This window comes from Pantoea piersonii, from assembly GCF_003612015.1.
GTDB lineage: Bacteria > Pseudomonadota > Gammaproteobacteria > Enterobacterales > Enterobacteriaceae > Pantoea > Pantoea piersonii.
Genome location: NZ_RARB01000003.1, coordinates 22,023 through 73,342 on the forward strand (window position 1 = coordinate 22,023; position 51,320 = coordinate 73,342).

The 51,320-nt window shown below is 53.8% G+C and carries 70 protein-coding genes and 4 tRNA genes (1 of these 74 only partly in view); 4 read left to right on the plus strand and 70 right to left on the minus strand.

The window, feature by feature from the left end:
• Window positions 1–8: 8 nt before the first annotated feature.
• From D7S44_RS09505 to tam, 10 genes are all read right to left on the minus strand, one after another.
• Window positions 9–85: transfer RNA gene (locus tag D7S44_RS09505), tRNA-Arg, on the minus strand.
• 98 nt (window positions 86–183) lie between these two features.
• Window positions 184–260, minus strand: a tRNA-Arg gene (locus tag D7S44_RS09510).
• An 83-nt stretch (window positions 261–343) separates the two neighbouring features.
• Window positions 344–420: transfer RNA gene (locus D7S44_RS09515), tRNA-Arg, on the minus strand.
• A 9-nt stretch (window positions 421–429) separates the two neighbouring features.
• Window positions 430–522 (minus strand) — tRNA-Ser (locus D7S44_RS09520).
• 284 nt (window positions 523–806) lie between these two features.
• The gene (csrA, locus tag D7S44_RS09525) at window positions 807–992 is read right to left on the minus strand and encodes a carbon storage regulator CsrA (protein ID WP_004155916.1); all 186 of its coding nucleotides are present in this window, start codon (window positions 990–992) and stop codon (window positions 807–809) included.
• Between the two features lie 250 nt (window positions 993–1,242).
• Window positions 1,243–3,870 (minus strand): alanine--tRNA ligase, encoded by a 2,628-nt coding sequence (gene alaS, locus D7S44_RS09530; protein ID WP_120454276.1) that lies wholly within the window; start codon window positions 3,868–3,870, stop codon window positions 1,243–1,245.
• A gap of 136 nt (window positions 3,871–4,006) precedes the next feature.
• On the minus strand, window positions 4,007–4,519 hold the full coding sequence (locus D7S44_RS09535; protein ID WP_179256455.1) for a regulatory protein RecX: 513 nt from the start codon (window positions 4,517–4,519) through the stop codon (window positions 4,007–4,009).
• 111 nt (window positions 4,520–4,630) lie between these two features.
• Entirely contained in the window at window positions 4,631–5,704 is a 1,074-nt protein-coding gene (gene recA / locus D7S44_RS09540; protein WP_120454278.1) for a recombinase RecA, read from the minus strand.
• Between the two features lie 95 nt (window positions 5,705–5,799).
• On the minus strand, window positions 5,800–6,294 hold the full coding sequence (gene pncC, locus D7S44_RS09545) for a nicotinamide-nucleotide amidase (RefSeq protein WP_120454281.1): 495 nt from the start codon (window positions 6,292–6,294) through the stop codon (window positions 5,800–5,802).
• Between the two features lie 99 nt (window positions 6,295–6,393).
• Window positions 6,394–7,173: a trans-aconitate 2-methyltransferase gene (tam, locus tag D7S44_RS09550; protein ID WP_120454283.1), complete on the minus strand. Its 780-nt coding sequence runs from the start codon at window positions 7,171–7,173 to the stop codon at window positions 6,394–6,396.
• Window positions 7,174–7,315: 142 nt separating this feature from the next.
• Between tam and D7S44_RS09555 the strand changes: the two genes are divergently transcribed.
• On the plus strand, window positions 7,316–8,203 hold the full coding sequence (locus D7S44_RS09555) for a dihydrodipicolinate synthase family protein (RefSeq protein ID WP_120454285.1): 888 nt from the start codon (window positions 7,316–7,318) through the stop codon (window positions 8,201–8,203).
• Between the two features lie 33 nt (window positions 8,204–8,236).
• Here the strand turns inward: D7S44_RS09555 and D7S44_RS09560 are convergent, their stop codons facing one another.
• Together D7S44_RS09560 and mltB are read right to left on the minus strand one after the other, a co-directional pair.
• Window positions 8,237–8,575 (minus strand): zinc ribbon domain-containing protein YjdM, encoded by a 339-nt coding sequence (locus D7S44_RS09560; RefSeq protein WP_120454287.1) that lies wholly within the window; start codon window positions 8,573–8,575, stop codon window positions 8,237–8,239.
• 75 nt (window positions 8,576–8,650) lie between these two features.
• On the minus strand, window positions 8,651–9,733 hold the full coding sequence (mltB, locus tag D7S44_RS09565; protein ID WP_120454289.1) for a lytic murein transglycosylase B: 1,083 nt from the start codon (window positions 9,731–9,733) through the stop codon (window positions 8,651–8,653).
• A 20-nt stretch (window positions 9,734–9,753) separates the two neighbouring features.
• Here mltB and D7S44_RS23305 point away from each other — a divergent pair, with 20 nt between their 5' ends.
• From D7S44_RS23305 to mutS, 3 genes are all read left to right on the plus strand, one after another.
• Complete coding sequence (locus D7S44_RS23305; RefSeq protein ID WP_147402094.1) at window positions 9,754–9,978, plus strand: hypothetical protein; 225 nt, start codon at window positions 9,754–9,756, stop codon at window positions 9,976–9,978.
• A 46-nt stretch (window positions 9,979–10,024) separates the two neighbouring features.
• On the plus strand, window positions 10,025–10,798 hold the full coding sequence (locus D7S44_RS09570) for a prepilin peptidase (protein WP_120454291.1): 774 nt from the start codon (window positions 10,025–10,027) through the stop codon (window positions 10,796–10,798).
• A 370-nt stretch (window positions 10,799–11,168) separates the two neighbouring features.
• Entirely contained in the window at window positions 11,169–13,730 is a 2,562-nt protein-coding gene (gene mutS / locus D7S44_RS09575) for a DNA mismatch repair protein MutS (RefSeq protein ID WP_120454293.1), read from the plus strand.
• Between the two features lie 100 nt (window positions 13,731–13,830).
• Here the strand turns inward: mutS and rpoS are convergent, their stop codons facing one another.
• The 58 genes from rpoS to D7S44_RS23510 all read right to left on the minus strand — a co-directional run.
• Window positions 13,831–14,823 carry an RNA polymerase sigma factor RpoS gene (rpoS, locus tag D7S44_RS09580; protein WP_048783701.1) on the minus strand — a complete coding sequence of 331 codons (993 nt, stop codon included), beginning with the start codon at window positions 14,821–14,823 and terminating at the stop codon, window positions 13,831–13,833.
• Between the two features lie 50 nt (window positions 14,824–14,873).
• A complete protein-coding gene (nlpD, locus tag D7S44_RS09585) occupies window positions 14,874–15,968 on the minus strand; it encodes a murein hydrolase activator NlpD (RefSeq protein ID WP_120454295.1) in 1,095 nt (364 codons plus the stop codon).
• 165 nt (window positions 15,969–16,133) lie between these two features.
• Window positions 16,134–16,760 carry a protein-L-isoaspartate(D-aspartate) O-methyltransferase gene (locus D7S44_RS09590; RefSeq protein ID WP_120454297.1) on the minus strand — a complete coding sequence of 209 codons (627 nt, stop codon included), beginning with the start codon at window positions 16,758–16,760 and terminating at the stop codon, window positions 16,134–16,136.
• A complete protein-coding gene (gene surE, locus D7S44_RS09595) occupies window positions 16,754–17,515 on the minus strand; it encodes a 5'/3'-nucleotidase SurE (RefSeq protein WP_120454299.1) in 762 nt (253 codons plus the stop codon). The genes D7S44_RS09590 and surE overlap by 7 nt, the downstream gene beginning before the upstream one ends.
• A gap of 451 nt (window positions 17,516–17,966) precedes the next feature.
• Window positions 17,967–18,152 carry a hypothetical protein gene (locus tag D7S44_RS23310; protein WP_147402095.1) on the minus strand — a complete coding sequence of 62 codons (186 nt, stop codon included), beginning with the start codon at window positions 18,150–18,152 and terminating at the stop codon, window positions 17,967–17,969.
• Complete coding sequence (locus D7S44_RS23770) at window positions 18,152–19,501, minus strand: hypothetical protein (RefSeq protein WP_179256451.1); 1,350 nt, start codon at window positions 19,499–19,501, stop codon at window positions 18,152–18,154. The genes D7S44_RS23310 and D7S44_RS23770 overlap by 1 nt, the downstream gene beginning before the upstream one ends.
• Entirely contained in the window at window positions 19,479–20,165 is a 687-nt protein-coding gene (locus tag D7S44_RS09605) for a DUF2612 domain-containing protein (RefSeq protein ID WP_120454301.1), read from the minus strand. The genes D7S44_RS23770 and D7S44_RS09605 overlap by 23 nt, the downstream gene beginning before the upstream one ends.
• Window positions 20,162–21,400 carry a baseplate J/gp47 family protein gene (locus D7S44_RS09610; protein WP_120454303.1) on the minus strand — a complete coding sequence of 413 codons (1,239 nt, stop codon included), beginning with the start codon at window positions 21,398–21,400 and terminating at the stop codon, window positions 20,162–20,164. The genes D7S44_RS09605 and D7S44_RS09610 overlap by 4 nt, the downstream gene beginning before the upstream one ends.
• A gap of 7 nt (window positions 21,401–21,407) precedes the next feature.
• Window positions 21,408–21,767, minus strand: coding sequence for a contractile injection system sheath initiator (locus D7S44_RS09615; RefSeq protein ID WP_120454305.1), 360 nt, complete (start codon window positions 21,765–21,767; stop codon window positions 21,408–21,410).
• A gap of 36 nt (window positions 21,768–21,803) precedes the next feature.
• Entirely contained in the window at window positions 21,804–22,181 is a 378-nt protein-coding gene (locus D7S44_RS09620; RefSeq protein WP_120454307.1) for a hypothetical protein, read from the minus strand.
• A gap of 57 nt (window positions 22,182–22,238) precedes the next feature.
• Window positions 22,239–22,877, minus strand: coding sequence for a phage baseplate assembly protein (locus D7S44_RS09625; RefSeq protein WP_120454309.1), 639 nt, complete (start codon window positions 22,875–22,877; stop codon window positions 22,239–22,241).
• Window positions 22,874–23,731, minus strand: a complete 858-nt coding sequence (locus D7S44_RS09630) for a baseplate hub protein (RefSeq protein ID WP_120454311.1) — start codon at window positions 23,729–23,731, stop codon at window positions 22,874–22,876. The genes D7S44_RS09625 and D7S44_RS09630 overlap by 4 nt, the downstream gene beginning before the upstream one ends.
• Window positions 23,728–24,039 carry a phage baseplate plug family protein gene (locus D7S44_RS09635; protein WP_120454313.1) on the minus strand — a complete coding sequence of 104 codons (312 nt, stop codon included), beginning with the start codon at window positions 24,037–24,039 and terminating at the stop codon, window positions 23,728–23,730. The genes D7S44_RS09630 and D7S44_RS09635 overlap by 4 nt, the downstream gene beginning before the upstream one ends.
• Entirely contained in the window at window positions 24,039–24,851 is an 813-nt protein-coding gene (locus tag D7S44_RS09640; protein ID WP_240629450.1) for a hypothetical protein, read from the minus strand. The genes D7S44_RS09635 and D7S44_RS09640 overlap by 1 nt, the downstream gene beginning before the upstream one ends.
• Window positions 24,848–26,839, minus strand: a complete 1,992-nt coding sequence (locus D7S44_RS09645) for a hypothetical protein (RefSeq protein ID WP_120454315.1) — start codon at window positions 26,837–26,839, stop codon at window positions 24,848–24,850. The genes D7S44_RS09640 and D7S44_RS09645 overlap by 4 nt, the downstream gene beginning before the upstream one ends.
• A 211-nt stretch (window positions 26,840–27,050) precedes the next feature.
• On the minus strand, window positions 27,051–27,455 hold the full coding sequence (locus tag D7S44_RS09655; protein WP_120454319.1) for a hypothetical protein: 405 nt from the start codon (window positions 27,453–27,455) through the stop codon (window positions 27,051–27,053).
• An 8-nt stretch (window positions 27,456–27,463) separates the two neighbouring features.
• On the minus strand, window positions 27,464–27,904 hold the full coding sequence (locus D7S44_RS09660) for a phage tail fiber protein (protein WP_240629451.1): 441 nt from the start codon (window positions 27,902–27,904) through the stop codon (window positions 27,464–27,466).
• 11 nt (window positions 27,905–27,915) lie between these two features.
• Complete coding sequence (locus D7S44_RS09665) at window positions 27,916–29,394, minus strand: DUF3383 domain-containing protein (RefSeq protein WP_120454321.1); 1,479 nt, start codon at window positions 29,392–29,394, stop codon at window positions 27,916–27,918.
• Entirely contained in the window at window positions 29,395–29,934 is a 540-nt protein-coding gene (locus tag D7S44_RS09670) for a phage neck terminator protein (protein WP_179256450.1), read from the minus strand.
• Complete coding sequence (locus D7S44_RS09675) at window positions 29,931–30,302, minus strand: hypothetical protein (RefSeq protein WP_120454323.1); 372 nt, start codon at window positions 30,300–30,302, stop codon at window positions 29,931–29,933. The genes D7S44_RS09670 and D7S44_RS09675 overlap by 4 nt, the downstream gene beginning before the upstream one ends.
• Window positions 30,299–30,751, minus strand: a complete 453-nt coding sequence (locus D7S44_RS09680; protein ID WP_120454325.1) for a hypothetical protein — start codon at window positions 30,749–30,751, stop codon at window positions 30,299–30,301. The genes D7S44_RS09675 and D7S44_RS09680 overlap by 4 nt, the downstream gene beginning before the upstream one ends.
• 2 nt (window positions 30,752–30,753) lie before the next feature.
• On the minus strand, window positions 30,754–31,197 hold the full coding sequence (locus D7S44_RS09685; protein WP_120454327.1) for a DUF4054 domain-containing protein: 444 nt from the start codon (window positions 31,195–31,197) through the stop codon (window positions 30,754–30,756).
• A gap of 2 nt (window positions 31,198–31,199) precedes the next feature.
• A complete protein-coding gene (locus D7S44_RS09690; RefSeq protein ID WP_120454329.1) occupies window positions 31,200–31,529 on the minus strand; it encodes a hypothetical protein in 330 nt (109 codons plus the stop codon).
• 3 nt (window positions 31,530–31,532) lie between these two features.
• On the minus strand, window positions 31,533–32,570 hold the full coding sequence (locus D7S44_RS09695; RefSeq protein ID WP_120454330.1) for a major capsid family protein: 1,038 nt from the start codon (window positions 32,568–32,570) through the stop codon (window positions 31,533–31,535).
• A complete protein-coding gene (locus D7S44_RS09700) occupies window positions 32,570–33,055 on the minus strand; it encodes a structural cement protein Gp24 (RefSeq protein WP_120454333.1) in 486 nt (161 codons plus the stop codon). The genes D7S44_RS09695 and D7S44_RS09700 overlap by 1 nt, the downstream gene beginning before the upstream one ends.
• A 3-nt stretch (window positions 33,056–33,058) precedes the next feature.
• Window positions 33,059–34,372 carry a DUF2213 domain-containing protein gene (locus D7S44_RS09705; protein ID WP_120454335.1) on the minus strand — a complete coding sequence of 438 codons (1,314 nt, stop codon included), beginning with the start codon at window positions 34,370–34,372 and terminating at the stop codon, window positions 33,059–33,061.
• Between the two features lie 12 nt (window positions 34,373–34,384).
• Window positions 34,385–35,071 (minus strand): phage head morphogenesis protein, encoded by a 687-nt coding sequence (locus D7S44_RS09710; protein ID WP_120454336.1) that lies wholly within the window; start codon window positions 35,069–35,071, stop codon window positions 34,385–34,387.
• Window positions 35,072–35,123: 52 nt separating this feature from the next.
• Window positions 35,124–36,647 (minus strand): DUF1073 domain-containing protein, encoded by a 1,524-nt coding sequence (locus tag D7S44_RS09715; RefSeq protein ID WP_120454338.1) that lies wholly within the window; start codon window positions 36,645–36,647, stop codon window positions 35,124–35,126.
• A complete protein-coding gene (gene terL, locus D7S44_RS09720) occupies window positions 36,647–38,305 on the minus strand; it encodes a phage terminase large subunit (RefSeq protein ID WP_120454340.1) in 1,659 nt (552 codons plus the stop codon). The genes D7S44_RS09715 and terL overlap by 1 nt, the downstream gene beginning before the upstream one ends.
• 1 nt (window position 38,306) lies before the next feature.
• Window positions 38,307–38,783, minus strand: coding sequence for a terminase (locus D7S44_RS09725; protein ID WP_120454342.1), 477 nt, complete (start codon window positions 38,781–38,783; stop codon window positions 38,307–38,309).
• A gap of 68 nt (window positions 38,784–38,851) precedes the next feature.
• Window positions 38,852–39,379, minus strand: a complete 528-nt coding sequence (locus D7S44_RS09730; RefSeq protein WP_120454344.1) for a KilA-N domain-containing protein — start codon at window positions 39,377–39,379, stop codon at window positions 38,852–38,854.
• 192 nt (window positions 39,380–39,571) lie between these two features.
• Window positions 39,572–39,847, minus strand: coding sequence for a hypothetical protein (locus D7S44_RS09735; protein WP_120454345.1), 276 nt, complete (start codon window positions 39,845–39,847; stop codon window positions 39,572–39,574).
• A 149-nt stretch (window positions 39,848–39,996) separates the two neighbouring features.
• Window positions 39,997–40,281, minus strand: coding sequence for a hypothetical protein (locus tag D7S44_RS09740; RefSeq protein ID WP_120454347.1), 285 nt, complete (start codon window positions 40,279–40,281; stop codon window positions 39,997–39,999).
• Window positions 40,278–40,622, minus strand: coding sequence for a DUF7940 domain-containing protein (locus D7S44_RS09745; RefSeq protein WP_120454349.1), 345 nt, complete (start codon window positions 40,620–40,622; stop codon window positions 40,278–40,280). Before D7S44_RS09745 ends, D7S44_RS09740 begins: the two co-directional genes overlap by 4 nt.
• Window position 40,623: 1 nt before the next feature.
• The gene (locus D7S44_RS09750) at window positions 40,624–41,139 is read right to left on the minus strand and encodes an HNH endonuclease (protein ID WP_120454352.1); all 516 of its coding nucleotides are present in this window, start codon (window positions 41,137–41,139) and stop codon (window positions 40,624–40,626) included.
• Window positions 41,136–41,603 carry a lysozyme family protein gene (locus D7S44_RS09755; RefSeq protein WP_120454354.1) on the minus strand — a complete coding sequence of 156 codons (468 nt, stop codon included), beginning with the start codon at window positions 41,601–41,603 and terminating at the stop codon, window positions 41,136–41,138. The genes D7S44_RS09750 and D7S44_RS09755 overlap by 4 nt, the downstream gene beginning before the upstream one ends.
• On the minus strand, window positions 41,600–41,911 hold the full coding sequence (locus D7S44_RS09760) for a hypothetical protein (RefSeq protein ID WP_120454356.1): 312 nt from the start codon (window positions 41,909–41,911) through the stop codon (window positions 41,600–41,602). The genes D7S44_RS09755 and D7S44_RS09760 overlap by 4 nt, the downstream gene beginning before the upstream one ends.
• The gene (locus tag D7S44_RS09765; RefSeq protein WP_120454358.1) at window positions 41,895–42,290 is read right to left on the minus strand and encodes a hypothetical protein; all 396 of its coding nucleotides are present in this window, start codon (window positions 42,288–42,290) and stop codon (window positions 41,895–41,897) included. The genes D7S44_RS09760 and D7S44_RS09765 overlap by 17 nt, the downstream gene beginning before the upstream one ends.
• Window positions 42,291–43,007: 717 nt before the next feature.
• Window positions 43,008–43,631 (minus strand): hypothetical protein, encoded by a 624-nt coding sequence (locus tag D7S44_RS09770; protein WP_120454360.1) that lies wholly within the window; start codon window positions 43,629–43,631, stop codon window positions 43,008–43,010.
• Complete coding sequence (locus D7S44_RS24005) at window positions 43,621–43,746, minus strand: hypothetical protein (protein WP_257026248.1); 126 nt, start codon at window positions 43,744–43,746, stop codon at window positions 43,621–43,623. The genes D7S44_RS09770 and D7S44_RS24005 overlap by 11 nt, the downstream gene beginning before the upstream one ends.
• A gap of 226 nt (window positions 43,747–43,972) precedes the next feature.
• On the minus strand, window positions 43,973–44,338 hold the full coding sequence (locus D7S44_RS09780; RefSeq protein WP_120454365.1) for a RusA family crossover junction endodeoxyribonuclease: 366 nt from the start codon (window positions 44,336–44,338) through the stop codon (window positions 43,973–43,975).
• Window positions 44,335–44,625, minus strand: a complete 291-nt coding sequence (locus D7S44_RS09785) for a DUF1364 domain-containing protein (RefSeq protein ID WP_120454367.1) — start codon at window positions 44,623–44,625, stop codon at window positions 44,335–44,337. Before D7S44_RS09785 ends, D7S44_RS09780 begins: the two co-directional genes overlap by 4 nt.
• A 70-nt stretch (window positions 44,626–44,695) precedes the next feature.
• Entirely contained in the window at window positions 44,696–45,214 is a 519-nt protein-coding gene (locus D7S44_RS09790) for an HNH endonuclease signature motif containing protein (RefSeq protein ID WP_120454368.1), read from the minus strand.
• Window positions 45,214–45,453 carry a hypothetical protein gene (locus D7S44_RS09795; protein WP_120454370.1) on the minus strand — a complete coding sequence of 80 codons (240 nt, stop codon included), beginning with the start codon at window positions 45,451–45,453 and terminating at the stop codon, window positions 45,214–45,216. The genes D7S44_RS09790 and D7S44_RS09795 overlap by 1 nt, the downstream gene beginning before the upstream one ends.
• A 266-nt stretch (window positions 45,454–45,719) precedes the next feature.
• On the minus strand, window positions 45,720–46,049 hold the full coding sequence (locus D7S44_RS09805) for a phage protein NinX family protein (RefSeq protein WP_120454373.1): 330 nt from the start codon (window positions 46,047–46,049) through the stop codon (window positions 45,720–45,722).
• A 141-nt stretch (window positions 46,050–46,190) separates the two neighbouring features.
• Window positions 46,191–46,490 (minus strand): hypothetical protein, encoded by a 300-nt coding sequence (locus D7S44_RS09810; RefSeq protein ID WP_120454375.1) that lies wholly within the window; start codon window positions 46,488–46,490, stop codon window positions 46,191–46,193.
• On the minus strand, window positions 46,487–46,948 hold the full coding sequence (locus D7S44_RS09815) for a recombination protein NinB (RefSeq protein ID WP_120454377.1): 462 nt from the start codon (window positions 46,946–46,948) through the stop codon (window positions 46,487–46,489). Before D7S44_RS09815 ends, D7S44_RS09810 begins: the two co-directional genes overlap by 4 nt.
• Complete coding sequence (locus D7S44_RS23500; RefSeq protein WP_120454380.1) at window positions 46,917–47,171, minus strand: hypothetical protein; 255 nt, start codon at window positions 47,169–47,171, stop codon at window positions 46,917–46,919. Before D7S44_RS23500 ends, D7S44_RS09815 begins: the two co-directional genes overlap by 32 nt.
• Window positions 47,164–47,340, minus strand: coding sequence for a hypothetical protein (locus D7S44_RS23505; protein WP_158591241.1), 177 nt, complete (start codon window positions 47,338–47,340; stop codon window positions 47,164–47,166). Before D7S44_RS23505 ends, D7S44_RS23500 begins: the two co-directional genes overlap by 8 nt.
• Before the next feature lie 109 nt (window positions 47,341–47,449).
• Window positions 47,450–47,629 carry a phiTE_015 family protein gene (locus D7S44_RS09825; protein WP_120454382.1) on the minus strand — a complete coding sequence of 60 codons (180 nt, stop codon included), beginning with the start codon at window positions 47,627–47,629 and terminating at the stop codon, window positions 47,450–47,452.
• Window positions 47,626–47,823: a DUF551 domain-containing protein gene (locus D7S44_RS24100; protein WP_120454384.1), complete on the minus strand. Its 198-nt coding sequence runs from the start codon at window positions 47,821–47,823 to the stop codon at window positions 47,626–47,628. Before D7S44_RS24100 ends, D7S44_RS09825 begins: the two co-directional genes overlap by 4 nt.
• Window positions 47,820–48,218, minus strand: a complete 399-nt coding sequence (locus D7S44_RS09835; protein WP_120454386.1) for a phiTE_015 family protein — start codon at window positions 48,216–48,218, stop codon at window positions 47,820–47,822. The genes D7S44_RS24100 and D7S44_RS09835 overlap by 4 nt, the downstream gene beginning before the upstream one ends.
• Entirely contained in the window at window positions 48,215–48,406 is a 192-nt protein-coding gene (locus tag D7S44_RS09840) for a hypothetical protein (protein WP_120454387.1), read from the minus strand. Before D7S44_RS09840 ends, D7S44_RS09835 begins: the two co-directional genes overlap by 4 nt.
• Entirely contained in the window at window positions 48,406–48,633 is a 228-nt protein-coding gene (locus D7S44_RS09845) for a CHC2 zinc finger domain-containing protein (protein WP_120454389.1), read from the minus strand. The genes D7S44_RS09840 and D7S44_RS09845 overlap by 1 nt, the downstream gene beginning before the upstream one ends.
• Complete coding sequence (locus D7S44_RS09850; protein WP_120454391.1) at window positions 48,634–48,888, minus strand: hypothetical protein; 255 nt, start codon at window positions 48,886–48,888, stop codon at window positions 48,634–48,636.
• The gene (locus D7S44_RS09855; protein WP_120454392.1) at window positions 48,888–50,315 is read right to left on the minus strand and encodes a replicative DNA helicase; all 1,428 of its coding nucleotides are present in this window, start codon (window positions 50,313–50,315) and stop codon (window positions 48,888–48,890) included. Before D7S44_RS09855 ends, D7S44_RS09850 begins: the two co-directional genes overlap by 1 nt.
• Entirely contained in the window at window positions 50,302–51,252 is a 951-nt protein-coding gene (locus D7S44_RS09860) for a DNA replication protein (protein WP_120454394.1), read from the minus strand. Before D7S44_RS09860 ends, D7S44_RS09855 begins: the two co-directional genes overlap by 14 nt.
• On the minus strand, window positions 51,249–51,320 hold the 3' portion of the coding sequence (locus D7S44_RS23510; protein WP_158591243.1) for a hypothetical protein. The gene runs 72 nt beyond the window's last position; only the last 72 of its 144 coding nucleotides appear in the window; its start codon lies off the right edge, out of view — the gene reads right to left on this strand; the stop codon is at window positions 51,249–51,251. The genes D7S44_RS09860 and D7S44_RS23510 overlap by 4 nt, the downstream gene beginning before the upstream one ends.

Here is a 51,320-nt window from a genome sequence, read left to right on the forward strand (position 1 = left end):
TGAAGAGATGGTGCATCCGGGAGGATTCGAACCTCCGACCGCTCGGTTCGTAGCCGAGTACTCTATCCAGCTGAGCTACGGATGCATTGAGAAATCGTTTTACAGGGGGATAAATCAGACAACCAGGAAGTGCCAGGAATTAACGCCTCTCGCTTTGAGATGCCTTGCCCATATCCTGAGATATGGTGCATCCGGGAGGATTCGAACCTCCGACCGCTCGGTTCGTAGCCGAGTACTCTATCCAGCTGAGCTACGGATGCATAGATAATTCTTGTACAACGCAGGGTGCTAACAACTCACCGAGAAAGGAACGACTCTTTCACTTACTTTCGCATTTTCCAGATGGTGCATCCGGGAGGATTCGAACCTCCGACCGCTCGGTTCGTAGCCGAGTACTCTATCCAGCTGAGCTACGGATGCATCGGAAAATGGCGGTGAGGCGGGGATTCGAACCCCGGATGCAGCTTTTGACCGCATACTCCCTTAGCAGGGGAGCGCCTTCAGCCTCTCGGCCACCTCACCTTACGCGTTCTTGCGAACCGTGCTTCTGAACTTTGTTTCCGCTCATCGGCACTGCGTGGCGCACATATTACTTTCCCGCACTTATAAGTCAAACAATTTTTCCCGCCGCCTGATCGTTTGCACAAATGACGCTCAATTGGGGTAATTTGCCGACAAAAAGAGTGAATTATCAACAGTAAAAGCAGGCAAGCGGGAAAATAATCAGAAAGACGAAGCGGGAATAAAAAAGAAGACGTGCGGGAAAGCGGTCGCGCCTCGCAAAAAGCTGCGAGGCGCTGAATCCGTTAGTAACTCGTTTGCTGAGTTTTTTCGGCCTGAATGCGCTGATAAATCTCTTCGCGATGCACTGAGACCTCTTTTGGCGCGTTCACACCGATACGAACCTGGTTACCTTTCACTCCCAGCACCGTTACAGTCACCTCATCGCCAATCATGAGGGTTTCACCAACTCGACGAGTTAGAATAAGCATTCTTTGCTCCTTGAAAGATTAAAAGAGTCGGGCTCTGTTCGGGCTCCCGGCATTATCCATCATTTAACGCTGAACATTGACTATGACAAATACACCAATGTACGTCGCTACGCCAATACATTCTGCTGATAGTTAGTTTAGCCGAAATACACTACATCGACCTGACTTTGTCATTACCTGATGCACATCGTATTAAAAAGCGCCGGAACCTCAGTCCCTGGCGCTTTTCACGATGCATTGTTCTATTTTGTTACAGACGGCTGTTGACCCAGTTTTCAACGCCCGCCAGCGCGCCTTTCAGCGCCTGCGCATCGGTACCACCAGCCTGCGCCATATCTGGACGCCCGCCGCCTTTGCCGCCGACCTGCTGCGCCAGCTCGCCCACCAGCTCGCCCGCTTTTACGCGGTCAGTCAAATCTTTGGTCACGCCCGCGATTAACGACACTTTTCCTTCCGCTACGGTCGCCAGCACAATCACCGCCGAACCCAGCTGGTTTTTCAGGTCATCGACCATGGTGCGCAACATTTTCGGCTCAACGTTGCTCAGCTCGCTTACCAGCAGCTTCGCGCCCTTGATGTCGATAGCCTTACTGCTCAGCGAAGCGCTTTCCAGAGCGGCCTGCTGATCGCGCAGCTGCTGCAGCTCTTTCTCCAGCGCACGCACGTGATCGACCAGACCGCGCACTTTATCATTCAGATTGCTGCTGTTGGCTTTCACCAGCTGCGCGATCTCGTTCAGCTGGCTGCTCTGCGCATAAACCTGCGCCAGCGCGCCCTCGCCGGTTACAGCTTCGATACGACGTACGCCTGCGGCGGTACCGGACTCGCTCAGAATGCGGAACAGGCCGATATCGCCAGTACGCGCTGCGTGCGTGCCGCCGCACAGCTCGATGGAGAAATCACCCATGGTCAGCACGCGCACGCGCTGATCGTATTTCTCGCCGAACAGCGCCATCGCGCCCTTGCCTTTGGCTGCGTCGATATCCATTACGTCAGTTTCAACCAGCAGGTTGCGACGAATCTGCGCGTTGACGATCTCTTCGACCTGATGAATTTCCTGCGGTTTCATCGCTTCGAAATGTGAGAAGTCGAAACGCAGGTATTTATCGTTGACCAGAGAGCCTTTCTGCGCCACATGTTCGCCAAGAACCTGACGCAGCGCCGCGTGTAGCAGATGCGTTGCGGAGTGGTTCAGACGAATGCGCGCGCGGCGCGCTTCATCAACCTGCGCCTCAACGCGATCGCTGATACGTAGATGACCTGTTGTCAGCTTACCGATATGGCCAATAGCCTGGCCATATTTTTGTGTATCCTGAACGCTAAATTCAGCATTCTTCCCTTTCAACAGGCCCGTATCGCCTACCTGACCGCCAGATTCACCGTAAAAGGGTGTTTCATCCAGCACCACAACCGCTTCCTGACCTGCTGCGACCTCTTCTACCGCGACGCCGTCAACGTAGATCGCCTTAACGGTAGCCGTCAGGTCAAGCTGGTCATAGCCTTTAAACGCTGAAGCCGCGTCGATACTGATGACGTTGCTGTAGTCAGCGCCGAAACCGCTCGCCTCGCGCGCGCGCTGGCGCTGCTGTTCCATGGCTTTTTCAAAGCCCGCTTCGTCAATTTTCAGGTTACGTTCACGGCAGACGTCAGCCGTCAGGTCAACCGGGAAGCCAAAGGTATCGTAAAGACGGAAAACGGTCTCGCCATCCAGCGTATCGCCCTGCAGTTTCGCCAGCTCGTCGTCCAGCAGCGTCAAACCGCGCTCCAGTGTTTTAGCGAACTGCTCTTCTTCGGTTTTGAGTACGGTTTCTACCTGGCTCTGCTGACGCTTCAGATCTTCGCCCGCGGCGCCCATTACCTCAACCAGCGGCGCAACCAGTTTGTAGAAGAATGCCTCTTTCGCACCCAGCATATTGCCGTGACGAACCGCGCGACGAATGATGCGGCGCAGTACGTAACCCCGGTTTTCGTTAGACGGAATAACGCCGTCGGCGATCAGGAAGGCGCAAGAGCGGATATGGTCGGCGATAACGCGCAGCGATTTATTGCTGAGATCGGTCGCGCCGGTCACTTCGGCTACCGCTTTGATCAGTTTTGCGAACAGATCAATTTCATAGTTGGAATTGACGTGCTGCAGCACGGCGGAGATACGCTCCAGTCCCATGCCGGTATCAACCGACGGCTTCGGCAGCGGCAGCATGGTGCCGTCCGGCTGACGGTTGAACTGCATAAAGACGATATTCCAGATCTCAATATAGCGATCGCCATCTTCTTCCGGGCTTCCGGGCGGGCCGCCCCAGATGTGATCGCCATGATCGTAGAAAATTTCGCTGCAGGGACCGCAAGGGCCGGTATCGCCCATCTGCCAGAAGTTGTCAGAGGCGTAAGCGCTGCCTTTGTTGTCGCCGATACGGATAATGCGCTCGCGCGGTACGCCGATATCGTTGGCCCAGATGTCGTAGGCTTCGTCATCGGTCTCATATACGGTAACCCACAGACGCTCTTTCGGCAGAGCGAACCAGGTTTCTCCCGTCAGCAGTTCCCAGGCATAAGCAATCGCCTCTTTCTTGAAATAGTCGCCGAAGCTGAAGTTGCCCAGCATTTCAAAGAAAGTGTGGTGACGTGCGGTATAGCCGACGTTTTCCAGATCGTTGTGCTTGCCACCGGCGCGCACGCAGCGCTGCGACGTGGTCGCACGCGAATAGTCGCGCTTGTCCTGGCCGAGGAAGACATCCTTAAACTGGACCATGCCGGCGTTGGTGAACAGCAGCGTCGGGTCGTTATTCGGTACGAGGGAGCTGCTGGCTACAACCTGATGTCCCTTGCTATGGAAAAAGTCGAGAAACGCTTGACGGATCTCAGCAGTGCTCTTGCTCATATATATCCTGGAATCACGCTAACGAAAGTTCCGTTCTGTCAGACAAGCCGCATCCGCGCAGCTTTCCGTTCAGTGGAACAAAAAAGTGGGAATAAGATAAATTTTCTTCACAGGGAAGTAAAACCCCGCGCGGCTTTCAGTCGTCAAAATTTCTGAAAACGGCCTGAATATCCTCCATGAAAAAGCCTTTTGACTGCAAATAACGCTGAACTTTCGCTTTGGCCTTCCACTCCGTTGGCAAAGGGAGGCCAAATTTGCGCTCCGCCAGCTGCGCGGCGCAGGCGCTCCAGTCAATTTCACAGGCTTCCATCGCGATATCAATGTCAGGGCGCGCCACGCCTTTCTGTCCCAGCTCCAGCCGGATGCGCTGTGGACCATACCCTTTGCGGCTGCGGCTCTGGATAAAGCGTTCGGTAAAGCGCGCCTCATTGAGCCAGCCATTTTCCTGACACCAGCCGATCACTTTATCCAGCTGCGCGTCGGTGATGATTTCAGGTTCGCTCTGCTGGATAAATGCCGCGCGCTGCACTGACTGCTGTAGTTTTCTGCGCAGCTCCGCTTCACTGTGATCGCGCTGCGCCAGAATGCGCATAGCGCGATCGAGCAGACGTGGAAAAGGGATTTCCCTGGGTTGCGGTTGTTCAGACATAGGACTCACCTTGCTCAATCAGAAGGGAATTATGGCGGCAGAACGGAGAGGAAAGAAAGAGAGGGTCGCTAAAACGAAAAACGGGAGTGGTTGCCCACTCCCGCTACAGGGTTAGAAGTCTTCGTTCGTCTCGCTGGCTGCATCTTCCAGCGCGCCTGCCGGCGCTTCGGCAGCGCCCGCTTCTGCTGCTGCGCTGTTCAGCAGCATATCGCGCAGTTTCACATCCAGCTCGTTAGCGATCGCCGGGTTTTCCTTAAGGAAATTGGTGGCGTTCGCTTTACCCTGACCAATCTTGTCGCCGTTATAGCTGTACCAGGCACCGGCTTTTTCGACCAGCTTGTACTTCACGCCCAGGTCTACCAGCTCACCGAAGGTGTTAATGCCTTCGCCGTACATGATCTGGAACTCAGCCTGCTTAAACGGCGCGGCGATTTTGTTCTTCACGACTTTAACGCGGGTTTCGCTACCTACTACTTCATCGCCCTCTTTAATCGCGCCGATACGACGGATATCAAGACGAACGGAAGCGTAGAACTTCAGCGCGTTACCGCCGGTAGTGGTTTCCGGGTTACCAAACATCACGCCAATTTTCATACGGATCTGGTTGATAAAGATCAGCAGTGTGTTGGACTGCTTCAGGTTACCCGCCAGCTTACGCATCGCCTGGCTCATCATACGTGCCGCAAGGCCCATGTGAGAGTCGCCGATTTCGCCTTCGATCTCCGCTTTCGGCGTCAGCGCCGCGACGGAGTCGACGATGATAACGTCTACTGCGCCTGAACGCGCCAGCGCGTCACAAATCTCCAGCGCCTGCTCGCCGGTATCGGGCTGCGAACAGAGCAGGTTGTCGATGTCAACGCCGAGCTTTTTAGCGTAAACCGGATCCAGCGCGTGTTCAGCATCGATAAAGGCACAGGTTTTGCCTTTGCGCTGCGCTGCGGCAATAACCTGCAGCGTCAGGGTGGTTTTACCGGAAGATTCCGGTCCATAAATCTCGACGATACGGCCCATCGGCAAACCGCCGGCGCCCAGCGCGATATCCAGTGAAAGCGAACCGGTAGAAATAGTTTCTACGTCCATTGAGCGGTCTTCACCCAGACGCATGATGGAGCCTTTACCGAATTGCTTTTCAATCTGGCCCAGCGCAGCAGCTAAAGCCTTCTGTTTGTTTTCGTCAATTGCCATTTCTACTCCTGACTCATACGGGGGTAAGCACGCTACAAATGCCTGCTCGCTTTCTGTTGCTGCTAATTATACTGTATAGTCATACAGTATCAAGCTTAATTTGCCAAAAAATCGTCCTGTAATGTCTGCAGCGCGAACGCCACGGACTGACGACGCACCGCCTCGCGATCCCCTTGAAATTGCTGGCGTTTAGCGGTCACTACACCATCCGGCGCAGCGAAGCCGAACCACACGGTGCCGACCGGTTTTCCCGCGCTGCCCCCGTCCGGCCCGGCAATGCCGCTGACCGACACCGCATAGTCCGCCTGCGCGGCATGCTGCGCGCCCTGCGCCATCTCGCGCACTACAGCCTCGCTCACCGCGCCATACTGCGCAAGCGAAGCCGCTGTGACGCCTACCAGCTCCTGCTTGGCGCCGTTGCTGTAAGTAACGAAGCCGCGTTCAAACCAGGCGGAACTGCCGCTGATATCGGTAAACACCTTAGCGATCCAGCCGCCCGTACAGGATTCAGCGCAGGTAACCGTCGCGCTTTTCGCCTTGAGACGCTCGCCGACTGCCGCGCTCAGACGCTGTAATTCCAGGTCATTCATAGCATCTCATCCTTTCAGCTCAGTAAAGAGAACATGGTGCAGAAGCGGAGCATTTTCAACCCATCCGGCATAAAGCCTGCCGCCTTTGCGCATCATCTCTCAGCGTGACGACGCCTTTTTCACCGCTACGATAAAAAGGCGGGGAAAGGCCAGCAAAATGCGACCGTCGGCGCGCGGCATATAAGCCTGCTGCAACGCCTGACGATACTGCTCCAGAAAGCGCGGCCGTTCGTCAGGCTCAAGCGCATTAAGAAACGGCCGCAGCCCGGTCGCTTTCAGCCAGTCGACGATCGCCTGCGCGTCGGCCATGATGTGGTAGTAGGTGGTGCGCCAGAGATCCACCTCGCAGCCCGCCTGTGTCAGGAGATCGTAATAGCGCTCGCCGGTGAGCAACTTTTTACGCTCCACTTCGCCGATACGCTGACGCCAGGGATCGCACGCGGCGATTTCACGCATCAGGCGATGCGAAGGCTCCTGCAGATTATCCGGCATCTGTATCGCCAGCGCGCCGCCGCTATCCAGTTGACTCGTCAGATGCGGCAATAGCCTGTCATGCTCGTCAAGCCACTGCAGCGAGGCATTGGCGTAAATCACCTGCTGCGGCTCTGTCGCCCGCCAGCGCCGAATATCCTCCTGGAGGAAAGTGCAGCGAGGCACGCTTTCACGCGCCTGCGCCAGCATCGCTTCTGAACTGTCCAGCCCGTAAATCTGTGCGTCAGGCCAGGCGCGCGCCAGCAGCTCAGTGCTGTTGCCCGGACCGCATCCGAGATCCGTGGCGAAGCGCACATCGGTAACGGGTATGCGCGCCAGCAGCTCCTGCGCAGGTCGCGTTCTTTCAGATTCGAATTGCCGATAGAGTTGAGGATCCCAGTCCTGCATATTTGACCTCTGCGTTAGCTCAAAAGCATGTCCGAAGCGGAAAAATGCGATGCGTTGCCCAATTTTGCGCGTCGCGGTGGCAAGCGTTCGCGCTGCGCATTAAGTTAAAACAACGTTTCATTTTTCACTTTCAGGAGCGTTTATGATCTCGCAACCCGCATTTTCCGGCGTATGGTGCCCCTCCGTTACGCCTTTTACGCAGCAAGGGCAGCCAGATATTGATGCCCTGGGTCGCCATTTTGCCCGACTGAACACGTCAGGCATTAATACCTTACTGCTGATGGGCAGCATTGGCGAATTTGCCTCGCTGACGCAGCAGGAGCGTTTGCTGCTTATTCGCGAAGCGCGCCAGCTCTCGCCCCTCAGCATGGTTGCTAACATCTCCAGCACCTGCGTGCCGGATATGCTGGAGCTGGCCGAGGCGGCCTGGAAAAACGGTTTTGACGCGGTGATGGTGCTGCCGCCCTATTACTATGGGCAAACCCCACGTCAGCTGTTGAGCTACTTCCGCGAGCTGGATAAGCGCATCGGCGGTAAATGGTTCGCCTACAATTTTCCGGCGCGCACCGGCTGCGATCTCAGCCCGGCACTTGTCAGCGAGCTGGCGGCGGAGCTGCCTGGCTTTATTGGCATAAAAGATACGATTGACTCTCTGTCGCACAACCGCGCGCTGATTGAGGAGACCAGAAAGGTACGCGACGATTTCGCCGTACTTTCGGGCTATGACGAATATCTGGTGCCAAACCTGCTGGCTGGCGGGGCGGGCGTAATTTCAGGTCTGAATAATATTGTGCCGGAACTGTTCGCGGCGGCAATGGCGGCGTGGCACGAGCAGGACCTGGCGGCGCTGGCGTCTATTCAGCAGCGCATCGGCAGAATGATGGCGATTTACGCTATCGGAGAGGATTTTGTTACGACTATCAAAACCGCGGTGTCGCGCCGTTTTGATTCTATGACCAGCCAGTCGCGCAATTACGGCGGTGCGCTTAGCGCTGAGCAGTGCGAGGCGCTTGACCGGCTGTTTGAATAAGAGAGGGATGCGGGTGCAGCGCGCCCGTGTGTTTTATCCGCGTTTTACAAACTCCGACTTCAGCTTCATTGGGCCGAAACCCTCGATCTTGCAGTCGATATTGTGATCGCCTTCCACCAGACGGATCCCCTTAACGCGCGTGCCGATTTTCAGCGTGGAGGAGCTGCCCTTCACTTTGAGATCTTTAACGACGGTCACCGTGTCGCCATCCTCAAGCAGATTGCCGTTGGCGTCGCGCACCACCAGGCGGTCCACGTTACTTTCGCCTTCGCTCAGCGACCAGATATGACCGCAGGCGGGACAGTTAAGATTGTCGCCGTCCTGCCAGCTGTAATCAGCCTGACAAAGGGGACACGCGGGAAGTGATTGCATAACGGCTCCTGAAACAACAGATATGATGACGCTGAGGGCGCCATCATATCCCCTTACTGTTGCTAAGGACAACTGTCAAAACATAGCGCCGCTGCGCGCTTTGCTGACCGCCTCGCCCAGCTGCCATACCGCCATCGCATAGTGGGTGCTGTGGTTGTAGCGGGTAATAACGTAGAAGTTAGGCAAGCCGTACCAGTACTGGTAGCTGGTGCCCATATCCAGGCGCAGCAGGCTGACCTGGTTATTACCGTCCAGAGAGCCCTGCGGAGAGAGGCCGGATGCCGCCAGCATTTGCGGCGTGTAGCTGGTTTTGAAACCGTTCTCCAGCAGCGGCGCCTGACCGCTGGCCGGGACAGCGACGCCCTCCCCGCTGCGCCAGCCATGCTCTTTAAAGTAGTGCGCGACGCTGCCGATGGCGTCTACCGGATCCCACAGATTGACGTGGCCGTCGCCGTTAAAATCCACGGCATACTGCTGATAAGAAGAAGGCATAAACTGGCCGTAGCCCATCGCGCCGGCGAACGATCCTTTCAGATCGAGCGGATCGTCCTCTTCGTTGCGCGCCATCAGCAGAAAGGTTTCCAGTTCGCTGCTGAAGTAGCTGGCGCGGCGCGGATAGTTAAACGAGAGCGTGGCAAGCGCATCCAGAATACGCGTTTTTCCCATTACGCGCCCCCAGCGCGTCTCTACGCCGATAATGCCAACGATAATCTCCGGCGGCACGCCATATACCTGCTGGGCGCGCGTTAAGGCATCCTGATACTGGTTCCAGAAGGCGACGCCGTTTTGTACGTTGTCCGGCGTAATGAACTGCTTGCGATAGCGGATCCACGCCCCGTTAGGCCCGGCTGGCGGCGTATAGGCGGGTGCCTGGCGATCCATCAGACGCAACACGTAATCCAGCCGTTTGGCCTGTCCGATAACGGCATGCAACTGCTGGCGGTCGAAGCCATGCTTCTTCACCATCTGGTCGATAAACTGTTCGGCGGCCGGATTCCCGGCAAAATCGCCGAGCACTGGCTGTACGGCGTGGGACTGTTCAAGCAGAAAGCCCCCTTTCGGCGCGGCCAGCGTAGCGGCCTGCGTCGCGGATTCAGGTTTACTGCTGCAGGCGGCAAGTAGGGCAATAAGCGGAAATAAGCTGATCTTAAAACGCATTTGATATCCATAAGCATGCAGTGAAGGTAACGAATTATGGTAAACATTCACTCACAGAATGGACAGGGCGAAACGTAAAAATAGCGCCAGAGAAAAATTGCGAACCGGCGCTGGAAGCATCGACAAAAAGCAGTAATGGCGCACTGCTGGCTGAGGAGCCGCTCGCAAAGTCGCCTGAAAACAGCGATCTGTTCAACACGATGATGAAAGACACGGATAAAGTGCGGTCAGGCCGTGCCCCTTGAGCAGCAGACTCAAGTGCGGCACATCAAGGAAGAGGAATAACTAACGATGAGCGATAATCTCCTTTGCTGGCTGCTGCTGGGCGTGCTGGCGCTCTGCGTCGGCAGCTTCCTCAACGTCGTGATTTACCGTCTGCCGCTGATGGTGCTGCGCCCCCAGCCGGGCTTTTCGCTACTGCTGCCCCGCTCTCACTGCCCGCGCTGTAAAACGCGCGTGCGCGCAGGCGACTGCCTTCCTCTGCTTGGCTGGCTGCTGCTGCGCGGCCATTGTCGCCATTGCCGTCTGCCGATCCCCTGGCGTTATCCGGCAACCGAGCTCGCCGCCATGGCGATAAGTCTGCTGCTTGCTCTGTGGCTGCCGTGGAACGGCGTGCTGCTGGCGGCGCTGGTTATGAGCGCATTTGTGCTGGCGCTGTCGCTGATCGACCTGCGTTATCAGTTGCTGCCGGATGCGCTGACTCTGCCGCTGCTCTGGCTCGGGCTGCTGTTTCAGGCGTGGGGGATGCTGCCGCAAGGCGGTCCGGCAGAGGGCATCTTCGGCGCGGCTGGCGGTTATCTGCTGTTCCGGCTGCTGGCCTGGCTCTGGCGCGTATTGCGCCATCAGGAGGCGCTGGGCGGCGGCGATGTTAAACTGCTGGCGGCACTTGGCGCCTGGCTGGGCTGGCGGCCGCTTCCCCTGTTGCTGCTGATCGCCTCCAGTACCGGCCTAATCGCAGTAGTGCTGGCGCGCCTGTTTATGCGGCGTCCGCTGCATTTGCCGTTGCCTTTTGGCCCCTGTCTGGCGCTGGCGGGTGAAGCGCTACTGCTCTACAGCCTGAAGTGACGCTGTGGCTGGCCGCTTTTTGCGTAGCGCCTCGCACAGGCTGCTCGACAGGCAGGATTCCGTTAGGCTTTTGCGCCTCGGCCTGTTAACGTCACGCGCGACAACCTGTTTTCGCCCGTCGCTGGCAACGGGCACCCGGATTCGGGCTGGTCGGGCATCGCCCGGACAGGCGGTAGAAAAGCGGCAGCCTTGATGTTCAGGGTGCAACTTTTCATAATGGCTTTCAGACGCAGCTTATCTCACAGCCAGGGCCGCATTATCCCGTGCATCCTCTCTGTTTCAGAAGGGTTTCATCCCTTTACATACGCCAGAACACGCAGTCCGATGCAAGGCTTGCCCAATAACCGAATGATTTAAGAGCTAATTATTTATGAACAAATCAGTCGATAAGGACATCACCGCTCATACGCCCATGATGCAGCAATATCTGCGCCTGAAGGCGGAACACCCTGACATCCTGCTGTTTTATCGCATGGGCGATTTCTACGAGCTTTTCTACGACGACGCTAAACGTGCATCGCAGCTGCTGGAGATTTCGCTCACTAAACGCGGCGCGTCGGCGGGAGAGCCCATCCCGATGGCTGGCGTGCCCTACCATGCGGTGGAGAGCTACCTGGCGAAACTGGTGCAGCTGGGCGAGTCCGTCGCAATCTGCGAGCAGATCGGCGATCCGGCGCTAAGCAAAGGGCCGGTTGAACGTAAAGTCGTACGAATCGTCACGCCGGGTACCATCAGCGACGAAGCGCTGCTGCAGGAGCGTCACGATAACCTGCTCGCCGCCATCGTACAGAGTCCGCAGGGGTTTGGTTACGCCACGCTCGATATCAGCTCCGGCCGTTTTCGCCTGAGCGAACCGGCGGACGCTGAAACCATGGCCGCCGAGCTGCAGCGCACCAATCCAGCCGAACTGCTCTATCCGGAAGATCTCCAGGCAATGTCGCTGATTGAGCAACGTCGCGGTCTGCGCCGTCGCCCGCTGTGGGAGTTTGAGATCGATACCGCGCGCCAGCAGCTGAACATGCAGTTCGGCACCCGCGATCTGAACGGATTCGGCGTTGAGCAGGCACATCAGGCGCTGCGCGCTGCGGGTTGCCTATTGCAGTACGTCAAGGATACGCAGCGCACTACCCTGCCGCATATCCGTTCGCTCAGCATGGAGCGGCAGCAGGACAGCATCATTATGGACGCTGCCACGCGTCGCAACCTGGAGATCACGCAGAACCTCGCGGGCGGCACGGAAAATACCCTGGCGGCGGTGCTGGACCGAACCGTAACGCCGATGGGCAGCCGCATGCTCAAGCGCTGGCTACACATGCCGCTGCGCGATGCGCAGGTGATTAACCAGCGTCAGGACGCCATCGCCGAACTCCAGCCTCTGTGCGATTCGCTACAGCCGGTGCTGCGCCAGGTTGGCGATCTGGAGCGTATTCTGGCGCGTCTGGCGCTGCGTACGGCGCGACCGCGCGATTTGGCCCGTATGCGTCATGCTTTTCAGCAGCTGCCGGAGCTAAACGCCTTACTGGCTGACGTCGAGTCCACGGCGCTGATTCGTCTGCGTGAGCGAATGGGCGAATTTACCGAACTGCGTGAGCTGCTTGAGGCGGCAATTATCGAGGCACCGCCGGTGCTGATCCGCGATGGCGGCGTTATCGCGCCGGGTTACAACGCGGAACTGGACGAGTGGCGCGCGCTGGCGGATGGCGCCAGCGACTATCTGGACAGGCTGGAGATCCGCGAACGTGAAAAGCTCGGCCTCGATACGCTGAAGGTTGGCTTTAACGCCGTTCATGGCTACTACATTCAGGTCAGCCGCGGCCAGAGCGACCATGTGCCTATTCATTACGTGCGCCGCCAGACGCTGAAAAACGCAGAGCGCTATATCATTCCCGAACTCAAAGAGTACGAAGATAAGGTGCTCACTTCGAAAGGGAAGGCGCTGGCGCTGGAGAAAAGCCTCTACGAGTCGCTGTTCGACCAGCTGCTGCCCAACCTGGAAGCGCTGCAGCTCAGTGCCGCCGCGCTCGCCGAGCTGGATGTGCTGAGCAACCTGGCGGAGCGCGCCTGGACGCTGAACTACTGTCGCCCTACTCTGCAGGAGAAGCCCGGCATCAAAATTACCGGCGGGCGTCATCCGGTCGTTGAGCAGGTGCTGAAAGAGCCCTTTATTGCTAATCCACTGTCGCTGGCACCGCAGCGCCGCATGCTGATCATCACCGGCCCCAATATGGGCGGTAAGAGTACCTATATGCGTCAGGCGGCGCTCATCGCGCTGATGACCTGGATTGGCAGCTTTGTGCCGGCGGAAGAGGCGGTCGCTGGCCCGCTGGATCGCATCTTTACCCGTATCGGCGCGGCGGACGATCTCGCTTCAGGCCGCTCGACCTTTATGGTGGAGATGACGGAAACCGCCAACATTCTGCACAACGCCACCGAACACAGCCTGGTGTTGATGGATGAAATTGGACGCGGCACCTCAACCTATGACGGTCTGTCGCTGGCCTGGGCCTGTGCGGAGAGCCTGGCGAACCGCATCAAGGCGATGACGCTGTTTGCTACGCATTACTTCGAACTGACCACGCTGCCGGAGAAAATGGAGGGCGTATTTAATGTCCACCTCGACGCCGTGGAGCATGGCGACACCATCGCCTTTATGCACAGCGTGCAGGAAGGCGCAGCCAGCAAAAGCTATGGTCTGGCGGTAGCGGCGCTGGCGGGCGTGCCAAAAGAGGTTATCAAGCGCGCGCGCAACAAGCTGAAGGAGCTGGAAACGCTGTCGAACAACTCAGCCTCCTCCACCATTGACGGCTCGCAGCTGCCGCTACTGGTGGAAGAAACCTCGCCTGCCGTCGAAGCGCTTGAGGCGCTGGATCCCGATACGCTGACGCCGCGTCAGGCGCTGGAGTGGATCTACCGCCTCAAATCGCTGGTGTAACCGCGCTGGCGGCAGGCCTTTCTGGTTCTGTCGCCAGCCTCACGGACAAAAAAAAGCGGTGGCTTACGCCACCGCTTTTTTGTACTTACAACTTTGTCAGTTACTCACGAAACAGTGCTTCAATGTTCAGACCCTGCGCCTGCAGAATTTCACGCAGACGACGCAGGCCTTCAACCTGAATCTGACGTACACGCTCACGGGTCAGACCGATTTCGCGGCCCACATCCTCAAGCGTTGCCGCTTCATAGCCCAGCAGGCCGAAACGACGCGCCAGCACTTCACGCTGCTTGGCGTTCAGTTCGAACAACCACTTAACGATACTCTGCTTCATATCGTCATCCTGCGTGGTGTCTTCCGGACCGTTGTCTTTCTCATCGGCCAGGATGTCCAGCAGCGCTTTTTCGGAATCACCGCCCAGCGGCGTATCAACCGAGGTGATGCGTTCATTGAGACGCAGCATACGGCTGACGTCATCAACTGGCTTATCCAGCTGCTCCGCAATCTCTTCCGCACTCGGCTCATGATCGAGCTTGTGAGAGAGTTCACGCGCGGTGCGCAGATAAACGTTCAGCTCTTTAACAATGTGAATCGGCAGACGGATGGTGCGGGTTTGATTCATGATCGCCCGTTCAATCGTCTGACGAATCCACCAGGTGGCATAGGTTGAGAAACGGAACCCACGCTCTGGGTCAAACTTCTCAACGGCACGGATTAAACCGAGATTGCCCTCTTCAATCAGGTCAAGCAGCGCAAGACCACGATTGCTGTAGCGGCGGGCAATCTTCACCACCAGTCGTAAGTTACTTTCAATCATGCGGCGACGAGAAGGAATATCGCCTCGTAATGCGCGGCGAGCGAAGAAAACCTCTTCCTCTGCCGTCAACAGCGGGGAATAGCCAATCTCCCCGAGATAGAGCTGCGTCGCATCCAAAACGCGCTGCGTCGCACCCTGTGACAACAACTCTTCTTCCGCTACGTCGTTATCACTGGGTTCGTTTTCAACAAGAGCCTTCTCATCAAAAACCTCAGCTCCGTTCTCCTCGAATTCCGCATCTTCATGTAACTCGTTTACTTTCAGCGTATTCTGGCTCATAAGCGGCTCCTACCCGTGATCCCAGGGCAGAACAGCAGGGTTCTGCCGGTTTATCGCTGCGGTAAATAACGCAACGGGTTTACGGATTTCCCCTTGTAACGAATTTCAAAATGTAATCTAACTGAACTGGTTCCGGTGCTACCCATGGTAGCGATCTTTTGCCCCGCCTTAACTTCCTGTTGTTCCCGGACCAGCATTGTATCGTTGTGGGCGTAGGCACTCAGATAATCATCATTATGCTTAATGATGATCAGGTTGCCGTAACCCCGGAGCGCGTTGCCTGCGTACACTACTCTTCCTGATGCGGTAGCGACGACAGGTTGTCCACGCGAACCAGCGATATCGATTCCTTTATTCCCCCCTTCAGAGGCAGAGAAGTTATCGATAATCTTCCCATCGGTCGGCCAACGCCAGCTTCCAACCGGCGTCGAACTGTTCGTTGTACTGCTGACCGTGGGCGGTGCGGCAACCACGGGGGGAGCTGTTGTCGTTGCAACATTTGTCCCTTTCGACGGCAACAATTTGCTACCAGTCGAGTTACCCGAATCATCAGAATACGTAATAACTGGTTGCTGTGCAACAGGCGCTGGTTTAATTTGCGGCGCGGTCGGGACGCCACCCTGCGTTGCGTCCGCTGCGGTAATCGCATTGCCGCCTGTAATCGGCTGGCCAGCACCGTTGCCAACCTGCAACGTCTGGCCGACATTCAGGCCGTACGGGGCCGGGACGTTGTTGCGCTGCGCCAGATCGCGGAAATCGTTGCCGGTAATCCAGGCGATGTAGAACAGCGTATCGCCGCGTTTTACGGTATAGGTATCGCCCGCGTAACTACCTTTCGGAATGTTCTGATAACTGCGGTTGTATACGATACGGCCATTTTGCGTCTGAACATTATCATCATTTCCGCTAACCATTGCGCCGCTGCGCGGCGCGGAAGGTACGGAATTGTTAATCATTCCGCCCTGACGCGGGGTCGACGGAACGCCGCCTGACGCGCTAAGCATGCCGCCGCTGCCGCCGTTATCTCCAACCTGGCTAATGGGTGCTTGTGTGTTATCGCCTGAACTACAGCCTGCCAGCCAAAATCCAACCAGAGAAAGCGCCGCAAGGCGGCGTAACTGAAATATTGGGCTTCCCGTGCTCATTGTTCCCCCGTGATGGCAAACCTGAATAACGCTGTCTTGCTAACACACCAGCACAAAGCTCTGTGAGGCGCATTAAAGCCTGCGTATTACGCATGAAAATGGATAGTAACAAGATCAAAAGGATGGTGCTATGAAACAGTTGTGAAGAAATACGTAGGGAAAATCTCAGGCGAGATCGCCCTGAACAAGGGGAACGAACCGCACCGGCTCAATGCACTCTTCAACAATATCGCCACCCTGGCGGCGCAGACGCTTCAGCACCTGCTGATCGTCCCCCACCGGCAGCACCATAATGCCGCCTTCATCCAGCTGCGCAATCAGCGCAGTCGGAATTTCCGGCGGCGCGGCGGTGACGATGATGGCGTCGAAAGGACCGCGCGCGGGCCAGCCCTGCCAGCCGTCGCCGTGGCGCGTCGAAACATTATGCAGGTCGAGCTGTTTGAGACGGCGTTTCGCCTGCCACTGCAGGCCCTTGATGCGCTCGACCGAGTACACATGGTCCACCAGATGCGCCAGAATGGCCGTCTGGTAGCCCGAACCGGTGCCGATCTCCAGCACGCGCGAATGGGGTTGTAGCTCCAGCAGCGCGGTCATACGCGCGACCATATAGGGCTGTGAAATAGTCTGGCCGGAACCGATGGGCAGCGCCACGTTATCCCAGGCTTTATGCTCGAAGGCTTCATCGATAAAACGTTCGCGCGGCACGTCCGCAATCGCCTTTAGCAGGATCTCATCGTGAATGCCCTGCTGGCGCAGCTGCTCCAGCAACGCTTCGATACGCCGGTTCACCATGCGAGCGTGACCTCCGACTTCTCCAGCCAGTCGATAAGCACATTCTGCGCGCTGTGAGCAGTCAGGTCGACATGCAGCGCGGTCAGAGAGACGTAGCCCTGATCGACCGCAGCAAAATCGGTATCCGGGCCAGCATCGAATTTTTCGCCTGGCGGGCCTATCCAGTAAAGTGTGTTGCCGCGCGGATCCTGCTGCGCGATGACCTGATCGGCGGGATGACGGCTGCCGCAGCGCGTAACGCGAATGCCTTTGATCTCATCCAGCGGCAGATCCGGCACGTTAATATTAAGAATACGCCCGGTGCGCAGCGGCTCGCGCGTCAGCGCCTGCAGAATCGCGCAGGTCACTGCCGCCGCCGTCTCGTAATGCTGCAGGCCATTGAGCGAAACCGCCAGCGCAGGCAGGCCGAGGTGACGCCCTTCCATCGCTGCCGCCACGGTGCCGGAATAGATCACGTCGTCGCCCAGATTGGGACCGGCGTTAATACCCGAAACCACGATATCCGGACGCGGCTGCATCAGCGCATTGACGCCGAGATAGACGCAGTCAGTCGGGGTCCCCATCTGCACCGCGATATCGCCGTTCTCATGGGTAAAGGTGCGTAGCGGCGTCTCCAGCGTCAGCGAGTTGGATGCGCCGCTGCGATTGCGGTCAGGCGCGACGACCTGCACCTCAGCGATACGACGCAGCGCCTTTGCCAGCGTCTGTATGCCCGGCGCATGGATCCCGTCATCATTACTCAGCAATATCCGCATTTTAACCGTAAGCTCTTGATTTCAATAGGATGCTTAAACAAGCTCATCATTTCTTATCCTGCTGATTATCCTGTTTAAATTTTGCTGGTCTGTTTTTGATCAGTAAAGCGGGGGTTAGCTGAGAGCATTGTAGCGTGACTATATAAAGGAAGGTAGAAGCAATTTCCTGTCTGTTGAGATGGTAGCCAGCATGAAGGATGGTTAAGCAAGGCGGATATGGTTCCAGCGCCCCCTGCTCAGATCGGCGCGGCCTACCTCTGCCCCGTCGCCGGGGCTTCAGCCAGCATGATAACCCTCGCAATTTCCTTGCCATCTATGGTTTTGTCATGTCTTAAATGACAGCGACTTCCTATGACCTGCCATTTTTCAACTTTTAATAGATGTAATATGATTAAATAAGTCTTTTTCTCCGAATTAAATTTATATTCGTTAAATTAAAGATCTAATTACTCTAAGTGAATTCACCATCATCTGGATTATAGGAATCACCTATCCCCCCTGCGGTTGGATCGTCAACTCTAACGGCAATGCATCCTTCAGGCGGCGCCCATTTCTGGACTCCATCCCAATCAATTCTGTTAATTACAAGGTTTGTTTCTTTACAGATTACTGCATAAACATAGGTTTCATCATTCATTATGTGTATTCCCAAACAATAAATAAGCCCTTGGTTGCATTACCACCATAAACAGCCGAGCTGTTTGTCGAAACTCCCGCACCGCCCCCTCCGGCGCCATATCCGTCCGCGCCTCCTCCTGCGCTACCCCCTGAACCGATTACGGTGTTAGCGCCACCCGTTCCATACTTTGACGACGCCCCCTGCCCGGAAGATGCTACGCCGTTAAAAATCTTTCCTGACTGACCGAACGTGCCCGGTGTTGTAATTCCACTAATGTGCCCAGACAGAGTCGGTCTTCCACCAACGGCTCCGCCGCCGTTTTCAAAATATGCTACAGAGGACGCCTGACCTGACGCGCCACCGCCGCCGCCGCCAGGAATAACCATTAAAGAGCCGAAATTTGACGTGCCTCCAGCGGAGCCGGATGCATAATCTAGTGCGCCTATAGCGCCAATCGTAACGGATACGCTACTGAATCCCGATGTGTACCACGCTTCGGCATAACCACCTGACGCGCCACCGCTGCAACATGTACACCCGGTACTTCCTGTTGCCGTGCTACCTGCCCCATTACCACCCGTACCCAATCCCTGTACGAAAATAATATTCGTCCCTGTAGTAGGCGTATATGTGCCACTGGCAGTTATATATTTAACATTTAACAATCGACCCGCAATACCAGCTACATTTGTGTCTTGATATATATTTGTGCCGTCACCAATAACTACTGCTGTCATTCCTGACAGAATGGCAACCCCGCTACCAGAAGGTGTTTTTATTGTAACGGAAAAGCCACCTGAGCAGTTATTTACCACAGTCCACTTCTTGTTCCAGGCGGGTACTACTACATTAATATTTGTTGTTAGAGTTCCAGATAACTTAATGCGATCCTTTGATGCTTGCAGGCTGGTCAGGGTGATGCTTGACGATGAAAGCCCAGCAATTGATGTTACGCCATAGTTTTCTGTTGGCACCCAGCCAGTAAGTGCGCCTGTTGTCACCTCTGGATTATTAGTGTTTCCATCAATAGTGTTTAGCCAATATCCATCACCTGTGCTGTTAGGTATCACAGCTCCCTTAGGATACCCATTAATAGCTGAGCTAAAGGCTGAATCAAATGGATATCCAGCACCTGCTTGTTCCCACCGTATGGCCGCTGTGACGTCATTAAGAACGCCATTAAAGTCCACGCCGAATGGTGGCACACCACCCGCAGCAAGAGGCGTTCTGGTTAGAGGAGGGAAGCCGTCAGGATATGATGCGCGACCGGCTGTAATACCTATCTGGGACGTGTTAGGGATAGATTGTTTTGAGCCAGAGTCTGCAAATGGAATGGGAAGTAATTTAGGCTGTGAGCTGGTTTGCATTTTGAATTCCTGAGTCAGGGAAGAGATTTCCGCTTTCGAAAGGCTGTAATCCGGCCTCCGAGAACCCGAAAGTGTTATTGAAGTCCAAGGACATAATGCTAACGCTTACGCCCGCGGGCTTGGCTATGGCGCTTGAGTTCAGCAATATTGCCCATTCGACAGGTGAGAGATTGAAGTCAAAGACGTAGCTCATCGACATGATGCCGGTTATTGCTACGAAAGCGTTTCCTTCATCGCCAAAAAGATAACTAAGTGCACTGTTTAGAGCTGGTATTGAACAGTCAGTTATATTTGCCATGGCTTTAGCCATGATTAATTTTCGATACCCATCATCAGAAAGTCTGACAGTTGTGGTTAGCTGCACACCTTCAAAGAAAGGGGCTTCGTCGAATGGCTTGGGAGAGTCATCACTGGAACTCACATAAGATTCATCGAAGCCGAAGTAGGTAGCTGTCTCTCTGACATTTAACAGTCTTGGAACGCCTACTATCTTTCCCCACACATCCAGACCGTACCCTGTAGCCGTAGAAACATCCCATATGGCAGTGAGAAATTCATCTGTGAATTCTTCCATATCCATCGTGGTATTAAATGATTCAATCAGGCTTCGGATATTAGGGCTGGCGGCGTATTGCGTGAGGATTGTGTCTCTCACATTTTTCATACAAGGGTTACGCTTATGTCGCTTGCATCAAGGGAGGGGATCTGGTCTACGCCATATTCGACCGATGTGCCGTAATTAGTGCCGTCGATGCTGACTGTTACGGAAAGCACGTTCACCGACGCCGTATCGATGTTGTTGAGCACCGAATAATATCCGCCGGCGAATACCTTAGAGGCGATGCGCGCCTTGGGAACAAGATCACTGTTGCCGTTAAAGGCGCTGATTATGGCCGCTTTTGCCTCGTCGATAATGTCAGAGGGCAGCGACGAAGTGTTTTCCAGCTGAATACTGAAGTAAGTACGCTTCTGTGATGGCGTGTTCCAGGTGATAGTGTATTGAGGCGAGATATTCGTTCCGCGCGATGTGTCGGTCACAACAGCGGAAGTATTCCCCACCATTCCGCAACCGGCCTGATTTTTCACATAAATCGCCTGGGCAATGTCTGACGCCTCACCGCCATAAACCGCGATATAAACGCTGTGCGCCGGTACGGGATAATTTGTTGACCCGATATTTACCGTAGCTCCGCTATGGTTCGACCAGACATAAGCATCCGCCACCCCATCAACATCAAGTACAGCAGCATAAATAGATTCCGGCGTCCCCTTGGCGTTTAGCGCGACCGACTGCTTTCGCCGGTATTCGAAGTTAGAACGCGTTTCAACATCATTCCCCAAAGAACCCGCAGCCGCATTAGTGATGCCTGACCAGCCATTAACAGCGCGGTATATGGTGTTGAGCGAACCGATAGGGCAAGCGATAGCTCCGGTTGTCTGGTTCTGGAACACGATATCTACAGCGCCGGATGCCGGGATAGTGGCGTCTGCGAGGGATGAGTAAATGTATCCTGCATCATCCTGTGCAGTGCTTCCGGCAGGGATTACAGTGCCAACAAGTCCGGCTGTCGTGGCGGTGACAGTGGTTCCCTGCGCGGCGATACGGTCTATAAAGTAAATGCGGCCGATAGCGTCCTGAAAACGTCCTGTCGCGTAATCGGGATTGATGCCATTCACTATAGAAAGCAACTGGTCGTTTTTGTCGGCGATGATAGCCGTGTCGCTCATGGCGATCTGGCCCTGCGGCGTGGTCAGGCTTTTGCTCATCCCGCCGCCCATAGCGTTATCTAAATCACTCAGGCGTCCATCCAGGATATCTTTTTCGTCAGGAACTGACAGGCCTATGTCAGAGAACGTGGCCGCCGGCACCGATGTGGTAACGATTACTGTGTCTGCCATATTGGCCTCAGAAATTGATTGTGCTCTGGTCGTAGTTGGTGTCGGTAATAGTCATCACGCCGGAAGCGATGCGGTCTTGCTTACCGATTACAGTCGTGCAAGTTGCTGTCTGCACGTAATCCAGCTTCAGCGCCTCGGACTGCATTTTGGTGTTAATCAGTTGCGTTCCAGGCCAGTGGCCGAGAATGCGCTGGTAGTAAGGGATTCCGAGCGTTGTGTCATACCAGACTTCACCAAGGAAGGTCTTACAGGCGCAGGCTACGTCCTGAGCAACCGCGTAAGGATTAGGAGTGGTCGCCAGATTGCCAGAGCCATCAAGCGTCAGATCCCATGAGCCTGTATCAAGAAGGAGGGATGTGGTTTTCATGCTTTCTCCGGGCAATAAAAAACCCGCCGAAGCGGGTTAGTGTGAGGTGAGCTTTCCGGCTCTGAGCAATCGTTCATAACTGGGTATGTATTTCGAGGGTTCAGTTATGCAGTCATTCATAAATTCCGGGCCTGCCTGACCAGCACCTGAACTGGCGAACCTGCGAGCGATATCTTTATTGTTGCGTAGAGAATCTATAATTCTGTCCGCTTCTTTATTGCCTATCATGAGCTCGCTGGCTACCTGATATGTCGACTTTCGCCACTGACCATCGTCAGAATCGAAAGCCGCGAGAGAGGCTACAGAATACAGGCGAGGAACCGTGCTGCATGCGGTAATTATGGCTGACGTGTCTAACTTTTGTGCAGCAGAAGCGCCGGAAATGATGAGCAACAAACAGGCAAATATTTTCATGAATCCTCCATGCGATTAACTGGATTCTACCCCCTTGCTCGCGCAAATGAGTGCAATTTATTGTGGCCCGCCTGAATCATCGCTACCTTTTTGCACGCCGCTGTGAATATGTTTCGACAAAGATATGCCAGCTCCTGTTACATCTCCGGTAGCCGTTATTGAACCCCCAACCTGAAGGTCATCCGAAACTGATGTCAGAGGTGAATCAATTCGTACAGACAAAGGAGACACTATATCTATGCCGTCGTCAGCAAACCTTACATACTGCATCGGATCGCTGTTAAGCATGCCGCCAAGGTAGATTCCATCAGCCTCGTTGTGTGTACGGGAAGAGCCAGGCATGTCTTCTTTTCTGGTCTCCCTTACCCGGCTAGTGTCACGGTCGCAGCAAAGAATCAGGCCTATATCGCCAGCTACCGGGTCCATAATCACCGCGCTGCTACCACGCTGCAGTCGCCAGACAGGAATATTGAAAACCTGACTATTCTCGATTGGAGTGCCTTCACCCGAAAATCCCAAAACAAGCGGAGTTACATTTACTAAAGGTGGCCCGCCATCGGTGTTTGCTTTAACCTTTTCTACACGCACTATCTGAATAAAGGCATTTTTATTCAGCATAGCCCGGAACATAAATTCCTGAGCGTTGGCGTCGTGGTTAATATCCTGCGGCCTGACAGCCATTCTCTTTTCTGTCATTGCATGATTGCTCCGAGGTCAGTGCTAGCCGCGTAAACTGATGTACACCATGGGCCGCCCTCCATCCATGTGGACAGGTGGTGATTAGCTGTGATGACAGTGTATTCGCCGCTGGCATTAGGGAGTTCAGTATCCAGAGTTACTTGCCGGCCAAGACAAAAAAGGTTGCTGAAGGTTGTGGTGAAATTTAATCCATAACCACTCATAACTGGGTAGCCAATTAGCCCGTTATCCTTTGACACGTATGGCCTGACATCGTCAACCCTTCCTCCCTGCGGCCAGATATAAATCACGCCAAGCCTGAAGTCAGAGTTGATCCCAGCAGCCCTGCAAATTTGTCTTATTTGACTTATTGGGTCGCCACGGAAATACACGCCAGACAACTTTGCTTTCACACCACTGTTAACAACGGTGTAATTAATGGTCTTGGCGATCGACTCAATTGCTGTTGCTACATCCACAGAGCCCTCAGCCGAAAACGGCGAGGCATTGATGGTCTGCTCAAAGCCGGTTGCAAAGGCGCTGATGATTAGCGGCGCATCTGGCATCTGATTCATATCGGCAAAGCAGTTAGTTATTGAGCCCAAAAATATCGGTGTTTCGTCAGCCCAAACCTTAATCATATTCTGCTTAATGCTACTTAACTGGCGCCCTTTGTAGCCGAGCAACGCCATGTTATCGAGGCTCAGGCCAAATACTCGTGCATTCAACTCAGATCCAGCTATGCCGCCATATGCCCCCATTTCGAGCTCAGCCTTTATGTTGTCAATGGTCAGGATATTATTCCCTTGCTCATCGAAAGCGCCCTCTTTGAGGGTGAACTGAAACTTCAGGCTGCGTTTTTTATAGGTCATGCTGCGGCACTCATTTCATCTTGCGTGGCATAAAACAACTGGAAGCGTTCGCCCAGACCATCATAAGAAGGGTCATCGCTTCCCTTCGTGTCTGCAAAGAACAACTCGCCCTGAAAGCCAAGGTATGAATAGCGAACCAGGCGATTGCCATTCAGGCAGATAACACCCTGAGCTATCCACACATCCCCAAGCCCAATATCAATATAAAGGCCCGTCGAGCGCTGGAAGATGCGCAGAGTTACCGACTGCTCTCCCAGCTTGACCGTAAGCTCCTGAGCCTTTATTGGCTGCAATGTGATTGTCTGCATCAGGTAAGCGCCTTAACCAAACTGGTGACTGAGGAGGAGAGCTTGTTGATAGCTGAGGTTGCAGCGCCATTGATAGAGGCTGTGGTGGTCTGCGTGATGTTATTAACCGTCGATGAGACTTTATCCGCCACCTGAGTTGCTGCGCTTGATACAGAGTTTTTTAATCCTGTGAGCGCCGAAGAAACGCTACTCTGTGTTGCTGCTGTGGTGGATGAATTCACTTTCTCCGTGACAGCACTTGGAGACAGGCTCGTAGAGTTAGCCGTAGTCGTGCTTTGGGCCGTAGTGCTGGTAAGTGTGACTTCTGCAGACTCCAGAACGGACTGAAAAATAGCTTCCACTGTAAGAAGGGTGACATCCCTGTCTGAGGTGCGATAGTTGTACCGCACCAAATCGTATTTCTCATATGTGGTATCCGGCGTCTCGATGTCATAAGTCATCGTGTCTTCAACCATCGCATCCAGCGCGGCCAGCATATCGGCGCGACTAGTGAGTGAGAAATTGGTGAGGTTAGGCAAAGAACCTGATAATCCTGACCAGCCCTCAAGGACAAACAACACCCTGATTACCGGCGGGCGTTTAACCTTGTTGTAGGAGTTGTAAGAACCAGACTCAATAGGAGCAGAAACTACCGATGCATCAGCGCCATACTCAACGCCAAGAAATGAAGAGGGCGACAAGGCTTTGCCTGTGCCGTTGTTGTAGTAAATTCCGTAACCCGGCCCGATAATGCTGTTAATTACGGAGAAAATGCCGCCACCCTGCACGGCATTGAGTAGCGTTGTTTCATTCAAGGAGAAATTCATAATCATCCCTGTCCTGACATTGATGGTGACAGAAGACTGTTTCGGCTGACGTTACGCTGAACATCCTGGCTGAGCGCATTAACAGAGGTTGCGTTGCTCTGGACTTTCATCTCTCCAATGTGAATCTCTGTTTTGTTCTGCGAGCCATTCATGCTGTTAACCGGCGCATGACGTGAAGCAGCTGATGATGCGCCAACCTCAACTCCAGCGGTACCAGGCTGAGGAAGGTTTGCCGGCTGATTACTCTTCAGCAGGTCATTAATCATCTTCATAGTATCAACTGGAGTTGGCAGCCTGGCTGACGCTCTTTCCTTCTCCGCAGGGGCTTTTACCGCCACTTCTGGAGAGAGAGATTTTCCTGCATGTTCTGGAACCGCTGGGGGCGTGATTCCTGTTCCCAGTGAGATCTGGTCATCACTCACATATCCGTTGCCATTTTCGTGGTTGATGATGCCGCGGATGAGCCTGAAGACAGTATCGTTATCTTCAGCAGATAACTTGTCATCAGCTCGCTTGCCAGTGGCCTTAACAAGTTGCCCCACATACGCTTCGACATTGTTGTTGTCGCTTGCCGGAGCGTATTTGCGCACAATGGATTCGATGGTATTTACGCCACGCCCAAAGTAGAGCTGGATTTGTTTGTATAAAGCAGCAATGCCGTCTTGCATGCTACCGAATACAGCAAACCGACCATTCTCACCTGACTCTTTAGTCGCGCCATCCTGACCTGCGTAATTGAGGTTGCCGGGGTTATTATTCCTAATTCCTCTCGGAGCATCATCGCGCGCTCCGGGCTCGTCGCCATGAAGGAGGTTAATTCCAAGCTTATCCTTCATCCATGTGCGAAGCTGTAGCCCCCACTCAGCAGTTTTGTCTGCGCCAAGCCCGCTGTTAAGCGCGTTAGCAACAGGGTTGTCAGTAAGCCACGAATACTTTTTCTCAAGAATCGCTGCATACTTTTGAAGCTCTATAAGGCCCGCAATCAGACTAACGCGAGAAATTGCCAGCATCGCATTGCGTACGCCGCCAAGCGACGACACAATGCCTAGCGCCCACTTACCAGTAACAAAGATCAACAATGCCTGAAGGACATTTTCCCAGCCTCCAACAGCATCAGCGATGCCATTTATCTGGTTCCCGAAGTCCTGCAGGGTCTTACTGATTTCTGGTCCGTGTGTTGCTATCCAGTTGCCGACACGCTCTATAAGCGGGATAAGCCGCTCCACGTAGGGAATAAGCGCCGTGTAGAGCACCTGAGAGGCCGCAGAGAAGTTTTGCTTCATCTCAGCAAGGCGGCGGTTAAACTCCTGCGCCTTTTTCGTGGCGTCATCTGTCGCACGCGACATCTGCGTGAAGCGGTTGACGTCAGTTATCAGGTTGCCATTAGTTAGCGCCTGCTGTGTCTGATTATCGAAGCCAAACATCCCGCCAAAGCGACGCTGAGCATCTTTACTCAGCTTGCTCCAGTTATCCGCAATCTTGCGCATAACCTGCTCAGAGTTGTCATTCTGATAATCGAAGTTCGCGCCTGTTGCGCCGGCGAACGATGACAGCGCGGCGAAAAGCGGATTGTCCTGTCCGCCACCTGTGCGGATCTGGGTCAGCATGTTCTGGAAGCCGCCCAGCGTTCCGGTAATCTTCTCGGCGCTTGACCCTGCCGCCTCTGCTGCCCGCTGCCAGCCATCCAGAGATTTAGCTGACATGTCCAGCGACTGTGAGTTAACCGCAAGCTGCTGCAGGTTATCCGTCATGCCAGAGATGAAGTTTTTAAACCCCTGCACTGACAGCGTGACGCCTACCAGCGCAAGTAACTCGGTGCGGATAGAGCCAAAGAAAGAGGCCGCTCTTTTACCTGCGGCCTCCATATCTTTTGCAGTCTGCTCTGCCTGCTTACGCGTGTCGTCCAGGCCACCTTTAACATCCTTCTGGCCTTTGTTGAATCCTGAAGGGTCGAGGCCAAGTGTGACCACCAACGCATCAATAACGGTTGCCATCAGTTAGCCTCTTGCGATTTATTCACAACCATGCGGTTGTAGTTATCAACGGTGATTATTTCCAGAAGCCGCCACAAGTCCTCTACGCCGTAGACGGAATCCAGCTCATAAAGAGTTGCGAGCTTAGCCGACACGACAGTAGCGATAGTTTTAGGGACGTTGACGTAGTCAGCCAGACCGACGACGTCGTTTCCCATCAGAGGAGGAATGTCTATTGCGCGGCGGCTTGCAAAAAATCCACATGGAGCTTAAAGACCTCCGCACGCAACTTCAGGCGGGTGCCTACTTCTTCGATGTCGTCCTCAATCAGCTTGCGCTTAATGTTCTGGTTCGACGGGTCTGGCACGTACTGGACACACTCCATCAACTCAGCCAGCAAAGGCTTTGCTTCCTCCGGCGGGATTTTTGCGACCATCTTGAGGCCAGTAGCAGCCATCCCCGCCATTCCCATATCAGCGAAATTATCAGGCAGTTCGACGCCATTGCGAGCCATTGCCAGCCCTGCGCGAATAGCCCACCACTCAGCCTGTGACGCTGCCATTTCGCGAATAAAGAAGGTTTTACCTGCGTCACGGCCTTTGCCAGCCTCGGTATAAAAGAGTTCTTTACGTGCCATGTTGTGCCTTATGCGGTGTAGGATTCGCCGGTGACTGATTCCCAGTTGATCTGGTAGGTCATCTGCTGCAGAACGCGGTTTGCGTCAGGAATGGCTTTAACGCGCTGCAGGATGCCGTTAGTCAGCGTGAACTTGCGGCTGATAGCCGGCAGGATGATCGTCGCGTTGCAGCGGAAAATGGCTTTCGATGTGACAGAGGTTAGCTGCCACGTCTCAAACATCTCACGGCTCGGAGAGTCCGGCATGATGGTGATCGTCTGCAGGTACTCGCCGAATACAAAGCCGCCTGACAGCTTGCCGTCAGCGCCACGCACCGCTACTGCCATTTCAGTATCGCCAAGGGCGAACATCGCATCGGCCGCGTAACCTTCTAGCGTCTGAGCTGACGGGTACAGATTGGTAACAGTGAGAGCGAAAATAGCGTCAGCACTGGTAATTGTGTTGGACATTTAGTCGCTCCTTACTGAACTTCGATTGAGGCGAGAGTGATTTTCTGCACGCAGCCGCCATCGCAATACCACAGCGTCATGCTCGGGCTTGTGCGGTCAACGCGCTGTGCTGCCGTTGGGTTGGCGATGTACAGATACCATCCCTTCGCGAGCAGCGAGGCAGAAATGTCGGTGCCAACAGCATTAATGATTTCTGACTGCTGAGAGCTGGAAAGAGATACACCTGTGCGGATGCCGCCAAATGTGACTCCCTGATTGATGGTGTCAGCAAAACCTGCCTCGATAATCGCTTTGCCGCGGGCGTTATAGGGGATGGAGCGATTTGATTTGAGCGTGACGATCGCATCCTGCATCAGGTTGGCGTTCAGCCAGATCTGGAAGCAGAAGCTGTCAAACCACTTGAAGTCACCGCTGATAGTTCCGTCAGCCCAGTACTGCGTAGAGTAGTTGTTAGCGGTGTACGCCCCGTAGAAGTTGTACCCGTTGGCAATCAGCGCGTCGTAATCGCTGGATGACGTGACATTGGCTGTCAGGCCCGACACCGACCGGAATTTGAAAGGTACGCGACCCTCCTGTCGGTCAAAGTCCAGAGCCGCCGCATAGCCCAGCGCTGATGCCGCGTGCAGGTTGGTGCCATACACGGGCAGGACATTAGCGTAATCATTAACGGTCAGGAGCTGATAAGCGATAGTCTCGGTGCTGCCACTAACCAGAGCCGACGCCTCCGCTGTGTGTGCGACGTATGCAAAACGGTAGTTCTGCGCGCTAACCCAGCCTGCCAGAGCAAGATGTTCAGCATCAGTACACTCGAACGCGGTGGTGAAGGTCGCCCAGTCCTGGCTGCTGTTCAGCACAGAGATGAAGAAATCAGTGGGATTCTGCGCTACAGCGCCCTGAGACAACACTGCGCCAGTGGCAGCCGTCAGCTTGAGGCTTGTGGCAATATCACCTGAGCCGTAAGAAATGGTGGAACCCGCGCCAGTTGTTGCTGACGTGATGATGAATGCTTTCTGCGTGGTGTCATAGGTCACGACGACAGAGTTGCCGATGGCGGACTCAATGAGGTCAGCAGCAGCCGCAAAACTGGTCGCGCCGCTCAGATTGATGTTGGTAGACGTTTCTACCGTGCCATCTACGGTGATGGTCAGAACGCCACTCATCAGCTTCAACTGATCGAGCGTTACGGCCGCCATTGAGCCAGAACGCAGCCAGGCTGACACCGGTGCATCGTTATATTGCGCGAAGAGGAGCTTGCCGGGATTCTTCGTCGAGTTGTCATAGCCGCTGAAGTAGATAGCCGCCATTGCATACTCGTCTGAGGTGCTGCCAAAGTATTTAGCTACGTCTTCTTTGGTAGAAAACGTTGCGACGTTACCCACCGGCGCATATGAGCTTTGGGTGAGGATAAGACCATTCAGATCCACCGCATTCCCGCCGGCAGCGAGCACGCCAGGGTTAATCTGGACATCTTTTGTTAACGGAATTGCCATTTATAAATTCTCCGGTGGGAATTTCAAATCTGCGGCCACAATGCCGACTTGTATGCTGTCCATGAAGTCCAGAGGTGTGGCTATCACGGCGTTAAATTGCGCGATGAAATCAAGCGTCCAGCGGCTTTCATACTGCTGTTCGGCATTAATCATCGTTGTCTGGTGAGGCTCGCCAGAATAAAGAGGTGTGACCGGCATGTTGTTCTGACGAAACCAGTTAGCTGCGTACTCAGAGCGGATCATGGTGCCAACAATCGCTGCCATTTCCTGCGCTGAATTGCCGTAGAAATCGAGCTGGCATCGCCATTGGTTGCTACGCTGCGTTAACTCACTGCCCTGACCGACGCCTGGGTCGTTATAAGCAACCCGGTTAGTAGACAGACCAGTAACGAACATTGGCGTCATAGTGATGAAGTCTTCATTTGGCATGGGCACAAGGTTTTCCTGTGACAGGAACACCTCTACGTCGACGAGAGACAATAAAAAACCGCGCAAGGCGGTCGTCAGGTCATCCTGTTTTATGCTTATCGTCGCGCTCATGTGCTCACCTGCAGCGTAACCACGAAAGAGCACCATTCAGGCCACTCTTCCAGCGGCTGAGTTATCAGCCACGTCTCGCCATTGACGATTAGCATGTCGCCACCCTTTTGTTTTGGGCGGTTAACGCCTTCGAAATTGCCGTTCACGTAGGCTTTTTTCTTAATTCCCTGCAGGTTAAGGCCGTCGATTTTCATCAGGTCGGTATAACTGAGGGGCTGCATCTGAACTGTTACAGACTGTTCACTGTAAGCAGGAGTGCGATGACCGGCCGCATCGGTGGTATAGGTGCCAAGGCTGACCTTCATCACTCCAGGTGAGTCACGGTTTACGATGTTGATTGCACCACGCACGATTCCATGCAGATTCATACGCCGCCCTTAACGTCATAATCGACGGAGTTAAGCATGTGAGAGGTGTCGATAAGAGGCTTAGCATGCCCCTTGCGGTCAATTGTCGACTGTGCCAGAGCCGGATCCGTAAACTCGCGAATAGAGTCTTGTAGCTGGTCCTTTATGCGCTCCCCCATGAGAGAGAACAGGATTTGCGCATCGTAATTAACCGCGAGTGCAATCTTGCCGAACTCATCACCCCATAGAGGCGATTGCTCTGCCAGCATGCGGCGAAAGAACGGGCGAGCCGGTCGATTCATACCAGGGTCGCCAAACTCATTCGCTGCCGCCACCATCGCTACTGACTGCCCGTCAGGGTAAGTGGCCCCTTCGAGGAATCCGACACGTAGCGTTTTCGGATCGCCCAGCTTTTCCGCTATCTCAGCCAGCTTCTTCTGCAGCGCATCGCCGCCACTGAATGTAGTCATCGCTACCTCCGGTAGTAACCTCTGCGGTTGTAGTGATAGGGATACATCGACGGCGAGCCACCGGGCAGGTAACGAATCGTCCGAAAGGCTGCTGTGGCCTGCCAGTAAGCAGCGCCATATGGGGTCTGCATATACCACCACGACGAGGCACTCGATGGACCCGCATCCACCGATACAGACACTGAGCCTTCGGAAGCGCTCGTTACCCGCCCAACTAACCCGGTAGCTGCCTGACCACCAACGCCGCTGTTGATAGCGGCAAGGTGAGCAACCAGCATGTTCAGGAATACCGCTCGCTGATTCACATCAGTGACAGGGCTTGCGTCGGTATTTTTCAGGTAGACCGTTGCCTCTGCGAAGTACGCTTTCAGCAGGTCATCACTCACCGAGGCAAACTCGGGATAACGCGCCCTGAACGCGCTTATATCAAAGACAACGACCGCCATGATTACTTACCGTCTGACTTGGTTACGCCCGGAGCCGGGTTATCCTGCGGCAGGCCTTCAAGACCCGACTTAACATCGGCGTTCTCTTTCGCCTTGGACTCAGCGCTGTTCGTTTTAGCCTGGGCGAATACCAGTTCGTTTTTCACGTAAGGCTGGTCTTTGTGCTGCTCCAGCCACTTCTCGAACACAGCCTTATCCACGTTCTCGGTCAGGCCATAGCCGCCGATAACGGAAGAAGAGTTAGCACCGTTAAGCACGATGGACTGTGCGCCATCAACATCCAGCACCAGGCCATTCGGCAGTTTGCAGCCTACAGTTACGACATCAGCCATTTTTTACACTCCCAGCATGGTGGCAATTGCCAGCGGTTGACGAATGATTGCACCCCAGGTGCCGCCAGATTTTTTCTGCGTCCAGGATGACTCCCCAGTAACCACGGCGTGCGCGCGCATCTTCTCGGTGAAGGCAGCGTAAGCGGTGTCCTGCTCGCCGAGGCGATCTGCAATCAGCTGAACCATTTCGCCAGCTGGAGTTGAATACTCGACTGCAGTCTCGACTTTAAGGTTAGGGAAGTTTTTCTTGATCAAATCCATGACGTTGATGCCGTACATGTTTGTTTTGGTCAGATTTACTTCTGAGGTTGGAGACATCGCCAGAGTCATTGGGTCTGTACGCTCGACCAGGCCGCGCGTCTGAACAATGAGTTGGTTATAAAGGCGAGTAGCTACATCGTCGTATACCAAGTCACCGGTCTTCGTGCTCCAGGCAACGCCACCGCTAGTGCCTGTAGCAGCAGGAGTGATCGAGGCTGGCAGAGACGGGTCATTCAGAAGACCATAGTTCTGCAGGCCAGCGATGCCGTAGAAGTAGCTCTTGTTCTGGAACTTATTCAGCACCAGAGCAGAGGCTACGTTCAGCTCAGCGGCGTAACCGATACGCGCTGCGCCATACATGTCCAGCTCGCGCTCACCCCAGCGGGTGTGGGTCTGGTAGTGGTATGACTGGCGAGAAACCCAGTTAGCGTTAGCTGCGGTCATGCCGTTGTGGTTGTAGTCGCCGTATGAGCTGGTTTCGCCTGCAGATTCCACGATCGGGAATTGCGCGGTCAGCGTGGTCCAGTCACCTTTTTTCACTTCGCCGATGATTTCTGCGGCTTTCATCGGAGTGACCAGAACGCGGATCAGCTCCGGGTCAACGTAGTTGGTGAAGTAGGCCGGGATGCCTGAGCTACCCGTGGTAACCATGGTTGGCTGCGCATCCATCGCCAGCGCGAAGTTCTCCGCAAATTCTGGCTTCAGGTAATCTTTCGCACCCGGCAGCACGATGCCGTACTTACCGCTGGCTGCGGCGTAGTGCTTCTGAAATTCGTTCATTAGTTGCTCCAGGTGCTGATTTTGACAAGCTCGCCAGCATCACATGCGCTACCGGCGGTAAAGTTGGTTTCGACGTAACCGTCAATGGTTGCGCCTGCTGCGCCGGTCTGTACCTGGCCGGTAGTCAGCGATGCGAAGATTTTCTGACCGCGAGTAGCAGCGGTTGAGGTACGCGCCCAGAAATCACCGCGGGTCATCAGGGTTACTTCGCGACCAGACTGGATGACGTTGGAATCGCTGCTCAGCCAGGTAGTAATGGCCGCCTGACCGTCACGATGTACGAAGCCAGAAGGTGCGCCAGTGCCTGCGTTAGATGCGACGCCATTTACTGCCCATGCGAAGCGACCGATTGTCAGGCCACTAGTGCCAGCAACCAGCGCAGCTTCGCCAGCAAGGAAGGTCATGTGTTCGTTAGTGCTCGCGAAACCACCTTCTACACCCGGGGCCGGATACTGGTTAATTACGCTCTGAAAAGTGTTAGCCATTTCTTAGCCTCGTTTTAACTTGCCAGCGGTCGGGTATGCTTTCTCGAACTCACTGTTGGAAGCGGAATCCTGAGCAATAACAGGACGTGAATTTTCTTTCTGGCTGATAGCCATCTTCACCATTGCCGGGAATGCAGACGGGTGAATGCCATCAATATCAACGCCAGCCTGCTCGAGCGCAGTGCGGTAGACGTCATCAGCAGAGTCCATAGCGACCACGTCGCCAATCAGCGGACGCACAGCCTGCTCAGCTTCGCGGACACGGCGGAAGTTCTCTGCGGCAGTTTTGGTTGCGCTGTCGGCCGCCAGGCGAATGGCAGAGTCCATCGCGGTTTTGGAAACCTTCTCGTCTTGGTCGTCTTTCTTGTCGTTGTCTTTGCCTTCATCCTGAGCGACAGCAGGAGACAGGGCGGCGGCGATTTTGGCGATGACGTCTTCTGACACGCCAGCTTCGCGCAGCAGGGAGATAATCGACTCGTTGTCGTCATCGCCAGCCACTTTCTGCTCTTCTGGCTCGACGCTTTCGGCAGACGCCTCGATGATTTCGACCAGTTCTTCCGGCTCCAGATCCATATCTGCAGCCAGCTTGGTTTTGTATTTGCCAACGACTGCCTGAGCGATCGCCTTTGGTGATTTATGCGAATTCAGGATGGCGGTGAGGTCTTTGGGTGCAGCATCCTTAGCCAGGCGCGGCTTCAGAAACGCTCCCAGCGCGGCACGAATGGCGACGCCTTTGCGGTCTAACTTCATGTATTTAAGCTCCAGTGGGAGAGAATCAGCGACCAGTACGTCGCTACCTGCGCGGCCAGTTTCGACCAGTGCAACGTGGTTCCCGACGATGTCACGCATGACGCCGTCAAATGCTTCACCGTCTGGCGTTTCGCCGGGAGTCATGTCAGCGACGTACTGATACGACGATGACAATTCTTTTTGTTCTTCTGTCTCGATACCCGCGATAGCTGAGTTATCCCAGACCGAAAGGCCGTTGGTGAGATAGGTGCCATCAAAATCACAACCAGAGTGCGTCGTGCCTACGCGGTATTCGCGAGGCGGGTCGCCGGGGAAGTCAGGGGTATGGATGCAGAGAACAGGAATGTTGTTGAAAGTTGGTGCGGCTTTCTTCAGTTCTTCAGGATGTCGCCAGAGCCGATAAATCTTATCGGGCTCTAACCCAAGCTTTCCAGCGTTCGGGATTTCGCGCCCATAGTAGGGGCAGACATTCGCCTTGCTGATATTGCTCTTTGTGACCTGAAGCCTGCCGTTACCATCGAATGAGCGCACAGATGCGCGGTCAAACGCTAACCGTTCGATAGTCATGTGTGCTTCCGTTTAATTAAGTCCGGGAATGACCGGGGACCAGGTGCAGCGGCAGTTAATCTCTTCGCCCGGAAGAGTCCACTTGCCATCGAGGTAAAGCCCTTTCGACAGGTCGAACTTCTCGCCATCGGCTTTCACATGTGATTGCCGTGGCTCTTTACCTGCGTGAGAGTGTCGCCAGATGCCTTCGGTGATACCGAGCGACTGTTGCCTTGCAGTCTGCATCACTGCGGTAGCTTTGTTGTTCTGGTCTCGCGCGATGAGGGCTGCTCGACGGCGGGTGATGCCGTAGCGGCGCTGCAATTCACTAGTGAGCGTCGAAAGGTCACGCCCTCGACTGACTGACTGCATCACCAGCGTCTGCACCTGCGTGAGATATTGCTCCGGTATGCTGCGTATCAGATTCACGTTTTCCGTGATGCTCGCCTGTAGCGCGTTATTCATCGCTGGCGTAATCTTGAAAGGCACCGTAAAGCCTGCCGTCTCCAGAGCGTTATAGAGCGACACGTCGGAGTTCTTCATCGCATCACCGGCGAATCGCTGAGCCAGCTTTGCGGCCACGTCATCGAAACGCTTCTGCCAGCGCCTGGCTAACTTCTTCATCGCATCACGCATAAACACGGCGGGCGATGCGTCCATTGCCATAGCGCCGGAAGCCCGGTAGTTCGCTTTCAGCCAGTAGACCACCGAGTCGTTCATTTCGGTGATGAGTGAATCCAGCTTCTTGCGATACCAGGCTTCGACACCGGCGTTAGGCCTTGTCGGGCGGATCGTTTTTGGCGTCGCCTTCCTCGCTTTCGTCGAGGTCGTCTTCTTCGAATTCGAGGTCATAGCTTAAGTCCAGTGAGTGATATGGGCTTTCCGGGTCATCAGCAATCTTCTCGCGCACCTCATTAGCCGACAGAGCGCCAGTTGCTACGTAAACCGCGTCAGTGTCAGCGTCCACTTTGCGTATGTCTGCTCTCTCTTTCGCGCTCATCTCATAAAGAGGCTCGAACTCGAAATAGATATCTGGGTCGATGTCACCGAACTCTGACAGCTGAATAACGTCCAGAACGCGCTTTAGCGGCGCTTTGAACATCGCCTGCTGTAACGAGTGGATGTAGTCGTAGAAAACGCGAATCTCGCCATCTGATGAGGCATTCAAGCCGTTTGGTGTGATACCCAGCAACTTAACCAGCGGGATGCCGGAAACGGCCGCCATGTGCTCTTGCGACTGTGCCTGCAAAGTGTCCAGCCCGCCAAGAGGTGCGCTGACGAATTCGACCGTTTCTGGAGCCTGCGGGTTATTGTCCTTCGTAAAGGCCCCGCGGTTATCGCGGCAGCGGTTAAACAGGTCGAGGCGGGCCAGCACTGAATCAGCGCCACCCCCCTGCAAAACGGTGCCCATGTTCGTGCCGATGACCGGGATACTGAACGAGTGGATCATGTCACTTACGCTGTCACGCGTGCGCAGCCAGTTGTTAACGTAAGGCTCGGCCATCTGCACCAGAGACAGGCCGCGGAAGTTATACGACGCTTTCAGCAGGTCTGGCACCTGACGCGACACGAAGTCAATCATCCGGCTAGCATGAACCGTTTTGCCCATCACAAACCATTCTGTCGGCCTGTAAAAGTCAGGGCTCAGCGGGTTCTGCGCGTTATAGACACCGGGATAAGTCCAGACTGGCTCGATTACCTGAAAACCCTTCAGGCTGCCCTTGGGTATCTTTTTGTCGCTGATGAACAGCTTGCTCTGCAGCTCGTTGTCATCTGTCCAGGCTGATACGTTTTTGGGTGACAGTACGTCGATATAAATCTGCCCACCGCCGAAGTACCCATCGTGCTCAGCAGCCTCGCGGAATTTCTCGCGAACGTGAAAGCGCTCCAGCGCGTCAGTGATGGCCTTAACCCTGTCCGACTTATCGTCATCACCGACCGTCTTCAGCTTTATCCACTTACGCGTCATCTCCTCCGCAATGGTGCCAACCATCTTGCGGTATTCAGGCTTCTGCGCCATCGCTGCCAGATAGGGGTAGCCGGGAAATGAATCCAGCGTGCCGTATCCCATTGCGTAGGCGTCATTCAGCGCGCCGTAATCGGTAGAGTCCATCGCGAGGATGCCCTTTTCGATTGCTGCCGGGATAACGCCTTTAGGAGGCTCGTATCGTTGAAATTCGCGCGGAGGTTTTGGCTGGACTGCTGCTACTGCTTCGGGGTTAATCTTCATCTGAGCCTTTTCAGGCTCTTCCACCGGCTCAGGCGCGGCGATTTCTTTTTTCTTAAACCACCACATCAAATTCTCCTGAGTTGGCTCGGATCGATACTCATTGGCTGGCGACCTGAAATCAGGTTGTCGTCGATGGCGTCCATCCATGTATCCAGAATGTCGTCGTTATCGTGGCTGTCATCTGCAGAGAAGGCAGCGCACTCTGTCATGGCAGTAAGCACCCATGAGGTGTTGCCAGCGACAGTGCCGTCTTCGTAGTAGGTGTGAATCACCGCAGCGCCGTTAGCGTCGTGCGTGGCAGGAATGAACACCTTGCCGGTCTTTATCTGCGGGATGACGTTGAGGCAGCGGACCAGCTTGTTCTGGCCTGTACCTCGGGGAATTTCTTTCACCGGGATGTTCTGGCGCTTCTTGAGGGTCGTTATCAGCCCCTGTCCGGCCTGCTTCTCTTCGATAGCCATGTGACGCATCGGCATCATGCGAAGTGAACCGCTCGCACTCCATTTCGCCCAGACCTCTTCGGCTTTCTTCAACAGGTCTTCCGGGTCCCAGCGACCGCGAACCACGTCGATAATGTAGAGGTTACCGTCTACGCCCATTCCGGCCAGCGTGAATACCGTGTAATCCAGCCAGTCCTCAACCTTGCCGCTGTTCGTATCGACGTAAACACAGCGATACTGAAGCTTTGGAAGATGCGTGTAGGTCTGGAACCAGTCGGTTTCGATAATGCCGCCGGTCAGCGCCATCGGGTTCTGCTGGTACTGCGAGAGGAACGTGTAACGGTCGCGCTCCCATAATGCGAGCAGGTCGTTCACGTCTTCCATCTGCGGCCAGTAAGACCAGTAGCGTTCACCAGACACGACGACGCTGTCAGTATCCTTCACAGTTTCCCAACACAGAGATCGCCACGGTTCAGCCAGCGATTCGATGTACTTCTCGCTTATCAGTGCGGGAATGGCTACGTGGTGGAAGTTAACGCCCATACCACCGGATAGCATGAAGCCGGTAGCGTCATCAGTGTGCAGGCGCTGCTGAATGCTCACAAACGGCGTTGGGTGCTCTTTCGACTTGTCACCACGGCGCGAGCGGATGGTGTTTACCAGCAAGGTGTTGGCGCTGCTGCGCTTTGTCTCACTGAGCATGTCTACCGGCTTGTTGTAGTCGTCCAGCATAACCATGCCGGAGAACTTCTCGCCGAAGTAACCACCACGACCACCGGTAATCTGTCCGTTGCTGGAGCGCGATACCGTCTGACCGGTCGAGCGCCCTTTGCTGTCGAGGATTTCCCACTCTTCAGCCTGGTTAACGCCAAACGAGCAAGGCCATAGCTCCTGATACTCTTTGCTGCTGATGATGTCGCGGGTGCGGCGCGAGTTGCGCTTAACCAGCGTGTCAGCAAAAGAGATATTCAGGTTGCGGAAGCGGTTTAATCTACCCTCCTGAACAAGCGCATTAACGTATGCCGGTAGGTGGATAGAGAAGAATTCTGTTTTAGTCCCGCCCGGGGGAATGTTGATAATCAGGTTACGTGGCTGCAGGCGTCCGGCAATGAGGTCATCAATCTTTGATGCCATCAGCCGGTGATGCCAGTTAACCAGCAGTCGGTCGCCCTGAATCAGTTCGAACCACAGGCGGGTGAAGTTGAGAAACGACTTAGTGGACTTAGACTTTACGACAACGCGCTCAGGGAACGGCAAATCTTCCCATTCAAGTACTCTCGTCATGTCAGTCTAATCCGTCTAGTTTCCCCTCCAGTTGAGCCTGTGCAGCGGCGTAATCATCAGGCGTGTAATTAACCACCTGCACAGGGCCGCCATTCGCGCCCTCAATGCCGTGATCAATCTTGTCCCGCCATGTTTTCTTTTGCCGGTTCTTAAGCCAGAAGATGGCTGCAGCCGTGTCAGGGGGGTAATGCTTCTGTATTTCTGTCTTAACGATTTTGTCGTTAATGACGCGAATATCGACATCTGGGGCAACATAACCCATAGCGCGTTGGTAGAGGCTGTCAGCCACTTCGCCATCTGAAATGTCCTTGCCCTTTTTTATGGACTCTGAAAACTCTGGGTGGTCAATTTTCCACTTGTGAATAGTAGACTCGGCCACTTCGAAGAAGTCAGCGAGTTGATCGTCGGTGTAGCCAAGCATGCACAGCTTGCGAGCCTGCTCGGCATACGCCTTCTGGTACTTGGTTGGCCTAGCCATAATCATTTCCTGTTATATCGTGAAGCATTATCAGAGCCACCTGGAAAAGTTGATGGCTCTTGTAATGGTCACGCAGCCTTGCCTTCCATCAGTGAAACCATGTCAGGATCCATCTGTTCGATGATGCGTTCTCGGGCATTGTTGAGTAGTGCCTTACGTCCGCCACGACCCCACCTGCTCATAGTACGAGCGCATCCGCTTACCTGCTCAGTCTCATTTGCGATCAGGAGGTCTAATCGGTTTAGTTGGTTCATATGGCTAATGCCGTTAAGAACAGCTTCGCGGAATGTTTCGTACACCCTGATTTCGAACTGCGGACTCAGCCATGCTGCGTATCGAATAGCGACCAACTCTAATCCCCATACGCCATGGTTAAGCCCGCCATTAATGATTTCTACCGCCGTGCATTTTTGCACTCCGCTCAGAGTTTGAACAAAGTTGCGAATCTGCTTACTGCGCATGAACTGGCTTGGCCGCTGGTTATCAGTAGCCTCGCCTTTTAATACAGCAGCTGAGTGCAGGTCATTCAGGTTGTAACGCCCTTCGCTGTCTACACGAACAGAAACGCCATTTACGATTACGGTTGGATACGTCATTGCGATTACCTTTTAGAAAGATGAGCCTGTTCGCACAGAAGAGCCGCCCCCGAGATGGTCGCCACCATATAACGGCAATTCTCAGGCTCAGCTTTCTGAAAGGCTCGGGGTTGAGTTGCGCTGCGACGCGCGGTGAAATGCATATAAAAAAGCCCCGGACTATGCCGAGGCTCTTGTGATATGGACTTCTGCTTACAGGTACTTCTGAGCCAGCGCTTTAAGCTCGTCTTTTGCTGCTTCACCCAGCTGAGCGACACCCTGCTCAACGAAGTTAAAAGCCGCTTCGAAGTCTTTAACGCCAGTCTTTACTACCGCCACAGGGGTTTCGGTTACTGTGGTTACTTCAGGTGAGGTGGTTGTTGCGGTATCGGTGGCGGGGGTATCAGTTACTACGACAGAATCAGTCACGGTCGTTTCCTTGGTTGCGGGCTCACTCTTTTGCAGGAGCCACTTAATGGGATTGAACATTGGTTTTCTCTCCACACAACTTCACCCAAAGGTCGTTGTGGTCGTTGATAGCGCGGACAGTTCGGATGTCCATCACGTCAGCATCTTTGCCGTGGGTGCGAATTGGGCTGTCGAGTGTGCAGAGGGAGTCAACTGTCTTTGTCGGGGCGTCAGTCGTCGGAGTTGAATTGCGACTGGCGCAGCTTGTTGCGAGCAGCGTCATCGCTAAGAGCAGCATTGTTCTGTTTAACACTGTTTGCTTTCTCCGTGTTCTCTGACTGCTTTTTGGCAACGTCGGCAACCTGCTGGGATTCAACCTTTGCAGCCTGCACGTCAGCTTTAGCCTGTGTCTGCGTGGTGCCGATTTTCTTGCCACCGAAGTAGCTGGCAGCGATAGCAGCCAGGACAGCGACGCCTGCGAGGATGTAATTCCACCATTCAGTGATGAAGCTCATGGCTGGCTCTCCATCTGCTGTTTGCGATCGAGGAGCTTCTTCTGGCGCACGAACTGAGCTATGACTCCCATTGCCACCATGAAAGCACCGATCATGCCGAGGTAGTTTTGAGGCAGATACGACTTGATATCAGGCGGCAACACATTCCATGCATCGAGTGCGTTTTGCGGGAATGACTGCACCCACGCACTAAGTGCTGAACCGACAGATGCCAGCCATACGCTGTACGCCTTGAATAGAAGCTTTGCATGGGCAACAAACTCCAGAGAGGTGTACTTGCGGATAAGCAGCACAACCACGATGGCGATGACGATAATCAGGAGCCAAATGAGAAAGGTCATATCAGACAGCTCCGTGATTTGCGAATTCGCCATGAGCCTTGGCTCGTGCAGCAACCACGACTCTCTCTGCCTCATCTAGTGAGGCGAATAAGCCAAGCTCGTACCGCTTACCATTGCAATTGAACTTCGCTCTCCATTTGCCGGATTTGCCATCCAGATTTACGCCTTTAACGCCGCTTTTGTTGTTGCGATAAGCGGTTTTGTTGTGTTGGTTTTGAGAGGCGGATGCAATACGGAGGTTCGCCAGCCTGTTATCTTTTTTGTTGCCATTGATGTGATCGATTTCTACGTCTGAGGATAATTCGCCATGCACGATGGCCCATGCCAGTCGATGCGAGTAGTAGCGTTCCCAGAAGACACGGAATCCGACGTAACTGCCGTGGACGCTGCCTGTAAACCAGCCATCTTCAGCCCGGCAAGATTGCTTCTCTTTCCAGAAGAATAGCCCCGTAATTGGGTCATATTTCAGCACTTTAGAAATACGCTCAACGAGATCTTTATTAAGTGGTTTTTTCATATCAAACCCTTATAAACATCATAAGTGCCTGTTCTCATCACTTCTGAATGACGCTGCGCTCTCGCTTTAGTTTGCTTTGCCCACAAACTATCAAGCATGGCATTGGAAGCGCCGGAGAAATTTCCATTGGAGATAAGTATGAGCGTGTTCTTAAACCCCTTCAGGCCATCCAGTCCAAGCTGGAAGCACATGCTATACAGGATGTCGGCGCGCGCTGGGTTGCACTTTTGCAACGCGGCGTAAATCGATGGCGTGTTTCGACACTGGTTCATCACGCTGTCAACAAAGGTCTGAAGCCATACATCGCCCACTACACGAGGAACGGTGAAGGTGTAGCTCGACAGTGAATTGTTCTTCGGGCCTATCTTGATTCCGCAGGCGACTGTCGGAAAGCCTTCCGTATCGATATACGGCTTCTCTCGATAGCCCTCTTCGTAATTGAGGATCGGGATAATCTTGCTCATTTTTTCTCGTCCTCTGTCACTACCTGTTTAACCTTGTCAGCTGTCTTCGTTGCGGTTCTGTCAGGGATGCCGTCAACCTTCTTCTGAAGGTCTTCAACCTGCCCGGCAATCTTCGCCACCTTCGCGTCGCGTCGCTCAGCAACTCGCTGGTAGTCCTTACGGATATCATCAATTCGCTGATTAGCGTCGCTGCTTACGTAGACGAACATGATGGTCATGAAGATGCAGATAGCGCTCAGGACGAGCATCATCGAGCCGAGAATAATGTTCCGCTTGTGCTTCTGGTTGTCGTTACTGTTTTGTACCATCGCTGCCGTCCTCTAAGTTGGCGATCAGCCTGGTTACTTCACTTCTGAATTTCTCGTTGCCGGTCGCGTTTGCTTCTTCGGACATGGCGAGAAGGATGCCCAGCGCGCTCTTAATCAGGCGCAGGTCAGTCTCCAGTGTTGATATGCGTCGGAGGTGCTTGTTCTGCTCGTCGCGGAGAGTGTCGTTTTCTGTGCGCAGGAGGGCATTGCTTTCTTTGAGCAATAAAACCTGCTCTTTGTAATTGGAGATAATCTCTCCGCCTGCCCTGCTGTTAGTGACTAGCGCAGCAATTCCAGCGAAAAGCGGTTTCCAGAAGAGTGCAACCGCCCCGCCGCCAAGCAGCAAAGCGCCGATACTTGTGATTAAACTTTCATTCATGCCGCACCTCGCGGTGACGACTCTGCGTAGTATTCATGGCCGTCTCCGGCGGTTCCGGTAAGACCGGCTGGATGCTGTGAAGAAAATGCGCAACGCCCCTTCGTTACAAGGGAGTAAGTGAAAGATGACGGGCGTGCGCAAAAGCGGAAAAGCCGCTCATGGCGACCTCTTGTAATGGGGTGTCCGGCTCACTCCCCCAACCTGACCAGAAACGACGGGGGACTACGCAACCATTGGTTTCGGGTTTCTACCCTCATCAGGCGTAGTGTTTCTGGCTGTTCACCTACTTGCCGGACGGTGGTGACGTATGTTCTTTTTAATTTAGAGCTCTGACGCAATTGCGATTAGGTGACTGGCACGTCTGCCCAGAGCTGATTATGTGTTGTGGTGCGCAGTCTATTCGGCAAGAGGAGTCTGCGCACACCTCATTACGATCGATCACTGGGGAGTAATCGACTTGCCTTATTCACCACAACGGCCAAGAGCAATCGGCGTCTCTAAAGCGCTCGGAAAGCACCCACCAATAACTCTTGCCGTTGTGCAGAACGTAAAAAAGCCCCGCCGGTTGGTGAGACCGTGGGGCTTTTCTGTAATCCACAAGATTTTTTGCAACTGACCGAGAAACCGTACCGCTCAGTACGCTTTACTTCCCGAGCATGCCATTAATGTGCCAGGTTGCATGCCCTTTGTCTTTAGCAATTAGTGCTTATTTTCTGTTCACGCTGCAATATTAGGAATCTCCTTCTCCATTTCTCGCTTAATCGCGTAATACATTTCTCCTTCGATGATATCCATCGCCCACTCCAGCCGGTTTCGAGCCTCCTTTGGGGTGATGCTTGTGTAATAAATCAGGCATGAGCCGATGTTTTGCGCGCTCTTGCGCTTGCAGTATCGTAATCTGGCTACGTTCCGAAGCGGGTTATCTTTACCGAATGTCTTTACCAGCACAGATTCAACAAAGGCAGCATCATCTGATTCTTTGGCGAGAGCGATGATGTTTGCCGTTGATGTCTGAGGCATCAGTAAGTCCCTTGCCTTGCGGAATAACTCTTCACCGCGCAGGCCTTCACAGTGCAGTTGTGACACGATTTTCTCTATCTGCTTGCCCTTTTGTTCACTCCATTCGCAGCGCATCATCAGGCGGCCTATAACGTTCACTTCTCCGCGGTCATAGTCTTCACCGCCGAGATGATCGCCCCATACTGTCAGGAGGTGGCGCACCCATGCCTGCTGCGATCGGTTGATGGTTTTCCAGCCATTACCGAACAGTCGGCGCATTTCCGCAGCGCTACGTACTCCTGACAGGCGTACCAATTGCTGAAAGTCTCGTTCAATGCGCATGTGTATTCCCTCTCAGCTTCATTTCGATTCGCAACAGGCGATAGTTGATTTCATACATGCCGCGCAGCTTCAGGATGCGGAGCCTGAGCCATTTCTCTCTGAGGTAGTCGTTCATTGCTATCACCATCCAAATACAAACGTTTTGAATAACAGCGCACCAACAGCCCAAGGGATGCACCCAGCGCATAAAACGCTGCACAGGAAGGCCGCAGTCTTTCCCCAGAAGCCCAGGCTGCTGAAGGCTGGCATTTCGTCTGGGTCATCGCCGTATTTGATGCAAATCGCACCCATGACGACGAACATGAGCACCGTCCATGTCGCCCCTACTGCGTTTAGTGTCATCATGCTGCAGCCCCTATTTCAGTGATGATGATTTCCAGCCTACCGCCCTTCACCACCTCACAACGCACCATGCGCACGTCATCAATGAGGCTGTCGTCAGCGATAACGCCTGCATGGGTGAGCGAGTCGAGAGGAGCTTTGAAGAGGTTGTCCAGGTCACGCCGGGCGCGTGTAGGTGGATATGCGAGGATTTTTACTTTCAGCCTTCCGGCTAGTTGGTATTGCTGATTTGCTTCGGAGATTTGTTTGGTTACTGCTGCGCTGTATTCCCTTCCCTTTTTGCTTTTTATCTTTCGTCCGCGGAACACTGAGAAGAGGTGATTGTTTCCGGGCGGCCAGGGTAACTCGATCCTGTATTCGTTCATCGCCTTAGCTTCCCCTCCCTCAGCAGAGCATCCTGCGTCCTGATTACGCCTTCCAGATGAGCTATGCGGGCCTCAGTGACTTCACAGCGACGCGTACGGCGGTCTATCTCGTCATGACAGGCTGAACATGCCCATGCGCCGAAAAGGTCATCAGGCTTCATTCCTGTGCCGCAGATACCAACCATCCGGTAATGCGCGAGAACTACTGTTTCTGAGTTGCCATTGCAGATTCCCGGCAGCCTCACCTGGCACTCCCTGCCCCGCGCTTCTTTGCGTAGGTTTGCCATTACCTTCTCCCTCCCATGCAGCCAGCGATGATGATGCTCAGCAGAAATAACCCAATAATGTCGGCGTCAGTCATCTTTCACCTCCATAAACCAGCTTATGGATTTCTTTTTCTGCCGCTTGCCTTGCCTGAACGGCGTGCTCTAACAGCTCAAAAGTTCCGAGATGCCTGCATTTATAATTGAAAGTGATTTGTGCTACGTATTTCCCAGTCCTGCTGCATATATATATTCCTTTATGTCCTGTTTTATTTGTACATTTTAATGAAGAGTTGACCACGTTACCTTGCGGGCTTACATCTCTAAGGTTTGAGATCCGGTTATCTTTTCTGTCATGGTTTATGTGGTCAATTACCCCATCTGGCCATTTTTTGTGAACGTAAAACCATGCCAGCCTGTGCAGGAAGTATCGCTCCCCATCAATCATGCATTCCAGATAGCCGCATGAGTGCTTTGAGCCTACCTTCATTCCAGCTTGTGCCGGGCCCCAGAGATAAACCCTTCGCACGAACTCACCAGTTTTTTGGTCATAAGTGAACAGATGAGTTAAGCGGTCATGAGTCAATTTCCATTCTTTCGCATTAGTAGCCATTAGTGCAGCCTCCCAAATTGCTCGTCTCCGTACTCATCCATATCGTCAATAATTTCTATTCGAAGACCGGTCCCGCCTAGGTCCATTACAAAGGGGATTCTCTCCTCTCCAGCACTTACAGCCTCAAGGTATCCATGCAGATAACTCAGGAGGTAAAGCATTGGCTCCTCACCTCGCTCCCCGATTGAATCTAAAACATCGGCAAGCTCGTCTGCGCATTGGGTATCAATTGGAAGCATGATTTTCTCCGTAGTGATGTTTGTCTTCAGAGGTGAGGATGGTGTAGCAGCGCTGGCAGCGTTCTTTCATGACAGATACCTCATCACTCGCAGATACGCCTTTCCTCGCGGCCAAACCTTTGCCCTGATTCGGTCGTCGAGCGCGCGCAGAAAAGGTCTCAGTTGGTTGCGGTAATGCCTGCGCCTTATGTTTCGCGCATAGGCATAGTGCTGCCGGTCAATCTCTTTTCGGTGCAGGTGATATAGGTCGTAAACATTTGTACCTTTCATTTGGCCTCCTGCATCACCAGAAAGACAATCATTGCCGCGCGCAATGGGTTGGGATGCGATTCGCAGAGATCGATGTCACTGGCTGGGTAAGCAAGCCAGTCGGCTGGCTGGTCATATTCCATCGGAGCACTGATAGTTATCTTGTTAGCCAAAATTATCGGCCCGGCATCAGACCATGAGTTGCAGTAATTTTTAGTACCTTTGATACGACCTTTGTCGTCTCGGAAGCTTACGCTGTCGTCCTGATGGATGAACTTTGCATTCCATCCAAGCGCCTCACCTACAGCGGCATTAATTTCGTGGTCTTTCAATTCGCTGTAATTCATCGTGTAAACCTCATTCTGTTCGCCACAGACTCACGAATCCCCTTCAGGTAATCGAAGGTGACTATCTGGCTTTCGGAGAGTTTTGGCTTGGGTTTGCGGCGGGGTGATTTGACGTCGTAGATGGCGTGATTTTCCATTCGCTCAAAGAGCGATTTCTTGCGGCGCATGTCCACCTCTCACGCTGTCCAGCAGGCTCTGAAACTCTGCCATGTTTGGGCTGATGCCGAATCCGACATGTGCCGTTCCAGCGCGATACCGGCAGTCGCTGTAGCTAATGTGAGCCTTAACGATGTGGTGCCCGCCAGTCAGCGTATGAAGCACCGTGAGCACGTTCTTTTTGGGTGCGCATGCCGAGCGGGATACGCGCTCGAGTATTTCGTATGTGCTGTGCCATTTGCCATCTGCGAGAACTTTGTGAATATCTGCTTTGATTTTGCTCATGCTGATCTCCTGTTCTTTTCTCCCCAGCGCTGCGCCCACTCTAGCTCTAGCCGGGATTCGTCGCTAAACTTCACGTTCTGCTCTGTGCCGAACCAGTAAATCGCCTCGATTACCTCGACCATCTCGCTCACTCGCATCTTGCTTGTCCGTGAGCCGAACATGACGACGCCGCCGCCGATACCGGGTGCGGTGCGCTGCTGTTCGTTTTTGGATTTCGCTACGAGTGCGGTGATGAGATCTTTCCAGTCGTCAGGGCTGTATTTCTGCCCATACCATTCAACCTGTCGGGAGAGGTCATGCAGCAGCGGCCAAAGCTTTCTGTTTTGGTCTGAGCTGCGCTTTCTTTCCTGGATGACTATTTCGAATGGCTTGTCTGGACTGGCGGGGAGTTTCTGGATGGCTTCAATGCAGTTTCGTCGGATGCGGTCATCCCGCAGGAGGAAATTCATCTTCTCCATCGTTGCCACCCCGGATTAGAGTAAGTTTTGGCTTGTCGTCGTGGTCGAAAAGCGTAATGGTCATTTTTCTCTCTTCGAAATTGTGCGTGTATGCGTCACATTGCTTGGCGTCCATAAAGCCGGATACAAAGCTCAGCATATAATTCAACGGGTCTATGCCGGTCCGATACATCATGTCGACAGCTTCGGCGAACTTATCTTCTGCTTTGCTTCGTCTAGTCATCGCGCTTATCTCTCTTCAGTGCGTCGCTCAGGGTTTTGCGGATAGCAGCAGGAAGTGACATGAAGCCTGCGTAACGTGTAGCGATTACAGCAAGGTCATTTGCCAGCTTATCCAGTTCAGCGTCTGATATGACGTGCTCAGGACGTTTGAGGGGGATTACGTTGTTCATTAGCACCACCTTCTGGTTATTGCTCGCTTGTTGTCGCCACCTGATGGGTCATTGGCAACTTTTCCGCTCATCGCATGAGCCCTTGCGTAAAACCACTGCCAGTAATGGTTCATGCTTCCTCCTGCTTGCTGCTTAAGGCTGCCTGCCATGCCCGCCAAGCGGCTCGTATTTGCTTGTCGCAGTAGTCATCGCTTTTGTCGTGGCGCTGCATGTTGGTGAGTGGCGTGCGGTAGTTGATGCAGTACCAGGCCTCGAATTTATGCCGCTCCAGCTCATCTTTGTCGCTCATGATTCCTCCGGTGGTGATGGGAGTGGTTGCCAGTGGGTTATGTAACGGTCCCTGTGAGTTTCGCAGGAAAAATGTCCCCGACTTTCAAACCACGTATGAACAGCCCATGTTGGGATGTCGTCCAATTCGCAATAAGTCAGATAATCATCTGTTTCGGGTGGAGTGCGGTCTTCAATGCTTATCCATTCGCTCATTCTTCCTCTCCTCGCTCGCGTTCCTGCTGCTCAATAACCCGATAGGCGACAACTGGATTTCCACAATTCTTGCCCAAGAAGAAATGGCGGCAAGGCCCCGTATCCATATCCCCATCAGCCCATCTGACTTTGACAATTACTGATGGGTTTACTGGCTGATAGTTGCCTCGCCACTCAATCCAGTCACTTTCACCCTTCTCCCGCTGCTCAAGTACTGGCAGGGCAATCTCAAGGGCTGCACGCGATGCCTTCCATGACTTCCAGCACCATTCTGTTTCGCTGTAGCTGTACTTCCCGTCATCGCGCTTTTCCACATCAGCAAGTTCGAAACCTGGCAGAGAAGTAAGCCATTCTTCAAACTGCTCTCTGCACTTGTCAGCTGTTAACTTGTTCATCTTCCACCTACCGGTATCAATGCGACCAGCCAGAAAAGAGCAACCAAAGCGACGCTCATACGAGCAACGTAAGGCCATCCCACTACCTTAAATCCGTTCTGCCACATCACGAATGACATGACGACAACAACGGCAGGAAACGCTGCTGCTACCGTGACGGTTGCAATAACTGCTTTGTAAATATCCATCAGAACCCACCCTTTTTGCCGCCTTTGTCGGAACGGGAATCGCGCTCGAATTGTGCCAGCTCGATTTCACCGCCTGACTTACCGCATCCAAAGCAGATGAAGTCGTTATTCTGCGGGCGCACCACAAAGGACGGTGTGGTTTCTTCATGGAATGGGCATAACCCGCGATAATTAGCGCCTTGCTGTGTGAGCGCGGTTAGTTTCATTGCGCTGTCGATGATGGACATTTACACGCCCTCCAGTGGAAGTTTTGCCGCGATGCTGGCCACACGCAGAAACTCGCGCATCATGTCCATATCCATCCAGACTTTTTCTGTCAGATGGAATGCCCAGTTGACCAAAACCTCATGGCTGTAAATTCTGTCTACCGAGATTTCATAAAGCGTGTTGCCGGTATTCAGCACGACAAATCCGTCTTCCAGATAAACCTTCTTGGCAAGCTCGGCGCGATGCTCCATGTACTGCTCAAGATGTGTTTTCATCAGAAACCCTCTACCTGTTTGAGTTGTTTGGTTACCTTGCGGGACTTGCGCTCTGCTCGCTCTTCCGCTGCTTGTTTCTGGTCGCAGGGGAAAAGAGCTACGTCTTTCTGGTCAACGTATACCGTTCCTGTTTTTCCGTGTCGGTTCAGGCGGAGGATAAGTTCGGTGAGCGTCGGATCCGCGTTTTCGTCGTAAACACTTTCCTTGTAGATGGCCATCCAGTAGTCACAGTCCTGTTCAATCTGCCCCGTATCGCGCGAATCGCTGGCCATCGGACGCTTGTTGGCTCGCTCTTCGAGGTTACGGTTTAGCTGAGTGAGGAGGACGATTACTGTGTCCAGCTCCTTGGCCAGGTTCTTCAGAGCCTTGGTTATCTTGCCGAACGCCAGCGCATTGGTTTCTGATGCTTCTGTGCTCATCAGGGTCAGGTAGTCGATGCCAATCATGCCGATGCGCTTGTTGTTGCGCTTCAGCTTGCGGCATTCCGCCTGAATGTGGGCCAGCGTCATGCCGGGACTGTCATCAATCCAGATGTTTGGCCGGTCACTCATTCTGGCCATAGCGGCATAAACGCGGTTCCAGTCTTCATCCTCGCTTGGTCCCGATTTCTCCTGCGCGTAAAACATATCGGTGTTGACGTGTGAGGACTGGCCAAGCATACGCTCGAAGATTTGCTCTTCTGGCATCTCAAGGCTGAACATGGCCACTGGCAGGTTTTCGACGTCTGCGACATGCAGAGCCATTTCAGTAAGTACCGTGGTTTTGCCCATTTTTGGCCTTGCGCCAATAACGAACAGGGATCCGCGCATGACATGTTTCGGTGCCAGCATCTTGTCTAGGTCACGAATGCCGGTAGTCAGGCCTCGATGAGCGTCGGGATCGTTAAACCTGTTTTCGACCATCGCTGTCCATTTGGCGGCAATGTCGTCGATGCGGCGAAGTCCCTTTTTGTTGCCGGTCGTGGTGCTGTCTACAGCCTCTGACAGCAATGCCTGAGCTGCTTCAACCTTCTGCTCAGTGGTCATGCCGTTGCGAGAACTGAACAGACTGGCCACCTCGTTTGACTGCCGGATCCACATGCGGTCCGATGCACGGTCTTTCACGACTGAGGCGTAGTTCACGACGTTTGCAGCGCTGGGAGTGTTCTTTGCCATCTCGGCCAGATATGCGAAGCCGCCTAGCTGCTCAAGCTTTCCACTCTGCTCCAGCGATTCTGACAGGGTCAGGATGTCCACCGTGATTTTGCGGCGATTCATCGCCACAGCTTCAGACCAGATTTCCTGATGAGAACGGCTGTAGAAAGCATCTGGTTTCAGTGTGGCCAGCACCATCTGACACTTGTCGCTCTGGCTGTCATTCAGGATGCTTCCAATCACACATTGCTCCGCCTCAACGCTGTTTGGCGGTACGAAGTTATTTCCTGTCATTTGCGCGCTGCTCCTTCACCTTCGTGTAGCACTCATCGGATACCAGATAGTCGAGGTTCTTGGCTGCCCAGAATCCACCTTTGCCGTTTGGACGCTCCTGCATCATCCACGTGCAGTTAGCGGCGATGTATTCCAGGTAGTTCCGCCAGTTGGCGATAGTGAATGGAACGCCCTTCGCTTTCTGGTACTCGCGATTACATTGCTGCCAGAAGTTACGCATCGCTGATTTACGCTTTCCACGAATAACTTCGATGGCCGACATCTCAGGCAGGATTTCGTGGTAGGCATTCACCATTTCTTCGTATGGGGTGCGAATTGCTTTTGGCTTATCAGGATTAGCTGGCTGTCTCGGGATTCTGATTTCCTCATCATCGTCCTGATCGGCGGTTTGAGATGGACACTCAATATCTTTAGATATTGAGTTATTAGTTATTAATTCATTGTTTGTGGCACTTTGATGGCACTCTGTTGGCACAATCTCCTCGCTAGCCCTTGGAGTGAGCGGCATTGCGTTGGCACTCTGTTGGTAATCTGTTGGCACAAAATTCGGCTGATAATCGTCGTATTTTGTGACTGAAACGCGGGTGAATTTTTTATTTGAAATGCGGCTTATCATGCTCAGCTTTTCGAACTTGTTGAGCAGATACTTAATGCGATCACCTGTGATTCCAGTCTCTGAAGCCAGAGTGTTTCGCCCTGTGATGAATTCGCCGCGGTTAACGAGGATTTCACCGAATTCTGTATTCACAGACGCGGGCGCATGGTTCGCTGAGAGGATGATGTGTATCCAGAGGTGAACAGCTTCAGAATCCGTTCTGTAAAAGGGAAGCTCCTTGATTTTGCGGTGCAGCAAGGCATACCCCTTACCGCCATGATGCGGCGTCTCCTGGTTCTTTCTGGCCTCTCTAGCCCGGGCCAGACTCGCTACGTTACTCATTTGCCATTCTCCTTCGCTCTGTGCTCTTCCAGAATGTGCTTCAGCTTCTCAGCTACCTTCGGGTTGAA

What these genes read in the sequence shown, in the direction of transcription:
- D7S44_RS09790 (WP_120454368.1), bottom strand. Translation starts at nt 45,214, where the DNA reads ATGGCTACTAATGCGAAAGAATGGAAATTGACTCATGACCGCTTAACT.
- D7S44_RS09840 (WP_120454387.1), bottom strand. Translation starts at nt 48,406, where the DNA reads ATGGATATTTACAAAGCAGTTATTGCAACCGTCACGGTAGCAGCAGCG.
- D7S44_RS09695 (WP_120454330.1), bottom strand. Translation starts at nt 32,570, where the DNA reads ATGAACGAATTTCAGAAGCACTACGCCGCAGCCAGCGGTAAGTACGGC.
- D7S44_RS09690 (WP_120454329.1), bottom strand. Translation starts at nt 31,529, where the DNA reads ATGGCTGATGTCGTAACTGTAGGCTGCAAACTGCCGAATGGCCTGGTG.
- D7S44_RS09535 (WP_179256455.1), bottom strand. Translation starts at nt 4,519, where the DNA reads ATGTCTGAACAACCGCAACCCAGGGAAATCCCTTTTCCACGTCTGCTC.
- D7S44_RS24005 (WP_257026248.1), bottom strand. Translation starts at nt 43,746, where the DNA reads ATGAACGACTACCTCAGAGAGAAATGGCTCAGGCTCCGCATCCTGAAG.
- D7S44_RS09815 (WP_120454377.1), bottom strand. Translation starts at nt 46,948, where the DNA reads ATGGAGAAGATGAATTTCCTCCTGCGGGATGACCGCATCCGACGAAAC.
- D7S44_RS09625 (WP_120454309.1), bottom strand. Translation starts at nt 22,877, where the DNA reads ATGACAGAAAAGAGAATGGCTGTCAGGCCGCAGGATATTAACCACGAC.
- D7S44_RS09785 (WP_120454367.1), bottom strand. Translation starts at nt 44,625, where the DNA reads ATGGCAAACCTACGCAAAGAAGCGCGGGGCAGGGAGTGCCAGGTGAGG.
- D7S44_RS09675 (WP_120454323.1), bottom strand. Translation starts at nt 30,302, where the DNA reads ATGAATCTGCATGGAATCGTGCGTGGTGCAATCAACATCGTAAACCGT.
- D7S44_RS09745 (WP_120454349.1), bottom strand. Translation starts at nt 40,622, where the DNA reads ATGACCTTTCTCATTTGGCTCCTGATTATCGTCATCGCCATCGTGGTT.
- D7S44_RS09670 (WP_179256450.1), bottom strand. Translation starts at nt 29,934, where the DNA reads ATGAGCGCGACGATAAGCATAAAACAGGATGACCTGACGACCGCCTTG.
- D7S44_RS09630 (WP_120454311.1), bottom strand. Translation starts at nt 23,731, where the DNA reads ATGACCTATAAAAAACGCAGCCTGAAGTTTCAGTTCACCCTCAAAGAG.
- D7S44_RS09835 (WP_120454386.1), bottom strand. Translation starts at nt 48,218, where the DNA reads ATGAACAAGTTAACAGCTGACAAGTGCAGAGAGCAGTTTGAAGAATGG.
- D7S44_RS09780 (WP_120454365.1), bottom strand. Translation starts at nt 44,338, where the DNA reads ATGAACGAATACAGGATCGAGTTACCCTGGCCGCCCGGAAACAATCAC.
- tam (WP_120454283.1), bottom strand. Translation starts at nt 7,173, where the DNA reads ATGCAGGACTGGGATCCTCAACTCTATCGGCAATTCGAATCTGAAAGA.
- recA (WP_120454278.1), bottom strand. Translation starts at nt 5,704, where the DNA reads ATGGCAATTGACGAAAACAAACAGAAGGCTTTAGCTGCTGCGCTGGGC.
- D7S44_RS09665 (WP_120454321.1), bottom strand. Translation starts at nt 29,394, where the DNA reads ATGGCAATTCCGTTAACAAAAGATGTCCAGATTAACCCTGGCGTGCTC.
- D7S44_RS23505 (WP_158591241.1), bottom strand. Translation starts at nt 47,340, where the DNA reads ATGAACAACGTAATCCCCCTCAAACGTCCTGAGCACGTCATATCAGAC.
- mltB (WP_120454289.1), bottom strand. Translation starts at nt 9,733, where the DNA reads ATGCGTTTTAAGATCAGCTTATTTCCGCTTATTGCCCTACTTGCCGCC.
- D7S44_RS09750 (WP_120454352.1), bottom strand. Translation starts at nt 41,139, where the DNA reads ATGAAAAAACCACTTAATAAAGATCTCGTTGAGCGTATTTCTAAAGTG.
- D7S44_RS09770 (WP_120454360.1), bottom strand. Translation starts at nt 43,631, where the DNA reads ATGCGCATTGAACGAGACTTTCAGCAATTGGTACGCCTGTCAGGAGTA.
- D7S44_RS09685 (WP_120454327.1), bottom strand. Translation starts at nt 31,197, where the DNA reads ATGGCGGTCGTTGTCTTTGATATAAGCGCGTTCAGGGCGCGTTATCCC.
- nlpD (WP_120454295.1), bottom strand. Translation starts at nt 15,968, where the DNA reads ATGAGCACGGGAAGCCCAATATTTCAGTTACGCCGCCTTGCGGCGCTT.
- mutS (WP_120454293.1), top strand. Translation starts at nt 11,169, where the DNA reads ATGAACAAATCAGTCGATAAGGACATCACCGCTCATACGCCCATGATG.
- surE (WP_120454299.1), bottom strand. Translation starts at nt 17,515, where the DNA reads ATGCGGATATTGCTGAGTAATGATGACGGGATCCATGCGCCGGGCATA.
- D7S44_RS09740 (WP_120454347.1), bottom strand. Translation starts at nt 40,281, where the DNA reads ATGAGCTTCATCACTGAATGGTGGAATTACATCCTCGCAGGCGTCGCT.
- D7S44_RS09700 (WP_120454333.1), bottom strand. Translation starts at nt 33,055, where the DNA reads ATGGCTAACACTTTTCAGAGCGTAATTAACCAGTATCCGGCCCCGGGT.
- D7S44_RS09735 (WP_120454345.1), bottom strand. Translation starts at nt 39,847, where the DNA reads ATGTTCAATCCCATTAAGTGGCTCCTGCAAAAGAGTGAGCCCGCAACC.
- D7S44_RS23500 (WP_120454380.1), bottom strand. Translation starts at nt 47,171, where the DNA reads ATGACTAGACGAAGCAAAGCAGAAGATAAGTTCGCCGAAGCTGTCGAC.
- D7S44_RS09615 (WP_120454305.1), bottom strand. Translation starts at nt 21,767, where the DNA reads ATGAAAACCACATCCCTCCTTCTTGATACAGGCTCATGGGATCTGACG.
- D7S44_RS09605 (WP_120454301.1), bottom strand. Translation starts at nt 20,165, where the DNA reads ATGAAAAATGTGAGAGACACAATCCTCACGCAATACGCCGCCAGCCCT.
- D7S44_RS09760 (WP_120454356.1), bottom strand. Translation starts at nt 41,911, where the DNA reads ATGGTACAAAACAGTAACGACAACCAGAAGCACAAGCGGAACATTATT.
- D7S44_RS09715 (WP_120454338.1), bottom strand. Translation starts at nt 36,647, where the DNA reads ATGTGGTGGTTTAAGAAAAAAGAAATCGCCGCGCCTGAGCCGGTGGAA.
- D7S44_RS09655 (WP_120454319.1), bottom strand. Translation starts at nt 27,455, where the DNA reads ATGGCACGTAAAGAACTCTTTTATACCGAGGCTGGCAAAGGCCGTGAC.
- D7S44_RS09795 (WP_120454370.1), bottom strand. Translation starts at nt 45,453, where the DNA reads ATGCTTCCAATTGATACCCAATGCGCAGACGAGCTTGCCGATGTTTTA.
- D7S44_RS23310 (WP_147402095.1), bottom strand. Translation starts at nt 18,152, where the DNA reads ATGAATGATGAAACCTATGTTTATGCAGTAATCTGTAAAGAAACAAAC.
- D7S44_RS09730 (WP_120454344.1), bottom strand. Translation starts at nt 39,379, where the DNA reads ATGACGTATCCAACCGTAATCGTAAATGGCGTTTCTGTTCGTGTAGAC.
- D7S44_RS09680 (WP_120454325.1), bottom strand. Translation starts at nt 30,751, where the DNA reads ATGACTACATTCAGTGGCGGCGATGCGCTGCAGAAGAAGCTGGCTGAG.
- D7S44_RS23770 (WP_179256451.1), bottom strand. Translation starts at nt 19,501, where the DNA reads ATGCAAACCAGCTCACAGCCTAAATTACTTCCCATTCCATTTGCAGAC.
- D7S44_RS09710 (WP_120454336.1), bottom strand. Translation starts at nt 35,071, where the DNA reads ATGAACGACTCGGTGGTCTACTGGCTGAAAGCGAACTACCGGGCTTCC.
- D7S44_RS09560 (WP_120454287.1), bottom strand. Translation starts at nt 8,575, where the DNA reads ATGCAATCACTTCCCGCGTGTCCCCTTTGTCAGGCTGATTACAGCTGG.
- D7S44_RS24100 (WP_120454384.1), bottom strand. Translation starts at nt 47,823, where the DNA reads ATGAGCGAATGGATAAGCATTGAAGACCGCACTCCACCCGAAACAGAT.
- D7S44_RS09635 (WP_120454313.1), bottom strand. Translation starts at nt 24,039, where the DNA reads ATGCAGACAATCACATTGCAGCCAATAAAGGCTCAGGAGCTTACGGTC.
- D7S44_RS09850 (WP_120454391.1), bottom strand. Translation starts at nt 48,888, where the DNA reads ATGAAAACACATCTTGAGCAGTACATGGAGCATCGCGCCGAGCTTGCC.
- D7S44_RS09570 (WP_120454291.1), top strand. Translation starts at nt 10,025, where the DNA reads ATGAGCGATAATCTCCTTTGCTGGCTGCTGCTGGGCGTGCTGGCGCTC.
- D7S44_RS09640 (WP_240629450.1), bottom strand. Translation starts at nt 24,851, where the DNA reads ATGATTATGAATTTCTCCTTGAATGAAACAACGCTACTCAATGCCGTG.
- D7S44_RS09805 (WP_120454373.1), bottom strand. Translation starts at nt 46,049, where the DNA reads ATGAATTACAGCGAATTGAAAGACCACGAAATTAATGCCGCTGTAGGT.
- csrA (WP_004155916.1), bottom strand. Translation starts at nt 992, where the DNA reads ATGCTTATTCTAACTCGTCGAGTTGGTGAAACCCTCATGATTGGCGAT.
- D7S44_RS09620 (WP_120454307.1), bottom strand. Translation starts at nt 22,181, where the DNA reads ATGAAAATATTTGCCTGTTTGTTGCTCATCATTTCCGGCGCTTCTGCT.
- alaS (WP_120454276.1), bottom strand. Translation starts at nt 3,870, where the DNA reads ATGAGCAAGAGCACTGCTGAGATCCGTCAAGCGTTTCTCGACTTTTTC.
- D7S44_RS09660 (WP_240629451.1), bottom strand. Translation starts at nt 27,904, where the DNA reads ATGTCCAACACAATTACCAGTGCTGACGCTATTTTCGCTCTCACTGTT.
- D7S44_RS09725 (WP_120454342.1), bottom strand. Translation starts at nt 38,783, where the DNA reads ATGGCTAGGCCAACCAAGTACCAGAAGGCGTATGCCGAGCAGGCTCGC.
- D7S44_RS09610 (WP_120454303.1), bottom strand. Translation starts at nt 21,400, where the DNA reads ATGGCAGACACAGTAATCGTTACCACATCGGTGCCGGCGGCCACGTTC.
- D7S44_RS09855 (WP_120454392.1), bottom strand. Translation starts at nt 50,315, where the DNA reads ATGACAGGAAATAACTTCGTACCGCCAAACAGCGTTGAGGCGGAGCAA.
- D7S44_RS09765 (WP_120454358.1), bottom strand. Translation starts at nt 42,290, where the DNA reads ATGAATGAAAGTTTAATCACAAGTATCGGCGCTTTGCTGCTTGGCGGC.
- D7S44_RS09810 (WP_120454375.1), bottom strand. Translation starts at nt 46,490, where the DNA reads ATGAGCAAAATCAAAGCAGATATTCACAAAGTTCTCGCAGATGGCAAA.
- D7S44_RS09555 (WP_120454285.1), top strand. Translation starts at nt 7,316, where the DNA reads ATGATCTCGCAACCCGCATTTTCCGGCGTATGGTGCCCCTCCGTTACG.
- D7S44_RS09845 (WP_120454389.1), bottom strand. Translation starts at nt 48,633, where the DNA reads ATGTCCATCATCGACAGCGCAATGAAACTAACCGCGCTCACACAGCAA.
- D7S44_RS09860 (WP_120454394.1), bottom strand. Translation starts at nt 51,252, where the DNA reads ATGAGTAACGTAGCGAGTCTGGCCCGGGCTAGAGAGGCCAGAAAGAAC.
- D7S44_RS09825 (WP_120454382.1), bottom strand. Translation starts at nt 47,629, where the DNA reads ATGAGCGACAAAGATGAGCTGGAGCGGCATAAATTCGAGGCCTGGTAC.
- D7S44_RS09755 (WP_120454354.1), bottom strand. Translation starts at nt 41,603, where the DNA reads ATGAGCAAGATTATCCCGATCCTCAATTACGAAGAGGGCTATCGAGAG.
- D7S44_RS09590 (WP_120454297.1), bottom strand. Translation starts at nt 16,760, where the DNA reads ATGGTGAACCGGCGTATCGAAGCGTTGCTGGAGCAGCTGCGCCAGCAG.
- pncC (WP_120454281.1), bottom strand. Translation starts at nt 6,294, where the DNA reads ATGAATGACCTGGAATTACAGCGTCTGAGCGCGGCAGTCGGCGAGCGT.
- D7S44_RS09645 (WP_120454315.1), bottom strand. Translation starts at nt 26,839, where the DNA reads ATGGCAACCGTTATTGATGCGTTGGTGGTCACACTTGGCCTCGACCCT.
- D7S44_RS09705 (WP_120454335.1), bottom strand. Translation starts at nt 34,372, where the DNA reads ATGACTATCGAACGGTTAGCGTTTGACCGCGCATCTGTGCGCTCATTC.
- rpoS (WP_048783701.1), bottom strand. Translation starts at nt 14,823, where the DNA reads ATGAGCCAGAATACGCTGAAAGTAAACGAGTTACATGAAGATGCGGAA.
- terL (WP_120454340.1), bottom strand. Translation starts at nt 38,305, where the DNA reads ATGACGAGAGTACTTGAATGGGAAGATTTGCCGTTCCCTGAGCGCGTT.